The sequence below is a fragment of the uncultured Marivita sp. genome (genome assembly GCF_947488135.1).
Lineage (GTDB): Bacteria > Pseudomonadota > Alphaproteobacteria > Rhodobacterales > Rhodobacteraceae > Marivita.
Genome location: NZ_CANKYW010000010.1, coordinates 1 through 56,258 on the forward strand (window position 1 = coordinate 1; position 56,258 = coordinate 56,258).

57 protein-coding genes, 1 pseudogene and 2 riboswitches (1 of these 60 running past the window's edge) are annotated in these 56,258 nt (G+C 61.0%); of the genes and pseudogenes, 43 read left to right on the top strand and 15 right to left on the bottom strand.

Features of this window, described 5'->3' with window-relative positions:
* Positions 1–239: 239 nt before the first annotated feature.
* Both Q1B16_RS19660 and Q1B16_RS19665 read right to left on the bottom strand, forming a co-directional pair.
* Positions 240–1,667, bottom strand: coding sequence for an ATP-binding protein (locus Q1B16_RS19660; RefSeq protein ID WP_299793179.1), 1,428 nt, complete (start codon positions 1,665–1,667; stop codon positions 240–242).
* Positions 1,667–2,401, bottom strand: a complete 735-nt coding sequence (locus Q1B16_RS19665) for a response regulator transcription factor (RefSeq protein WP_299793182.1) — start codon at positions 2,399–2,401, stop codon at positions 1,667–1,669. The genes Q1B16_RS19660 and Q1B16_RS19665 overlap by 1 nt, the downstream gene beginning before the upstream one ends.
* A 223-nt stretch (positions 2,402–2,624) precedes the next feature.
* On the opposite strand from Q1B16_RS19665, the gene Q1B16_RS19670 reads away from it, so the two are divergent.
* Genes Q1B16_RS19670 through ugpC form a run of 4 tightly spaced genes read left to right on the top strand, consistent with a single transcriptional unit; the run spans position 2,625 to position 6,784 of the window.
* Entirely contained in the window at positions 2,625–3,866 is a 1,242-nt protein-coding gene (locus Q1B16_RS19670; RefSeq protein ID WP_299793185.1) for an ABC transporter substrate-binding protein, read from the top strand.
* 57 nt (positions 3,867–3,923) lie between these two features.
* Entirely contained in the window at positions 3,924–4,796 is an 873-nt protein-coding gene (locus tag Q1B16_RS19675) for a sugar ABC transporter permease (RefSeq protein ID WP_299793189.1), read from the top strand.
* Positions 4,789–5,682, top strand: coding sequence for a carbohydrate ABC transporter permease (locus tag Q1B16_RS19680; RefSeq protein WP_299793192.1), 894 nt, complete (start codon positions 4,789–4,791; stop codon positions 5,680–5,682). The genes Q1B16_RS19675 and Q1B16_RS19680 overlap by 8 nt, the downstream gene beginning before the upstream one ends.
* A gap of 4 nt (positions 5,683–5,686) precedes the next feature.
* On the top strand, positions 5,687–6,784 hold the full coding sequence (gene ugpC / locus Q1B16_RS19685; protein ID WP_299793195.1) for a sn-glycerol-3-phosphate ABC transporter ATP-binding protein UgpC: 1,098 nt from the start codon (positions 5,687–5,689) through the stop codon (positions 6,782–6,784).
* Positions 6,785–6,798: 14 nt separating this feature from the next.
* Here ugpC and Q1B16_RS19690 read toward each other — a convergent pair whose 3' ends face one another.
* From Q1B16_RS19690 to Q1B16_RS19700, 3 genes and pseudogenes are all read right to left on the bottom strand, one after another.
* Positions 6,799–7,953, bottom strand: coding sequence for a CaiB/BaiF CoA-transferase family protein (locus Q1B16_RS19690; protein ID WP_299793198.1), 1,155 nt, complete (start codon positions 7,951–7,953; stop codon positions 6,799–6,801).
* Positions 7,953–9,167, bottom strand: a complete 1,215-nt coding sequence (locus tag Q1B16_RS19695; protein ID WP_299793201.1) for an acyl-CoA dehydrogenase — start codon at positions 9,165–9,167, stop codon at positions 7,953–7,955. Before Q1B16_RS19695 ends, Q1B16_RS19690 begins: the two co-directional genes overlap by 1 nt.
* Positions 9,160–9,389, bottom strand: a pseudogene (locus tag Q1B16_RS19700) (3-ketosteroid dehydrogenase); the annotation flags it as partial. The gene Q1B16_RS19695 and the pseudogene Q1B16_RS19700, both read right to left, overlap by 8 nt.
* 321 nt (positions 9,390–9,710) lie before the next feature.
* Here Q1B16_RS19700 and Q1B16_RS19705 point away from each other — a divergent pair.
* Genes Q1B16_RS19705 through Q1B16_RS19730 form a run of 6 tightly spaced genes read left to right on the top strand, consistent with a single transcriptional unit; the run spans position 9,711 to position 15,294 of the window.
* Positions 9,711–11,135, top strand: coding sequence for a circularly permuted type 2 ATP-grasp protein (locus Q1B16_RS19705; RefSeq protein WP_299793204.1), 1,425 nt, complete (start codon positions 9,711–9,713; stop codon positions 11,133–11,135).
* A gap of 4 nt (positions 11,136–11,139) precedes the next feature.
* Positions 11,140–12,084 (top strand): alpha-E domain-containing protein, encoded by a 945-nt coding sequence (locus Q1B16_RS19710; protein ID WP_299793207.1) that lies wholly within the window; start codon positions 11,140–11,142, stop codon positions 12,082–12,084.
* A gap of 21 nt (positions 12,085–12,105) precedes the next feature.
* On the top strand, positions 12,106–12,903 hold the full coding sequence (locus Q1B16_RS19715) for a transglutaminase family protein (RefSeq protein ID WP_299793210.1): 798 nt from the start codon (positions 12,106–12,108) through the stop codon (positions 12,901–12,903).
* A 10-nt stretch (positions 12,904–12,913) separates the two neighbouring features.
* Entirely contained in the window at positions 12,914–13,654 is a 741-nt protein-coding gene (locus tag Q1B16_RS19720; RefSeq protein ID WP_299793213.1) for a peptidase, read from the top strand.
* Positions 13,655–13,677: 23 nt separating this feature from the next.
* Positions 13,678–14,631 (top strand): carbohydrate kinase, encoded by a 954-nt coding sequence (locus tag Q1B16_RS19725; RefSeq protein WP_299793217.1) that lies wholly within the window; start codon positions 13,678–13,680, stop codon positions 14,629–14,631.
* 3 nt (positions 14,632–14,634) lie between these two features.
* On the top strand, positions 14,635–15,294 hold the full coding sequence (locus Q1B16_RS19730) for a transaldolase family protein (RefSeq protein ID WP_299793220.1): 660 nt from the start codon (positions 14,635–14,637) through the stop codon (positions 15,292–15,294).
* A gap of 391 nt (positions 15,295–15,685) precedes the next feature.
* Positions 15,686–15,880: riboswitch (cobalamin riboswitch) on the bottom strand.
* A gap of 244 nt (positions 15,881–16,124) precedes the next feature.
* Here Q1B16_RS19730 and Q1B16_RS19735 read toward each other — a convergent pair.
* From Q1B16_RS19735 to Q1B16_RS19745, 3 genes are all read right to left on the bottom strand, one after another.
* A complete protein-coding gene (locus Q1B16_RS19735) occupies positions 16,125–19,721 on the bottom strand; it encodes a DUF4214 domain-containing protein (protein ID WP_299793222.1) in 3,597 nt (1,198 codons plus the stop codon).
* A 339-nt stretch (positions 19,722–20,060) separates the two neighbouring features.
* Positions 20,061–20,429 carry an EamA family transporter gene (locus Q1B16_RS19740; protein ID WP_299793225.1) on the bottom strand — a complete coding sequence of 123 codons (369 nt, stop codon included), beginning with the start codon at positions 20,427–20,429 and terminating at the stop codon, positions 20,061–20,063.
* On the bottom strand, positions 20,426–21,916 hold the full coding sequence (locus Q1B16_RS19745; protein ID WP_299793228.1) for a UbiA family prenyltransferase: 1,491 nt from the start codon (positions 21,914–21,916) through the stop codon (positions 20,426–20,428). The genes Q1B16_RS19740 and Q1B16_RS19745 overlap by 4 nt, the downstream gene beginning before the upstream one ends.
* A gap of 194 nt (positions 21,917–22,110) precedes the next feature.
* On the opposite strand from Q1B16_RS19745, the gene Q1B16_RS19750 reads away from it, so the two are divergent.
* Positions 22,111–23,772 (top strand): hypothetical protein, encoded by a 1,662-nt coding sequence (locus Q1B16_RS19750; RefSeq protein ID WP_299793231.1) that lies wholly within the window; start codon positions 22,111–22,113, stop codon positions 23,770–23,772.
* A gap of 13 nt (positions 23,773–23,785) precedes the next feature.
* Here the strand turns inward: Q1B16_RS19750 and irrA are convergent, their stop codons facing one another.
* Positions 23,786–24,202 (bottom strand): iron response transcriptional regulator IrrA, encoded by a 417-nt coding sequence (irrA, locus tag Q1B16_RS19755; protein WP_299793234.1) that lies wholly within the window; start codon positions 24,200–24,202, stop codon positions 23,786–23,788.
* 173 nt (positions 24,203–24,375) lie between these two features.
* Here irrA and fabA point away from each other — a divergent pair, with 173 nt between their 5' ends.
* Positions 24,376–24,885 (top strand): bifunctional 3-hydroxydecanoyl-ACP dehydratase/trans-2-decenoyl-ACP isomerase, encoded by a 510-nt coding sequence (gene fabA / locus Q1B16_RS19760; protein ID WP_299793237.1) that lies wholly within the window; start codon positions 24,376–24,378, stop codon positions 24,883–24,885.
* 3 nt (positions 24,886–24,888) lie between these two features.
* On the opposite strand, the gene Q1B16_RS19765 is transcribed toward fabA, so the two are convergent.
* Positions 24,889–25,551: a dimethylsulfonioproprionate lyase family protein gene (locus Q1B16_RS19765; protein ID WP_299793240.1), complete on the bottom strand. Its 663-nt coding sequence runs from the start codon at positions 25,549–25,551 to the stop codon at positions 24,889–24,891.
* 271 nt (positions 25,552–25,822) lie between these two features.
* Between Q1B16_RS19765 and Q1B16_RS19770 the strand changes: the two genes are divergently transcribed.
* From Q1B16_RS19770 to Q1B16_RS19785, 4 genes are all read left to right on the top strand, one after another.
* Entirely contained in the window at positions 25,823–27,052 is a 1,230-nt protein-coding gene (locus Q1B16_RS19770; RefSeq protein ID WP_299793244.1) for a beta-ketoacyl synthase N-terminal-like domain-containing protein, read from the top strand.
* A 2-nt stretch (positions 27,053–27,054) separates the two neighbouring features.
* A complete protein-coding gene (locus tag Q1B16_RS19775; protein ID WP_299793247.1) occupies positions 27,055–27,846 on the top strand; it encodes an enoyl-ACP reductase in 792 nt (263 codons plus the stop codon).
* Between the two features lie 59 nt (positions 27,847–27,905).
* Positions 27,906–28,580, top strand: coding sequence for a flavodoxin reductase (locus Q1B16_RS19780; protein WP_299793250.1), 675 nt, complete (start codon positions 27,906–27,908; stop codon positions 28,578–28,580).
* A 128-nt stretch (positions 28,581–28,708) separates the two neighbouring features.
* Positions 28,709–29,731: a PAS domain-containing protein gene (locus tag Q1B16_RS19785; RefSeq protein ID WP_299793253.1), complete on the top strand. Its 1,023-nt coding sequence runs from the start codon at positions 28,709–28,711 to the stop codon at positions 29,729–29,731.
* Between the two features lie 12 nt (positions 29,732–29,743).
* On the opposite strand, the gene Q1B16_RS19790 is transcribed toward Q1B16_RS19785, so the two are convergent.
* Positions 29,744–30,610, bottom strand: coding sequence for a hypothetical protein (locus Q1B16_RS19790; protein WP_299793256.1), 867 nt, complete (start codon positions 30,608–30,610; stop codon positions 29,744–29,746).
* A 113-nt stretch (positions 30,611–30,723) separates the two neighbouring features.
* Between Q1B16_RS19790 and miaB the strand changes: the two genes are divergently transcribed.
* The 14 genes from miaB (at position 30,724) to rpsA (ending at position 43,741) form a co-directional block, all read left to right on the top strand.
* Complete coding sequence (miaB, locus tag Q1B16_RS19795) at positions 30,724–32,046, top strand: tRNA (N6-isopentenyl adenosine(37)-C2)-methylthiotransferase MiaB (protein ID WP_299793259.1); 1,323 nt, start codon at positions 30,724–30,726, stop codon at positions 32,044–32,046.
* A 131-nt stretch (positions 32,047–32,177) separates the two neighbouring features.
* On the top strand, positions 32,178–32,708 hold the full coding sequence (locus Q1B16_RS19800) for an OmpA family protein (RefSeq protein ID WP_299793262.1): 531 nt from the start codon (positions 32,178–32,180) through the stop codon (positions 32,706–32,708).
* A gap of 26 nt (positions 32,709–32,734) precedes the next feature.
* On the top strand, positions 32,735–33,022 hold the full coding sequence (locus Q1B16_RS19805; protein ID WP_299793418.1) for a hypothetical protein: 288 nt from the start codon (positions 32,735–32,737) through the stop codon (positions 33,020–33,022).
* A 75-nt stretch (positions 33,023–33,097) separates the two neighbouring features.
* The gene (locus Q1B16_RS19810) at positions 33,098–34,075 is read left to right on the top strand and encodes a PhoH family protein (RefSeq protein WP_299793265.1); all 978 of its coding nucleotides are present in this window, start codon (positions 33,098–33,100) and stop codon (positions 34,073–34,075) included.
* A 78-nt stretch (positions 34,076–34,153) separates the two neighbouring features.
* Positions 34,154–34,639, top strand: coding sequence for an rRNA maturation RNase YbeY (ybeY, locus tag Q1B16_RS19815; protein WP_299793420.1), 486 nt, complete (start codon positions 34,154–34,156; stop codon positions 34,637–34,639).
* Positions 34,640–34,677: 38 nt separating this feature from the next.
* Positions 34,678–35,613: a hemolysin family protein gene (locus tag Q1B16_RS19820; protein ID WP_299793268.1), complete on the top strand. Its 936-nt coding sequence runs from the start codon at positions 34,678–34,680 to the stop codon at positions 35,611–35,613.
* A 4-nt stretch (positions 35,614–35,617) separates the two neighbouring features.
* Complete coding sequence (gene lnt, locus Q1B16_RS19825; protein WP_299793271.1) at positions 35,618–37,105, top strand: apolipoprotein N-acyltransferase; 1,488 nt, start codon at positions 35,618–35,620, stop codon at positions 37,103–37,105.
* Positions 37,106–37,117: 12 nt separating this feature from the next.
* Positions 37,118–37,165: riboswitch (SAM-SAH riboswitch) on the top strand.
* Between the two features lie 3 nt (positions 37,166–37,168).
* Complete coding sequence (metK, locus tag Q1B16_RS19830; protein ID WP_299793274.1) at positions 37,169–38,350, top strand: methionine adenosyltransferase; 1,182 nt, start codon at positions 37,169–37,171, stop codon at positions 38,348–38,350.
* Between the two features lie 90 nt (positions 38,351–38,440).
* Positions 38,441–39,034, top strand: a complete 594-nt coding sequence (locus Q1B16_RS19835) for a rhodanese-like domain-containing protein (RefSeq protein ID WP_299793277.1) — start codon at positions 38,441–38,443, stop codon at positions 39,032–39,034.
* A gap of 68 nt (positions 39,035–39,102) precedes the next feature.
* Positions 39,103–39,846: a dienelactone hydrolase family protein gene (locus Q1B16_RS19840; RefSeq protein ID WP_299793280.1), complete on the top strand. Its 744-nt coding sequence runs from the start codon at positions 39,103–39,105 to the stop codon at positions 39,844–39,846.
* Positions 39,843–40,385 (top strand): histidine phosphatase family protein, encoded by a 543-nt coding sequence (locus Q1B16_RS19845; RefSeq protein ID WP_299793283.1) that lies wholly within the window; start codon positions 39,843–39,845, stop codon positions 40,383–40,385. The genes Q1B16_RS19840 and Q1B16_RS19845 overlap by 4 nt, the downstream gene beginning before the upstream one ends.
* A 70-nt stretch (positions 40,386–40,455) precedes the next feature.
* Positions 40,456–41,172, top strand: a complete 717-nt coding sequence (locus tag Q1B16_RS19850; protein WP_299793286.1) for a tRNA (guanine(46)-N(7))-methyltransferase TrmB — start codon at positions 40,456–40,458, stop codon at positions 41,170–41,172.
* The gene (locus tag Q1B16_RS19855; protein WP_299793289.1) at positions 41,169–41,786 is read left to right on the top strand and encodes a d(CMP) kinase; all 618 of its coding nucleotides are present in this window, start codon (positions 41,169–41,171) and stop codon (positions 41,784–41,786) included. The genes Q1B16_RS19850 and Q1B16_RS19855 overlap by 4 nt, the downstream gene beginning before the upstream one ends.
* Positions 41,787–42,028: 242 nt before the next feature.
* Complete coding sequence (gene rpsA / locus Q1B16_RS19860; protein ID WP_299793292.1) at positions 42,029–43,741, top strand: 30S ribosomal protein S1; 1,713 nt, start codon at positions 42,029–42,031, stop codon at positions 43,739–43,741.
* Between the two features lie 177 nt (positions 43,742–43,918).
* Here the strand turns inward: rpsA and Q1B16_RS19865 are convergent, their stop codons facing one another.
* From Q1B16_RS19865 to Q1B16_RS19875, 3 genes are all read right to left on the bottom strand, one after another.
* A complete protein-coding gene (locus tag Q1B16_RS19865; RefSeq protein WP_299793295.1) occupies positions 43,919–44,758 on the bottom strand; it encodes a 3-keto-5-aminohexanoate cleavage protein in 840 nt (279 codons plus the stop codon).
* Positions 44,759–44,827: 69 nt separating this feature from the next.
* On the bottom strand, positions 44,828–45,670 hold the full coding sequence (locus Q1B16_RS19870; RefSeq protein ID WP_299793298.1) for a sugar phosphate isomerase/epimerase: 843 nt from the start codon (positions 45,668–45,670) through the stop codon (positions 44,828–44,830).
* Positions 45,667–46,650 (bottom strand): fatty acid desaturase, encoded by a 984-nt coding sequence (locus Q1B16_RS19875; protein ID WP_299793301.1) that lies wholly within the window; start codon positions 46,648–46,650, stop codon positions 45,667–45,669. Before Q1B16_RS19875 ends, Q1B16_RS19870 begins: the two co-directional genes overlap by 4 nt.
* 224 nt (positions 46,651–46,874) lie before the next feature.
* Between Q1B16_RS19875 and Q1B16_RS19880 the strand changes: the two genes are divergently transcribed.
* The 12 genes from Q1B16_RS19880 to Q1B16_RS19935 all read left to right on the top strand — a co-directional run bounded on the left by Q1B16_RS19880 (position 46,875) and on the right by Q1B16_RS19935 (position 54,684).
* A complete protein-coding gene (locus Q1B16_RS19880) occupies positions 46,875–48,005 on the top strand; it encodes a lytic murein transglycosylase (RefSeq protein ID WP_299793304.1) in 1,131 nt (376 codons plus the stop codon).
* Between the two features lie 4 nt (positions 48,006–48,009).
* Positions 48,010–48,459: a hypothetical protein gene (locus Q1B16_RS19885; RefSeq protein ID WP_299793307.1), complete on the top strand. Its 450-nt coding sequence runs from the start codon at positions 48,010–48,012 to the stop codon at positions 48,457–48,459.
* Between the two features lie 182 nt (positions 48,460–48,641).
* Entirely contained in the window at positions 48,642–49,457 is an 816-nt protein-coding gene (locus Q1B16_RS19890) for an urease accessory protein UreD (protein ID WP_299793310.1), read from the top strand.
* A gap of 3 nt (positions 49,458–49,460) precedes the next feature.
* Positions 49,461–49,763, top strand: coding sequence for an urease subunit gamma (locus Q1B16_RS19895; RefSeq protein ID WP_299793313.1), 303 nt, complete (start codon positions 49,461–49,463; stop codon positions 49,761–49,763).
* 41 nt (positions 49,764–49,804) lie between these two features.
* The gene (locus Q1B16_RS19900; RefSeq protein WP_299793316.1) at positions 49,805–49,984 is read left to right on the top strand and encodes a hypothetical protein; all 180 of its coding nucleotides are present in this window, start codon (positions 49,805–49,807) and stop codon (positions 49,982–49,984) included.
* The gene (locus Q1B16_RS19905) at positions 49,981–50,286 is read left to right on the top strand and encodes an urease subunit beta (RefSeq protein WP_299793319.1); all 306 of its coding nucleotides are present in this window, start codon (positions 49,981–49,983) and stop codon (positions 50,284–50,286) included. The genes Q1B16_RS19900 and Q1B16_RS19905 overlap by 4 nt, the downstream gene beginning before the upstream one ends.
* The gene (locus tag Q1B16_RS19910) at positions 50,286–50,600 is read left to right on the top strand and encodes an antifreeze protein (protein WP_299793322.1); all 315 of its coding nucleotides are present in this window, start codon (positions 50,286–50,288) and stop codon (positions 50,598–50,600) included. Before Q1B16_RS19905 ends, Q1B16_RS19910 begins: the two co-directional genes overlap by 1 nt.
* 1 nt (position 50,601) lies before the next feature.
* Positions 50,602–52,362, top strand: coding sequence for an urease subunit alpha (gene ureC, locus Q1B16_RS19915; protein ID WP_299793325.1), 1,761 nt, complete (start codon positions 50,602–50,604; stop codon positions 52,360–52,362).
* A 95-nt stretch (positions 52,363–52,457) separates the two neighbouring features.
* Positions 52,458–52,898 (top strand): urease accessory protein UreE, encoded by a 441-nt coding sequence (locus Q1B16_RS19920; protein ID WP_299793328.1) that lies wholly within the window; start codon positions 52,458–52,460, stop codon positions 52,896–52,898.
* Complete coding sequence (locus Q1B16_RS19925; protein WP_299793331.1) at positions 52,870–53,520, top strand: urease accessory UreF family protein; 651 nt, start codon at positions 52,870–52,872, stop codon at positions 53,518–53,520. Before Q1B16_RS19920 ends, Q1B16_RS19925 begins: the two co-directional genes overlap by 29 nt.
* On the top strand, positions 53,517–54,128 hold the full coding sequence (gene ureG, locus Q1B16_RS19930) for an urease accessory protein UreG (RefSeq protein ID WP_299793334.1): 612 nt from the start codon (positions 53,517–53,519) through the stop codon (positions 54,126–54,128). The genes Q1B16_RS19925 and ureG overlap by 4 nt, the downstream gene beginning before the upstream one ends.
* Before the next feature lie 133 nt (positions 54,129–54,261).
* Positions 54,262–54,684 carry an NUDIX domain-containing protein gene (locus Q1B16_RS19935; protein WP_299793337.1) on the top strand — a complete coding sequence of 141 codons (423 nt, stop codon included), beginning with the start codon at positions 54,262–54,264 and terminating at the stop codon, positions 54,682–54,684.
* Between the two features lie 4 nt (positions 54,685–54,688).
* Here the strand turns inward: Q1B16_RS19935 and Q1B16_RS19940 are convergent, their stop codons facing one another.
* Positions 54,689–55,876, bottom strand: coding sequence for a cytochrome c peroxidase (locus tag Q1B16_RS19940; protein ID WP_366140175.1), 1,188 nt, complete (start codon positions 55,874–55,876; stop codon positions 54,689–54,691).
* Positions 55,877–55,984: 108 nt separating this feature from the next.
* Between Q1B16_RS19940 and Q1B16_RS19945 the strand changes: the two genes are divergently transcribed.
* Positions 55,985–56,258, top strand: the 5' portion of a protein-coding gene (locus Q1B16_RS19945; RefSeq protein WP_299793340.1) for a tetratricopeptide repeat protein. It continues 203 nt past the right edge of the window; the window shows 274 of its 477 coding nt (coding positions 1–274); it begins with the start codon at positions 55,985–55,987; the stop codon falls past the right edge of the window.

Genomic DNA, 56,258 nt, shown 5'->3' on the forward strand with positions numbered 1-56,258 from the left:
CTACGCGGCTCTGGAAACATCAGACATGGCCGCGTAACTAAGACCAATCAGCCTCCGGAAAACCCGGAGCGGTTCAGACCCCTTTTTTCGGAGCGCCGGCGCTGAGGATTCGGATGCTGCGCTGTTTGACCATATGCCCTGTCGCTTGGCTCTATCCGGACCGGCGGCGACGCCAGACCCTGAACCACCTTGGCAAATGCGGCCGGCAAACGAAAGATGGTCGCGACCGTACTCTGAGGTCACAGTCTTTGAATGCTGAGCCGCGCTTGCAGGCCGGTCGCGGACATCTCGAAGGTCAGGGCGCCGTGGTGCAGCGCCGCGATCGTGGCAACGATGGACAGGCCAAGCCCGTGGCCGTCGATGTAGCTCGTATTCTCGCCCCGTTCGAAAGGCGCGATGAGGGCTTCCACGTCTTTGGCGAGTGTCTCGGAGCCTTCGTCCTCGACCACGATCGTGGCGCGTCTCGCGTCGGCCTCGATCGCGATCCGGGCGCTGCGCCCGTATTTCAGCGCGTTGTCGATGAGATTGGTGATCGCCCGCTCAAGCGCAACGGGCCTGCCATTGACGATGACCTGACGCCCGGCGGCCATCACGCTTTGACCCTGCCGGGACATGAACAGTGACCCTCCGCCGCGCACCACCACATCCTGCGGCGGGACATACGTCACCGGTTCGCCGATATCCTGGTAGTCTGACACGATGGTCTCGACGAGCGAATTGAGGGACAGCTTGCGCGGGGCCTCGGCGTTCATTTCCACGCGGGTATAGGTCAGGGCGCTTTCGATAATCCCGGTCATCGAGTCGATGTCTGATTCCAGCTTGCGACGCAATTCGTCGTCCTGGATCAGCGCCGACCGCAGGCGAAGGCGCGTGGCCGGGGTCCCAAGGTCATGACTCACGCTGGACAATACAGCCGCGCGATTGGCGAGCTGTTTGCGTTCGGCTTCCAGAAACGCGTTCAGAGAGTCGACAATGTCCCTGAGTTCAGCGGGACCTTTGGTCTCGTAGCTTTCGGACCCGCCGAAACGACGGTTGCGAAAAGCCTGCGCGAAGGCATCGAACGTCTGTGTCGTATTGCCGATCACCGTGACCAGACCCGCGACCGCCACAAGGATGGCGAGCACCGCCATCAGGCGCAGGTCGCGGGGCGCCGCATCGCATCCCCAGATCGCGCTGCCATCAACGCGTTGCCAGGCGCCGCTGCCATATCGCGCGATCAGCACCGGATCGCTGCAATAGGTGGCGAAAAGACGGGTCAGTGCGGCGAGTTGCGCGGATGCGGAGGGCACGGCTTCGGCAGGAATATCCGCGACCGGATAGCGCAATACGTCAGAAACAGCCCCGATCCGCACTCCGCCTTCGGTGTCCTGAAGCGACAAAACCGTAACATAGGCAGGCTGCGGCATGCCTGAGATGCGTTCGAACTTGCCCGCCTCGGCAAGCGCGGCATCGCTCTGGTTCAGCGGTGCGATATGCAGATCGGGATGGGTGTCCTGACCCGTCCGCAAGGCTTCGTAGGTCAGAAGCCCGGCTGTTTGCGCGTCGGACAGATGATCCGACCATTCTTGCACCGACCGCAGCCACAGGGCCGTCGCCAGAACGCCAGCCGCCATCGCCATCCCGACCCAGATCAGCGCCAGGGTGCGCAGCCGGACGGCCCGCGCCATCAGGTCGACTCGGCCTTCACGTCGACGGCGAAGACGTAGCCGATACCGCGTTCGGTGCGGATCATGTCGGGCGCTTTCGGATCGGCCTCGATCTTGGAGCGCAGCCGTCCGACCAGCACATCAATGGCCCGCCCTGTCGCGTCGGGTTGATCCTGATCGCCGGTCACATCCAGCGCGGTTGCGATTTCCTGTCGGGTGAGGGGAATGTGCGGGTTTGCAAGAAGCACCTTCAGCAATGCGGTTTCGCGGCGGGACAGAGACACCTGATAGCCGTCGGGCGAACGAACTTCGTCCTGCTTTCCGTCGTAAATCCAGCCGCCGAAGGTAAATGTCTGGATACGCCGACGATAGATGAGCGAGGACGACCGCCGCGCCCGTGACAGAACGGCGCGCACGCGGGCGAGCAGCAATTCCGGGTTGAAGGGCTTGGCGATATAGTCGTCCGCGCCGGTTTCGTACCCGGCCATACGCTGATGATCGGCGGACAGGGCTGACACCATGATGATCGGCACATCGTGATCGCGCCTGAGCCCTATGCAGATCTCAAGCCCGCTTTCGTCGCCCAGCATGACATCGAGCAGGATCAGGTCGATGCGGCCGTCCTTGAGATGGCGGTGCACTTCGGCTTCGGTGGCGGCGGGCAGGGCGATACAGCCGTTCTGACGCAGGTACTGGCTCATCATCTGGCGCATGTCGGGGTCGTCATCGACCACGAGTATCCTTGGAATCGCCACGTGCCGCTCTCCTCCCGCCCGGCAGGTCCGAGCCGTTCCCCGGGCAACTTATGTAACAACAGGAAACGAAATCTCGCCGAGTGTAACAGCTTGTAACGGGAGCCGGAAAAATCTGCATCCGCTTTTTGAAAACCCGCCATGACGTGATTGCAATGCTCGGGCCTCTTTCGTCAAAGATAAGTACCTGATGCCGGAATCGGCACAGATTTTGGGAGGACTACACATGAAATCCGTATTTTTCGGGGCCGTATCGGCCACCGCTTTGATCGCATCCGCCGTATACGCTGAACCCCAGGCAGAAGTCCTGCATTGGTGGACATCCGGCGGCGAAGCGAAATCCGTCGCCGTCCTGCAAGAAGAATTCGCCGCCAAGGGTGGCACCTGGACCGACATGCCCGTCGCCGGTGGTGGTGGTGATGCTGCCATGACCGCACTGCGTGCCCGCGTCCTGTCGGGCAACGCTCCGACCGCGGTGCAGCTCAAGGGCCCCGCGATCCAGGAATGGTACGAAGAGGGCGTTCTGGCCGATATTTCGTCTGTCGCCGAAGCGCAGGGTTGGGCGGATGTTCTGCCGGCCTCCATCGCGGGTCACATGAAGTGCGAGGGCACATGGTGCGCGGCACCCGTGAACGTACACCGTGTCGACTGGATCTGGGCGAATGCCGACGTGCTCGAAGCGAACGGTATCGAGATGCCGACCACTTGGGACGAATTCAATGCCGCTGCCGAAAAGCTGGATGCGGCGGGTATCATCCCGCTGGCCCATGGCGGTCAGGCGTGGCAAGACGCAACCGTGTTCGAAGCCGTGGCACTGGGAATTCTCGGCCCCGATGGCTTCCGCAAGGCGTTTGTCGATCTCGACATGGACACTCTGAAGTCCGACGAAATGAAGGCGGTCTTCGACCAGATGCGCACCATGCGCGGCTTTGTCGATGACAACTTCTCGGGTCGCGACTGGAACCTTGCTACTGCGATGGTCATGAACGGCGAAGCGGCGTTCCAGATCATGGGCGACTGGGCCAAAGGTGAATTCATGGCCGCAGGCAAAGTGCCGGGCGAAGACTTCCTCTGCGCATCCGTGCCGGGCGATGGCTTCCTCTATAATGTGGACAGCTTTGCCATGTTCGACGTTGACGGCGACGACAAGAAAGCCGGTCAGGAATTGCTGGCAGAGCTGATCGTCGGTCAGAATTTCCAAAAGGTCTTCAACCTCAACAAAGGCTCGATCCCCGCGCGCACCGACGTGTCGTTGGACGAGTTTGACAGCTGCGCGCTCAAATCGGCCGAAGACATGACGGCAAGCTCGGACAACGGCTCGCTTCTGCCCAGCTATGCGCATGGCATGGCGCTGCGCGGTGCGCAGGCCGGTGCGATCACCGATGTGGTGACGGCGCATTTCAATTCGGACATGTCGTCTGACGAAGCCGTCAACATGCTGGCCGACGCGGTCGCCAACAGCATGTAAGCGCAATCTCCCGCCCCAGGTTTCCCGCTTGGGGCGGGACTTTCAGGGACAGATCCAATGACCAAGTGGCTTGAAGAAAACACGCCCAAATTGGTACTGGCGCCCTCGTTCATCGCAGTTCTGATCTTTGTCTACGGCTTCATCGCCTGGACCGCCTGGGTCTCGCTGACGCGATCGCGCCTGCTGCCACGATACGACATCGAAGGGTTCATCCAGTACGAACGCCTGTTCGCGTCGCCGCGCTGGGACACCGCGCTGAACAACCTGTTCATCTTCGGCATCCTGTTCATCGTGATCGCGATGGTGCTGGGATTGGTGCTGGCGATCTTGCTGGACCAGAACATCCGCACCGAAGGCGCGATCCGCACGATTTACCTCTATCCGATGGCGCTTTCGATGATCGTCACCGGCACGGCTTGGAAATGGATCCTGAACCCCGGATTGGGGGTCGAGGCGATGGTGCGCGGTTGGGGGTTCGAAAGCTTTACCTTCGACTGGCTCGTGAACCCCGAAATGGCGATCTATACCATCGTCCTCGCTGCGATCTGGCAAAGCTCGGGCTTCGTGATGGCGCTGTTTCTTGCTGGTTTGCGGTCGGTGGATGGCGAGATCATCAAGGCCGCGCAGGTCGATGGCATCCCGACATGGCGCATCTACACGGCCATCATCATCCCGTCGATGGCCCCGATCTTTCTCTCGGCCTTCATCGTGCTGTCGCACCTCGCCATCAAGAGCTTTGACCTTGTCATCGCGCTTACCGGAGGTGGTCCCGGCTATGCGACGGATCTGCCCGCAACCTACATGTACGCGATGGCCTTTTCGCGCGGCGACATCGGTCAGGCGGCAAGTTCCGCAATGATCATGATGATGGTCGTCTTCGCGATCGTGGTCCCGTACCTTTATTCCGAGCTGAGGTCCAAAGATGACTGATCTGTCGATGTCTCGGCCCCAGGGCCAAAGCCGCACCGGCAAGATCATCCTGCGCTGGGTGCTGTATCTTGCGCTGGGTCTCTTTGCCCTGTTTTACCTGATGCCGCTTTTCGTGATGATCACCACGTCGCTGAAAAGCTTGGAGGAAATCCGCACCGGCGATCTGATTGCACTTCCGCGCGAGGTCACGTTCGACGCCTGGCGCACCGCGTGGTCGGGGGCCTGCACCGGCGTGCAATGCGAAGGCGTGCGGCCCTATTTCTGGAATTCGGTGCTGATCGCCATTCCGGGCGTCGCCATCTCGACCCTGCTGGGGGCGATGAATGGCTATGTCGTTGCCCAATGGCAGTTTCGGGGCGCAAACGTGATCTTCTCACTGATGCTCTTTGGCTGCTTCATCCCGTTCCAAGTGGTGCTGTTGCCGATGGCGCGGATGCTGGGGATCATGGGGATTGCGGGTACCATTCCAGGGTTGATCTTTGTCCACGTCATCTACGGGATCGGGTTCACGACGCTCTTCTTCCGCAACTACTATGTGTCGATCCCGTCAGAGCTGACCAAGGCGGCCAAGGTCGATGGGGCGGGGTTCTTCCGCATCTTCTGGTCGATCTTCCTGCCGCTGTCTTTGCCGATCATCGTTGTGACCGTGATCTGGCAATTCACCCAGATCTGGAACGATTTTCTATTCGGCGTGTCGTTCAGCCAGGCGGGAACGCAACCCGTGACCGTGGCGCTCAACAACATCGTCAATTCGACCACCGGCGTGAAGGAATACAACGTCGATATGGCCGCCGCGATCATCGCCGCGCTGCCGACGCTGTTCGTCTATGTCGTCGCCGGCAAGTATTTCATCCGCGGTCTGACCGCCGGATCCGTGAAAGGATAATCCCATGTCTCCGATCCTTGAAATTACAAACCTCTTCAAAAGCTACGGTAGCACGGAGATCCTCAAGGACATCAACGTGTCCATCGAACCGGGCGATTTCCTTGTGCTGGTCGGCCCCTCGGGCTGTGGCAAGTCCACGCTTCTGAACTGTATCGCTGGGCTGGAGCCAATCACCGGCGGGTCAATCCGCATTGGCGGCAAGGACATGACCGAGGTCAGCCCAAAGGACCGTGATATCGCGATGGTGTTCCAGTCCTACGCGCTTTATCCGACCATGACCGTCGCCAAGAACATCACCTTCGGCATGAAGGTGCGCGGCGTCGATCAGGCGACGCAGGCCCGCAAGCTGGCGCAGGTGGCAGCGCAGTTGCAGATCGAACCGCTGCTGAACCGACGTCCCGGTCAATTGTCTGGCGGTCAGCGGCAGCGCGTGGCAATGGGCCGGGCGCTGGTGCGCGATCCCAAGCTGTTCCTTTTCGACGAGCCGCTGTCCAACCTCGATGCGAAACTGCGGGTTGAGATGCGGACCGAGATCAAGGCGCTGCATCACAAACTCGGCGCGTCGATGGTCTATGTGACCCATGACCAGATCGAAGCGATGACGCTGGCCACCAAGATCGTGGTGATGAAAGGTGGCGTGATCCAGCAGATCGGTTCGCCGTCCGAGATCTACAACCGCCCCGCGAACCTCTTTGTCGCCGATTTCATGGGCAGCCCCGCGATGAACCTCATCCCCGCCAAGGCGCATCGCGCGGCAGACGGCACGCGGATCGAGATTGCCCGGAAGTCGGGCGATCCCATCGTGCTGACTGACACCAATAACCGCGACCTGCCCGAAGACGTGATCCTTGGTGTGCGTCCCGAGGACATCGCCGATCCCGACCTGCGCGGGTCCGAGGACACGCAGGCAGCGGAGTGTCTGATCGACATTGTGGAACCGGCAGGCGCGGATACCTTTGCGGTCATGCAATTGGGAGGCAAACACGTCACCGCGCGTTTGCATTCCGAAACCACGGCCCGCCCCGGAGAGCAGAAGCGCTTGTCCTTCGATCTGGGCAAGGTGTCGTATTTCGCGCCGGAAACCGGACTGCGGTTGAATTGAAGCGTGCCGGGTGGTCAGTCTTTGATCGACCACCCGGATGCGCGCACCTGATCGGTATGCGCGCCAAGTTTCGGGGCTGTTCGGTCCAGTTTGAGATGTGATGCGCTGAACGTGATCGGCGTGCGGACCCCCGGCACACCCTCTGGCGCGATCTTCATTTCCCGATGGATGATCTGCGGGTCGTCAAACACCTCTCCGACCGTGTTGATCGGGGACGACGCCACCTGCTTGGACTTGAGCGCCTCGAGGAGCTCGGCCTTGGTCTGTTTGGCGGTCTCGGCCTTGAGCATTGCGATCAGCTCGTCGCGATGTTGCACCCGTCCGGCATTGGTTCGGTAGTCCGGGTTTTCGGCTATGTCTGGGCGACCCACGATTTCGCACAGGCCCTGAAACTGGCGGTCGTTGCCGGACGCAATGATGATATCGCCATCGGAGGCCGGGAAGACCTCATAAGGCACGATGTTGGGATGTTGATTGCCCATGCGGTTGGGGGATTGCCCGGTCGCCAGAAAATTCATCGCCTGATTGACAAGGCACCCTGTTCCGGCATCCAGCAGGCTCATGTCGATATGCTGGCCCTGGCCAGTCCTGTCCCGCTCCCGAAGAGCGGCCTGAATTCCGATCACGGAATAAAGTCCGGTATAGATATCGGTCACCGCAACGCCCACCTTTTGCGGCTCGCCGTTGGGATCGCCGGTGATCGACATCAGACCGGACATGCCCTGCACAAGGTAGTCGTATCCCGCGCGGTCTGCATAGGGGCCGGTCTGGCCAAAGCCGGTGATCGAGCAATAGACGAGGCCGGGGTTCGCCGCCGACAGGCTGGCGTAGTCCAATCCATATTTCGCCAAGCCGCCGACCTTGAAATTCTCGATCAGGACATCCGCTTCGCGCGCGAGGTCCAGCACAAAGGCGCGGCCTTCCTCGGTCGTCAGGTCCGCCGTGACGGAATATTTGCCCCGGTTGCAGCTGTAGAAATACGCGGCTGACGGCGTGTCCTCGCTCTCGCGGTCGATAAAGGGCGGGCCCCATGTGCGGGTGTCATCGCCCTTGGGGCTTTCCACCTTGATGACGGTCGCGCCAAGATCGGCCAATGTCTGACCGACAATTGGCCCGGCAAGGATGCGGGCCAATTCAAGGACTTTCAGACCTTCCAGCGGTGCGGACATCAAAAGAACGCCTGCAACCCTGTCTGCGCGCGGCCAAGGATGAGGGCGTGCACGTCATGCGTACCCTCGTAAGTGTTGACCGTCTCGAGGTTCTGCGCGTGGCGCATGACGTGGTATTCGGCCATGATCCCGTTGCCGCCGTGCATGTCGCGGGCATTGCGGGCAATGTCCAAGGCCTTGCCGCAATTGTTGCGCTTGATCAGGCTGATCGCCTCTGGCGCGGCGGTGCCTGCGTCCAGCATCCGACCCACTTGCAGGGCTGCGTGCAGGCCCAAAGTGATCTCGGTCTGCATGTCGGCCAGCTTTTTCTGGAACAACTGCGTCTGCGCCAAGGGCCGGCCGAATTGCGTCCGGTCGAGACCATACTGGCGTGCGCGGTGCCAGCTGTCCTCGGCGGCGCCCATCACGCCCCAGGCAATTCCATAGCGCGCGCGGTTGAGGCACCCGAACGGTCCCTTGAGGCCCTCGACACCAGGCAACAGCGCGTCTTCACCGACCTCGACATCTTTCATCACGATCTCGCCGGTGATCGACGCACGCAGCGACAGCTTGCCGTTGATCTTTGGCGCGCTGAGACCCTTCATGCCTTTTTCAAGCACGAAGCCCTTGATCTTGCCACCATGTGCTTCGGACTTGGCCCAGACCACGAACACATCGGCAATCGGGCTGTTCGAAATCCACATCTTGGCGCCGTTGATGACATAGCCACCATCGGTCTTCTTCGCGACGGTCTTCATGCCCGCCGGATCCGATCCGGCGTCGGGTTCGGTCAGACCGAAACAGCCGATCAGCGTTCCGGCGGCGAGGCCGGGCAGGTATTTCTTGCGCTGTTCATCGGTCCCGTAGGCATGGATCGGATACATCACAAGCGAGCTTTGCACGCTCATCATCGACCGATAGCCGCTGTCCACGCGTTCGACCTCGCGCGCGACGAGGCCATAGCTGACGTAATTCGCACCCAACCCGCCGAATTCCTCGGGGATGGTGACGCCCAACAGGCCCATCTCGCCCATCTCGGCGAAGATCTCGGGTGCGATGCCTTCGTTCAGGTACATGTCCGACACGCGCGGCAGCAGCTTGTCCGCCGCATAGGCCGCTGCACTGTCCGCAATCATGCGCTCGTCTTCGGCCAGAGCCGCGCGCAGACCCAGCGGGTCTTCCCAGTCGAATTTGGCGAGTGAGGGTCCGTGACCCGTGTTCGACGCATCAAGCATGATCATGCTCCTTTTTCATGTCGGTGGCGGCGGTCGATCCGGCAATGAGTCCCAGAACCGTTGCCGCCAGAAGTCCGTTGCCCAACAGATAGCCGCTATCGCCGGAACCTGAAACACCCACCGCAACACCGTCGGTCGCGTGTGAAACAAGGCTCCAGCCTCTTTGATCGCACAATATGGCGGTTTGAGCGGTTCGCCAAGGAAGCTGCGTCCAAACGCGTCAATAATGCTCGTCGGATTTGCTATCAGCGCGAGGCGCGCTTCGGACAAATGGAACAACATCCTCAAAATTTTGGTGGCAACGCTTAAGCGACGCTGATGCTTCTCGTGATATTCGGATGACAGCCGGTTCTGGGGCTGGTTTTCGTGCTCGTCAATTGGCCTAATGGGCGGGACAAGCAAGCCCGAAACCCCCGATCATACTGGCAAACAACAAAATTCTTTGCCTAAAAAGCAGGCAGCTTGTGAGGCCTTCACGCGTGCTAGATACTGCCGTTTTAAGCATCTCCTTGCACATGGCGGCGCATTGGGCGACGCTAGGCCATGGTTGAAAAAACTGTCTTCGATGAAATGTGGGGTCAGGACGAGCAACTGCGCGCGCCCTATCAGGACTTCCACGCCTGGTTTGACCAGGAAGACCCCAAGCGATTGCGGGCCAAGAACCGTGAGGCGGAAGACCTGTTTCGCCTCACTGGCATCACCTTCAACGTCTACGGCCGGGCCGAGGCGGAAGAAAGGTTGATCCCTTTCGACATTATTCCGCGGATCATCTCCGGGTCTGAGTGGGCCAAGCTGTCGCGCGGGATCGAACAACGTGTCCGCGCAATCAACGCCTTCCTGCATGACATCTATCACACGCAGGAGATCGTGAAGGCGGGACGCATTCCAAAAGAGATGATCTCGCAGAACGAGGCGTTTCTGGACAAGATGATCGGCGTGGACGTCCCCGGGGGCGTCTATACGCATATCGTCGGGATCGACCTTGTCTGCACCGGGCCGGGCGAATTCTACGTTCTCGAGGACAACGCACGGACGCCGTCCGGGGTGAGCTACATGCTCGAAAACCGGGAAACCATGTTGCAGATGTTCCCCGAGCTGTTTTCCAAAAACCGCGTTCAATCTGTCCAGCAGTACCCGATCGACTTGCGGCGGTCCCTGGCGGCCTGCGCGCCACGCATGACCGACGGCGATCCGACGGTCGCTGTTCTGACGCCCGGGATCTACAATTCCGCCTATTTCGAACATGCGTTTCTGGCGGACCAGATGGGCGTCGAGCTGGTCGAGGGGCACGACCTTCGCGTCGTCGATGGCCGTGTCGCGATGCGGACGACGCGGGGGTACAAGCCGATCGACGTTCTCTATCGTCGCGTTGACGATGATTTCCTCGATCCGCTGAACTTCAATCCGGAAAGCCAGCTTGGTGTGCCGGGGATCATGGATGTCTATCGTGCGGGCGGCATCACCATCGCCAATGCGCCGGGAACCGGAATTTCCGACGATAAGGCAATTTACTCCTACATGCCCGACATCGTCGAATTCTACACCGGCGAGCGGCCGCTTTTGCAGAACGTGCCGACCTGGCGGTGCTCCGAACCGGATGCCTTGGCGTATGTGCTCGACAATCTCGAAGACCTTGTCGTCAAAGAGGTGCATGGCTCTGGCGGGTACGGGATGCTGATCGGGCCGACTGCGACGAAGAAGGATCTTGCCGCCTTCCGCAGAAAGCTCAAGGCGCGGCCGAAGAACTACATCGCCCAACCAACGCTGAGCCTGTCGACAGTGCCGATCTTCTCAAAGGCCGGGCTCACTCCGCGTCATGTCGATTTGCGGCCCTACGTGTTGGTCAGCCCGGATGGGATCAAGATCACCCCCGGAGGTTTGACGCGCGTCGCGCTCAAGAAAGGTTCTCTCGTCGTGAATTCGTCGCAAGGCGGCGGCACGAAAGACACCTGGGTGCTGGAGGAGTAGAGACATGCTGGGAAAAACCGCAAATGGCCTCTACTGGATGTATCGCTACATGGAGCGGGCCGAAAACACAGCGCGGCTGATCGAAACCGGACAGCGCATCGCGTTGACCCGGTTGAACCAGACCGACGATGAATGGGCCTCAGTCCTGCAATCGGCTGATTGCCTTGGGGGGTTCAAGGCCGAGCACGACGAGATGTCCCGCGATCTTGCCGTCGACTGGATGTTGCGCAGCAAGGACAACCCATCCTCGATCATCTCGAGCGTCAATGCCGCACGACAGAACGCACGACTGGTGCGGACCGCAATCACCGGCGACGTCTGGGAGGCCATCAACTCGGCGTATATGTCGCTGAAAAAGGCTCTGGCGCGCAAGGTGTCCGAACGGGACCTGCCGTCGGTCCTGCGCCTGATCCGGCATCACGCCGCTTTGGTACGGGGCGTCACGCACGGCACGATGCTGCGCAACGAAATCTACGACTTTGCACGGCTCGGGACATTTCTGGAACGCGCCGACAACACTGCGCGGATCCTCGACGTGAAGTACTACGTGCTTTTGCCCTCGGCCCGTTCGGTCGGCACGTCGCTGGACAATGTGCAATGGGAGACGATCCTGCGATCCGTGTCCGCGCGTGGTGGGTTCCGAATGGAATACGGGGCCGGTGGCGGACCGCGAGAGATCGCGGATTTTCTGATCCTCGACAAACGCATGCCGCGCTCGCTGGCCTTTTGTGTCAGCAAGCTGTGCGACAACCTCGGTTATCTTGCCGATGAGGGCGGCGATGCTGGTTTGCCGTCGCGTCAGAAGGTCGGCGCGTTGGAGAACGGGCTGCTTTCCAAGACCATTGATGATATCTTCGATCATGGCTTGCATGAATTCCTTCAGGACACGTTGAAGGAAATCACAAGCATTTCTCGACAGATCGAAGAGGATTTCCGGTTCTATGCCTAGATTTCATCCTGATCGCAGCTCATGCGTCTGAAAATCGAACACACCACGACGTACAGCTTTGACGCGCCTGTCATCTACGGCTTGCAGCAGCTTAGAAAGACGCCGAAAAGCTCGTACAACCAATCGGTTGTCCGATGGGAGACCCGCATCGACGGTGGCCGCAAAGAGGTGGAGTTCGAGGACCAACACCACAATACAACCGAACTGATCAGCTTCGATCCCAACACGACCGACCTATCCGTCACCAGCGAAGGCGAAGTCGAGATCACCGACAATGCGGGGATCCTGGGCCCGCATCATGGGCCTGCGCCGCTCTGGCTTTACGACATGACCACGCCGCGGACGGAGCCCGGCGCCGGAACCCGTGCGTTGATCAAGGACATGACCGGACAGCCGGGGATCCCCGAACTTCATGCACTGTCTGATCGCATCAGGTCCGTCGTGCCCTACACCCTTGGCGCGTCCGAGCCGGACTGGAGCGCGGAAGACGCGATCGCCGCAGGCGAGGGCGTTTGCCAGGACCACACGCATATCTTCATCGCCTGCGCCCGGGCGCTGAATATACCGGCGCGGTACGTGAGCGGCTATCTCATGCTCAACGAGACGACGACACAGGACGCGATGCACGCATGGGCCGAGGCGCATGTCGATGGCCTGGGGTGGGTCGGCTTCGACGTGTCCAACGGTGTCTCGCCGGATACACGTTACGTCCGAGTTGCGACGGGGCTGGACTATTCCGATGCAGCACCGATATCTGGAACACGGATCGGCGGCGCCAACGAGGAGTTGCAAGTCCGCATCTACGTGACTCAGCAATAAAGGCGTCTCAGTGACATACTGCGTTGGAATGATGCTGCGCAAAGGGTTGGTGTTCATGTCCGACACCCGCACCAACGCAGGTTTGGACAATATCTCGACCTTCAAGAAGATGACGATCTGGGAAGAACCCGGAGAGCGTGTCATCACCCTGATGTCGGCGGGAAACCTCGCGACGACTCAGGCGGTTGTCAGCCTTCTGGACGAACGCAGCAAGCTGCCCGAGGATCGCACGTCGTCGCTCATGATGGCGCCATCGATGTTCCAGGCGGCCTGCATGGTCGGAGACACCCTGCGCGAAGTCATCAAGAACCTGACCGAGGGCGGCCAGCGCGCCGATAGCGGTTTCGAGGCGACGCTGATCCTTGGCGGCCAGATCGCGGGAAGCGATCCGCGCCTGTTCCTGATCTATCCCGAAGGCAATTTCATCGAAGCCGGTGACGACACGCCGTTCTTTCAGATTGGCGAGATCAAGTACGGTCGTCCGATCCTCGTGCGTGCTTACGATCCCGACCTGTCCTTTTCCAGCGCCCTCAAGCTCTTGCTGGTCAGCTTTGACTCCACGCTGAAGGCAAATCTCTCTGTCGGAGCGCCGCTCGATTATTTCTGCTACGAGACCGACAGTCTCCAGAAGACCCATGTCGGCCGGGTCGAGGCGGACAATACCGAGTTCCAGACGATCTCGACTCAATGGGGCAATGCGCTTAAGCAGGCGCTCGATACCTTGCCGGACGTCAACTTGCTTCCGGATTGATCGAAGAACGGAAAGGCAGACGTATGACCGCAAAGCCCGTAATCTGCGTTGGTGGCGAAAACCTGATCGACCATGTGACCCGCGATGGTGACGTTTCGGCCCTTGCGGGCGGCTCGCCGTTCAATGTTGCCATGGCCTTGGGACGGCAGAATGCGGATGTGCATTACCTGACGCCGATCTCGACCGACAGCTGGGGCGATACTCTGGCGGATACGCTTACCGCTTCCGGTGTCGCCCTTGATGGCGGCCGAGTGGATGCGCCCACGACCATCGCGCGGGTCACGGTCACTGCGGGCATTCCGTCCTATACGTTCGAACGCGACGGCACGGCGGAACGGCAGGTCTCGGCAGAGTCTTTGCGCGCCGCGATGCCCGACGAAACAGCCGCGCTTCACACAGGCTCGCTTGCCCTGACCGACGGGCCGGATGCCGATGCGTGGGAGCACACCTGTAAGACCGCCTATGACAGCGGCGTTCTCGTGTCGCTGGATCCTAATGTTCGCCTGTCCGTCATAACGGACCCCGACGCGTACCGTGCCCGGATCCTGCGGATGATGGCGTCCACGCATCTCCTCAAGCTCAGCGACGAGGATTTGGAGGGACTTTATCCGAATATGTCGCAACAAAAAGCGCTGGACCAAGTGCGGGCATCCACGTCGGCCTCCCTTGTCGTGATGACCAAGGGGCCGGACGGTGCGGTTGCATGGAAAGGTGATACGCTGGTCGAAATACCCGCCCCTCCGGTGCCTGGCCTCGTCGATACGGTTGGCGCAGGTGACACGTTCATGGCAACGCTGCTTGCCGGGCTTGCGCGCGTCAACGCCCTATCGCCCGAAGCGTTGTCCCGTCTCGACAAGTCCGACATCGAAGGTTTGATCCGCCGCGCCGGTATGGCCGCCGCGATCAACTGTAGCCGGGCCGGGTGTAACCCGCCGACAGTGAAAGAACTGGACGCAGCGCTGGATAGATCGGTCTGAGGCGTGGACCTCTACCTTGACAGCGCGGATGAGGCCGATTGGGAAGACCTCATGCCCGCGGGGCTGTTTCGCGGCATCACCACCAACCCACTTCTCGCTCAGCGTGCTGGCTTGACCTACCCAACCATCGACTGGGCGGCCAAGGCCCGCCGCGCGCGTGGTCTCGGTGCTCAAGAGCTTCACGCACAGGTGTTCGGACCGACCGAAGGCTATGTCGACTGGGCCGGGACGCTCTACGAGGCGGGAAAAGCGGCAGGTCTAAAAGCGGTGGTGAAGATCCCGATGACGCCAGAGGCCCTGCGCATGGTTCCGCAGATCAAAGACCTGGGCGGCGCCATCCTTTTGACGGCGGTCTATCATCCGAAACAGGCCATCGTCGCCAAGGCTCTGGGCGCGGATTTCCTCGCGCCGTATTTCGGGCGGATGGCGGAAGCCGGCCGTCCGGCGTTGGACATGCTCGAGCAGATGCATGTCATCACCGCAGGACGGCCTCGGATCTTGGTCGCGTCACTGCGCGATGCGGATCAGGTCGTCGCATTGGCGCATCGCGGGCTCGACTGCTTTACCCTGTCACCTGCAATAGCCCGCTCGCTTTTGTCAGACCCGCTGACCGAAGAGGCCACGGCCGCGTTCGAGGCCGCCACGACCGCGTCAGAGCGATAAACGTCGTTCCCGCGCGCCGCCCCGTCTGCGGGGTTTCGGCAAAGCGAGATCAAGTGGTCGAAGCGGATGATCCAGCGAGGCTTTCAGGAGCCTGCAAAACTCTTCGACAGCAGGGTCAGTGTTTCGAAACGGTGCGGCCGCCATGTAGGCGCAGGTTGCTTCCGTAAGGTAGCAAGCGTTTGCGGAAAGCCCGCCCAGCCATTGCATATACCCCAGCTGTCCGATTTCGCGCGCCCGCTCAGGTGTGCGGGGATTGACCTGAAGCTGGGTCAGGGTTCTTTCGATCGACATATATAGCGCCCTCCGCGCTAGGGCGGATACACAGAGGTCGCGTTCACGTCGTGCGCAAGAGATGCGCCGTGCAGAAGGACCTCCGGTGCACCCCGCCCGGGTTCAGTTCACGTGTGATGGCAGGTCTCCTGACTCGCGGGTCATCGTGCGGCTCGCACCTTCCCAGGCTTTTCGGCCCAGTGGTCTTGCGCGAAACACTCACCGCTCACAGTTGCGGGGGCAGTCACGGGTTTGCACCGTATTCCCTATTGGGCCGACGCTTTTGACGCCGACCACCATCGCGAAAACTGTCACAGAAGCCGTGATTCCAATCAATCCATTTTCCGAAACTGCGTCGAATTGGATGTAACCCGGGATGCAGGAAAAGGTTTGTTAAGACCTCGGTGCCAAAACAGGACATCCGTAGGGCAGGTCGGCCCAGAATGACCTCAAAGGTAAACAAATCGATGACGGCAGCTTTGACGATCCTTCAGCTTTATCGCTTCCTGATCTCGTTGGTCAGGGCCGCCGCTTTTGGCGTGACGGCCCTGATCAGGGGCTCAGAGCGCGAACGGATCGTCCGTGATCCCGACCAATTGCAGCAGGAACCCATCCTCCGATCCATCCAGAATGTCGGCATGAATTCCATCGCTTTGCGCGATGCCGGCCTGCAAACTGGCGTCCGATCCATCGAAACCTGCCATGATCATGTTGGCGTCCGCGACGTCGGACATGCCGCGCGTGATTGCGAAATGACCTCCAAGAAGCACTTTGTTCTCCAGGTAGGCGGCATCCGCAGGTCCACCCGTGTCCGCTTTCGCTCCCGCGATAACCGCCTGGATGAATGTCGGCGGTGTGACACCGCTGTCGCTCTCAAGTTGGTCGAGCCAGTAGGCCAGACCTTCGGCATCCGGCGCACGCCCGAGCACGTTTTGATAAACGGCCGTGACGAAAGACGGCAGGTCGTCAAGGCTTCCGTACATCGCCCGGGTTTCCGGCTGGTCAAAGAAATGGGCCGCGATCTCACGGAGGCTCATTCCGCCCGCCATCTGATCGCCCCAGTAGAACAGCCCGATGGCATCCGGCGCACGATTGAAATAGGCGATATACAATTCGGTCAGCGCCGCCATCGATCCACCATCGAGATCGGCCATACCATCGAGCATCTCGATCGACATCCCTTCACTGCCGAAAGGAGCGACCTCGTTGTCGAAGTCCAGCCATTCAAAGTTTCGCAGACTGATGGAACCGGTGTCTCCTGCGCGATCTTCAACGACCACCAGACCGGACGAAAATCCGACGGTGTACGTTGCCTGATCCCCGGAGAGAACGAACGTATCCGTGCCGCCACGACCGTCGATTGTCCCACTGGACCCGTCGCTAGTGATCCGGTCGTCTCCATTGGTGGCAACTCCGGTTTCGTCGTCCGGATCTCTGGACGATGATGGCTGTCCGGAACCGCTGCCTGACTGTTCGATGAAGGGATTGACGATGGGTTCAGGCAAACCCGAGACGATCTCTTCCGAGATCCAGTCAACGATCGCATCGAAATTCGCGGCGACATCGGGATGGATCGTGCCTGGCAAAGATACATCCCGCGGCGGGGCGCTGCCGAACACGGTTGTGTAGTGGATCATCGACGCCAGGAAATAGAGCGTCGGTGTCCCATGCGGGCCGTCGTCCAGATACAGGTCGCTCGGTTGGAGCCGACCGAGGCCGACACTGGGATCGTCGAGCATCAAGGCAATCTGGGGCCCGGCGCTGATCAGCCTCACGTCAAGGTCCGGACGTTCAGACCGGATGATTTCAGTCAGTGAGACCCACCAGTCGTGCCAGTCGCCCATCATGTAGGATTGCCAAGCGGCGAATTCGGCTTCGGACGGGGGGAAGCTGGAAATGAATCCCTCCATTTCGGGCCAGGTTTCGTAGATGTTGATCGCCGCACCGGGGGCGCGCGCCTCGGCCCAGTCAATGATCCGAAGCGCGGATGCGGCCGGGGACGTGGTCGGATCGATCCAATAGGGGCTGTCCGGCGATTGATCCTGAACGAAATTCACGGGCGAAATCGTGATCTGGTTGAACCCGGCAGAGGAAAATCCGTGTCCGGAGTCGGGATCCCATGCCTCGTCAACGGTCGGCAAGGTTACGTGCGGATTCGGAGGCAAGTTGTCATGCTGTGTCAGCATTCCGGTTTGCATGGCCACGGCGTAGGAGTGGCCGGCCTCCTCTGCCATCATGCTAACCCAATGTGCCACTGAGAGTTCGGGATTGCCGACGGCCCAGACAAAAAGATCATTTCCGAACACGTACTCCCGCACGTTATCAGTCTGGGTGAGAGGCAGGGTTGTCTCAGGCCGCGGTTCGGGGTTGGGATTCGGTTCTGGCTCGGGATCAGGTTCCGAAACCGGATCGGTCGACGGCTCGGGATCCGGTGTTACACCAAAATCTGTTGGGACCGATGCCCAGGTTCCGTCTTTCATATGCTCGGGGGCCGGATGGCTTTGCATGAAATCGACCACGGCGTCATGGCGCGCTGTGGAGTCTTCCAGATGACGAAGTGATCCCCAGCTTCCCCACTGGTTCGGTTCGGAAACGTCGACGAACGCGTTGACAAGCGTCCCGCCGGCGGCTTCCCATCCCGCCAGCAACTCGGTGTAGAGCTGACCCATGCCCTCGGAATAATTCAGGTGGGTGAAAAACTCCGTGAGCAGGTCATTATTTACCCATTGTCCAATCCCGACCACATGTGTGCCGCCCTCGTACATAACGAGGTCCAGCCCGTGCGCATCGGCGACTGACTTGTGGTATCGGAAAAGCTCGAAAAGCCCCTGTAGGGAATCTTCGCCGTTTCCGGTGATCGACCCGTCCCGCAACTCCCGAACGGCGAGGTCCTCGGCCAGATCGAAGCGGTGCTGTGCCACATATGCCGACGCCGCCGATCCGCTGAGACCTTGCGCCGCCGCATCCTGACGCGCTTGCGCCTCGCTGCGCGAAATCCATTCGAGCACAGTTCCGGCTTTGGCATCGGTGCCGAGGCTGTTCCCGAAATATCCCGTGATCGCATAGGTATCGAATGACAGATAAGGCGCCGCATTCGCCGCGCTTTGCGCCTGCCACGCGGGTGCATCGAAAATCGCGTCCTCGAGACCGGGCCAATAGGTGTGCGTCGAGATTACCTTGACCAGTTGATCCTCGGATCCGGCGTAAACCTGATCCAGGATCCGGGCCATTTCGGCAGAGCGGGCGCCGTATTCCTGCACCCACCCATCGCCGAGGTCCTGGCCGAACCGTGCGCGCGCCGCTTCGGCCGCATCCTGCGCTTGATCGAACATCCAGTTCCAAACCTCGTTGGACAGTTCGATATGCGCACGCAGGTCCGGATTGAGATTGTCGCGGACATATGTCGCGAATTGCCGAATGAAATTCGCGTCGGCGTCCCACGGAATATTGATCCAGGGTTCCGTCCCAGTGGCATTGGCGAGGTCGATGATAACTTCGATCGGAACGCCACCGTGATAGGTGTAATGGCCCTCCATCGGGCGCTCCGACCAGCTTCGGATCGTGGAGTCGTTGGTTTCCTGCCAATCCATGAAGCGCAGCGCGTGCGCGTCACCAATGAGATCGAGCCAGAGGGGGTTGAACTGCTGCCCCGCCTCATAGGCCGGGATATGCTCTTGCTTGACCACTTCGATGTTGCGCAGGTAGTTGCCTGTGTTCTGCGGGTCGGTCGAATTGATCGAGATCGTGACCATCCCATCGCCGGTGGGATGGTATTTGAACCATATTTCCCCGTTCCCGCGCGAAACGATATCGGCACCCAATACGGTAATGTCGCCCGCGCCATCGTAACTCAGCCGGTAGAGGCCTGAGGTATAGGTGGCTTCGGCAGGCATTTCGGTGAGGATGAAAGTCTGGATCTGAACGACGCCGGGCGGGAGTTCTGTGACCCAGCCATTGGCATCGAGCACGCCCATCGCTTCCAGATCCTCGGCCATGTAGGCACCCCACTGGCCGTCAGTGTGACCGTGCCAAGGTCTCGCTGTTTTGAAGACATCGAGGAACGGTTGCTGTACGCTCCAATCCACCACACCCCGAAGTCCAAAAGCCATTGCCGCCGCAGAAGTCTGCGTTCCGAACACGTCAGTTACAGGATCCATGCCCTACTCCCTTGATTGAGCTCTCTCATAAGAAGATGGTACGTATACATAGTAACCTTTAGGTTGTAACGCCACATCTTGCTAAAAGTTGCAAACTCTGTGTCTTTCATCCAAAACGCCCCCACGACGACTGTTGGGGGTGGGAGTGTGAACGGGCTGTTAAAGGCGGGATTTGATGAAAATGCGCGCGAGGCGTTCCGTGCCAAAAGACGCGATAGGTGTCAGGCGAGTGTCGTGGAAATTGTGCGTTCTGTCAGTGTGTTAGCTAGTCAGTGAAACGCAAAAATGGATCACAGCGGCGGGTCCGGAGTGTCAGGAAATCAATGCAGAGGATTTGAATCACCCACCGCGGGCCATAACCAGTAGACCGATGATGATTAGCCCAAGGCCGATCACACGCGACGGCTGAATCGGTTCGCCGAGAAAGAGCATGCCCGAACCCGCAACCATGACGAAGCTCATGGCAACGAAGGGATAGGCAAGCGACAGATCAAGCTGACGCAGCGCGAAAAGCCAGAATACGGTGCCGACGCCATAGAGCGCGAGACCCAAGAGGACCATTGGAGAAAGAACCATGCCAAGCGTCTTGACCCAGAGGCTGGCATCCGGCGCCGTGGTGCTTTGTCCGACGCCGACCTTGAAGGCGGTCTGGCCGAGGGCCGAGAGTGACACGCTCGTGAAGACGAGCGCGAAGGTCCCCCAGGTCATGGTGCGCCCCATTCGACGGGGATGATCCGCGCGCTGAGGATGATGATCAGAATACTGACCACGCAAATGCGGCTGATCTGGTCTTTCAGGGCAAACACCACAGGGTCATCCCCGATTTTCCCGCGGCTGGCCCAGGTCCAGCTGCGATAGGTCCAGAACATCATGATCGGCACGATCAGCCAAAGCAGATAGGGCGTTGCGTAGGCGATATTGACGGCGGTCGAATTGACGTATTGCGCCAGTGTGAGGATCGACAAGGCGCCGTTCGCGATGCCGAATGTCATCACAAGCTGCACTTCAGAGGCGTAGTAATTGCGCGAAGGCAACCGCTCGTCCAATCGCGAGGCTTCCATCTGGTCCAGTTCGATATAACGCTTCATGTAGGCGAGGCTGAGAAAGAAGAAGAGCGAGTAGCTCAGGAGCCAGGGACTTGGCGCGAGAAGCGTCGCGGCAGAGCCCGCCAGGATCCGAACGGTGTAAAGCAGCGACAAGGCAACGACATCGACCGTCGAGAAACGCTTGAGGCAAAAGGTGTAGGCCGTCGTGAGAATGGCGTATCCGGCCAGAACCAGCCCGAAAAGAATATTGACCAAGAGGAACGCCATCAGGATCGATCCGCCGATGAGGGTCGTCGCGGCGAAAATGCCCTGTTTTATCGAAAGGTGTCCGGCAGCAAACGGGCGCGCAAACTTGGTGGCGTGACGGCGATCAGCCTGAATGTCGGCCATGTCGTTGACCAAGTACACGCCCGAGGCGCAGAGGCTGAAGCAGATAAAGGCCAGCAGCCCGGCGAGCATGACATCGGCATAGACATATTCGTGGGCGAAAAGGATCGGCACGAAAACGAGAATGTTCTTTGCCCATTGATGGGGCCGCATCGCCTTGATCAGAGCGCCCAGAACCGAAACTTTGTTTTCAACATGCAGCGTCACGGCCTCGGGTCGGCGTCTCATCTGCTCTATTGCGCCACGGCTTGGGTTCACAAAGCCGGATTTGGCCGCAGCTTGCCAGATTGGAACATCCGCGCTGCTGTCGCCGATGTATTCGAACGGCCCCCGAGCCATATCGCGAATGGCGTCCAGCTTGGCTGCGCCTTTCAGGTTGCGCCCCGGTTCCGATCCGATCACCTCGTCGAACAGACCCAGATGATCGGCCACCTGTCGCGCGATTGTGACGTCCGCTGCTGTCGCGAGGATCACCCTTCGACCCTGTTCGCGGGCGGATTGAATGTAGTCCAAAACCTCTTGCCGATAGGGCAGGGTGGCCACATCCGGTGCGGCGTGTTCTGCGAGGGCCCGCTTCAACTCGGCGCGGCCACCGGACGAAAAGGCGCGGATGGCCGTCAGGAACGCCGTGATATGGCGGGCAGCATGGGCCAGCGACTCTGCCGCGATGTCACCCGCGATCATCGTCCCGTCGAGGTCGACGAACAGATCCATCGTGTCTGTTGGAGAAGATTGGGAAACGATCTCTGCCATAGCGGTCATTCTATCCACCTTTCGCAACAAACCAGCGAAAAATGTTGATAATTCAGCGCAGAACCCTTTTTGTGCGGCCCCAGTGGTATTGTGCGGTCACTCATTACACGTCGTCTGCCCTTACTCATCCCGAGGACGCATAAGCGCTAATGGTTAATTCCGACAAAAAAGCGGCAAATCTGGCCATTTGCTTGGGTTTGTTCGTGGTTGCCGTCTTTTTGCGGGCAACCGGCGCGGATTTCGGGTTTTTCAACGGCGATGAGCGGGTCAATGACTCCGCGCGTTTTCTCACCGGACAGTTGGTGCCATCGCAACATTTTTACCCGCCATTCTTCAACTACGTGAATGGCTTGGCCTTCGTGGGATTGTTCGTCTTTGGCCTCTTGGCGGATATGTGGTCGGGCACAGCCGAATTCAGGCAGGCCTACTTCAGCGATCCCACTCCGTTCTACGTGACGGCCAGATATGTCACTGCCGCAATTGGCGCCCTGAGTGCACCGCTCTTTTATGATTGCGCGCGCCGCGTCGGACTGTCGGCCGGACACGCGTTCATCGTCGGAAGCTTTGCGGTGATCTTTCCGATCGCGGTCTTCATGGCGCATATCGCGAAGGGGGATACCGGGCTTGCCGTGTCGTGCCTGGCCGTCGTGTGGGCGTTCCTCGCGCGGATCGACACGTCCCGGGTGCGGCGGTGGGACATCATTCTCGGAGTCACCGTCGCCCTCGCGTTCGGGTTCAAGCAATCCGCGCTGCTCGTCCTTGGACCGCTGGCTGTCGGGATGATCGTCGTCCTCGCGCGCCGTGAGGGGGTGGGGCAAGCGCTCAGGTCCTTCGGTCTGTCAGTTCTGGTCTTCCTGGTGCTGTGGCCGATCATGAATATCGGCATCCTGCTCGATATCGAGGGTTTCTTGCGCTTCCAGCGGATTCAGACGGTCATGTCGCTGCGCGAAGAAGATCCGTTTGGCGTCGGCCTTCCGATCACATTCGGCATTTTCGGCGATGCTGTGACCGGGCTGAACCCGGTCCTCTTGGCGATTGCCGCTGTGGCTCCGATCTGGTTGGTGGCCAAGGGGTGTCGGCTTGCGCATCGCGATGCGCTGGGCGCGATCTGGATGGCGAACCTCGCATCCATTGTCGTCATTTCCTTGATTGTCGGTACGCGGCAGCCAGAGCACCTGTTTCTGCCAAATCTCTATATCGCGCTGTTTTTGGCTGCCGTGGTGCTAATGGACATGCTGCGGGCCTATGTCCGTTTCCCGAAGGTGATCGTCGCTCTTGCGGCTCTTGCCGGGTTCGCCTTGATGGCGGCTGGTGCGGCCGATGTGGTGCGCCAGGCCCGTGCGATGCCCAATGCGGTACGTCTCGCGGCTTTTCTGGCCGAGACCTATCCCAACGCAAAAATCCAATCCGGTATCGTTCTTCCTGTCCCGCAGACGGTGGCGGCGCAACGACGCGAGTTCGACCGTTTTGACAGTTTGGCCGAGAAATATGACATCGACATGCCAAAAATCGCCGAGGAGCGAATACTGACCGAAAACGCGGAAGACGCGCTCTTCTGGGTCAACACCCCGTTTTCGATGTCAGGTCTGGAGTCGGATGAAACGCGCAATGAGGACTTCCCCATCGAACCTCACGCCTGGCCAATCCAGCCGGACGAGTGGGTATTGGACAATTGGATTTCCGACGGCTTCGATGTCTTCGTCGTCAACGATTTCGACCATCTCTGGCAGAACAGCCGTTCCAGCGATATCCGCCGTTTCCACGATGATTTGCTGAAGCGTTGCGATCGAGTCAAAGACTATCCGGCTCAGAAGCCCTTGTTTCTGGAGTTTGACCTTACGGTGTTTGACTGCTCGGCGCTGTAAAAGACTGTAACGCTCAGGTCCGACGCAGCTTGATCACGACGTTGACGCTCGAGATCTCGGCACCGTCCGGCGGGCCGGGGATGCGCGCGATTTCAAGCTCGTCCGCCGGGGCATCGGTCAGGCGACCTTCGTCTTCCCAATAGAAATGCGGATGGTCATGGGTGTTGGTGTCGAAATAGCTGCGCGCGCCATCGACGGTGACTTCCTGCATCAGGCCTGCGTCACAAAAGGCGCGCAATGTGTTGTAGACCGTTGCGAGAGAGACTTGTTCACCGGTATCTTGCGCTGCGGCGAAAAGGCTTTCAGCGGTCACATGGCGATTTTTTCCGTCGCCGACAAGAAGCGAAGCCAGCGCGACGCGCTGGCGGGTCGGACGTACGCCCCCTTTGGACAGCCATTCCGTTCCGCGCTCGATGGATAGTGAAGACATGCCAATCCCGCTTTTGTTCTAAGGTTTATATAGGGTGCGAATGGCTCGCAGTTCAAATAAATTTCTTGCAACAACTTGTCTCACGCCCTTGGGGCACCGGGCTTGCGCGTTTGGCGCGCACGATGCTAGAGGGTTCAGGATTTCGCCAATCCAACCGGGAGCTTTGCCCAACAATGACCGATTATCCGACGAGCTTTGATCGCGACGACCTGTTGAAATGCGCGCGGGGCGAGCTCTTCGGGCCGGGCAATGCGCAGCTTCCCGAACCGCCCATGCTCATGATGGATCGTATCACGGACATCTCGGGCGATGGCGGTGAACATGGCAAAGGTCATGTCGTCGCCGAGTTCGATATCAAGCCGGACCTTTGGTTCTTCGATTGCCACTTTCCCGGCAATCCGATCATGCCGGGGTGCCTCGGCCTTGACGGGCTCTGGCAGCTGACCGGCTTCAACCTTGGCTGGCGCGGCTGGCAGGGGCGGGGCTATGCGCTGGGTGTGGGTGAAGTCAAATTGACCGGAATGGTGCGTCCCGACCGCAAGATGCTGACCTACAAGGTGGACTTCACCAAGGCCATCCAAACCCGTCGTCTGACGATGGGTGTTGCCGACGGTATCGTCGAAGCTGACGGTGAGGTGATCTATCAGGTCAAGGACATGAAAGTGGCGTTGTCCGAAAGCTGACGCTTACTTCTTTGGCCCTCGCGAAAACACCATCTTCTGGTTTGCCAGCTTGTCCCGGCTTCCGGTCCATGCATAGCAGAGCAGGGCCGGGTTCTGATCCGCGACGGTAATTCTGTGCCGCTGTTCCGGCGGATTGAAGATAAGCGAGCCCGGCGCGTAGACACCTTGGTCGTTCTCGGAGACCGCGCCTGAAAGACAGATGTAGCTTTCCGAAATTCCGTCATGAGCGTGCGCCGGGTAGGTGCAACCCGGAGCGAAAAGGACGAGGCCAAGGATCACTTCGTCGGTTATCACAGGGCCGGTCGGGCCAACAAGTTCGGCATAAGCATATTTGCGTTCAAGCCCGCGCGGGACTTTTTCGTATCCGTACTGCCAGACCAGATGTGCTTCGATGCTTTCGAGAACCCGGATGAACGGCGCGTGACGCTCCATCCGCCCATTGTCGAGCGCCCGGCGCCAGTGGGCTGTCACCGGTTTTGATATGGCCTCGTGCTCATGCACTTCGGCATTCGCCTTGATGACCCGGCTGATACCTTCGCGCACTGTTTTCTGGTGGCTGCGGATCTTGGCGCTGCCACCTGCGGACAGCCGTCGGTAGAGCTCGTAGTAGTCGCGCAGCAGATAGAGCCAATTGGGCCGGTCTTGAAGGCGGGGTTGGTCAGTCATCGCGGTCCTCGGTTCAACGTCGCGCGCTCAATGCGCCTCTGTCCCGATTTGCAGCATTTGCGCAAGTCCGATTGTCACAAAGTGCGCTGATCCGCCGGTAATTCAGGCAAAAAATGCGGTTCTATGGCGTCTCTAATCCAAACCCTAGATGTGGTGCTGACAGGATTGGCAAGTCCCGTCAGCCGGAACCTATCTGCGTGCGTGTCCAATCTGCTTGCTCCTCCCCCCCTCATTCCCCTACACACACTTGCAACAATTGTAAGGAGCCGTGATGCGCCGAGTTGTCGTGACAGGATTGGGGATAGTCTCCTCCATCGGGAACAATACCGAAGAAGTGGCTGCGAGCCTGAAAGCGGGCCGTTCCGGGATCAGCGCGAACGCCGATATGGCCGAACATGGCTTTCGGTCGCAAATCGCGGGCGCAATTGATCTGGATGTTTCCGAGCATGTGGACAAGCGCACCTTGCGCTTCATGGGGCCGGGTGCCGCCTATGCGCACATCGCGATGGGGCAGGCGATCGCCGATGCTGGTCTGACGCCAAAGGAGGTCGTAAACCCGATGACCGGGCTGATCGCCGGGTCGGGCGGTCCCTCCACAAGCGCAATGCTGGCCGCGCATCAGACTGTGCTCAAAACCGGTGGGACCAAACGGATCGGGCCCTTCGCCGTGCCGAAGACGATGTCGTCGACCGTCAGCGCGAACCTGGCCACGGCCTACCAGATCAAGGGCATGAACTTTTCGATCACGTCGGCCTGCTCGACGTCGCTCCATTGCATCGGCATGGCGGCGCAGCAGGTGGCACTGGGCTTGCAGGACGTGATGTTTGCCGGCGGTGGCGAGGAACTGGACTGGACCCTGTCCTGCCTGTTCGACGCGATGGGGGCCATGTCGTCCAAGTACAACGACACGCCGGAAAAAGCCTCGCGTGCCTTCGACGCGGGCCGCGACGGGTTCGTGATTTCCGGTGGCGGCGCGATGGTGGTACTGGAATCCTTGGACCGTGCGTTAGCCCGCGGAGCCACGATCTATGCCGAGGTCACGGGCTTCTCTGCGACCTCGGATGGTGCAGACATGGTCGCGCCATCGGGCGAAGGCGGCGAACGCGCGATGCGCGGAGCGCTCAAGTCACTGCCCGAGGGCCGCAAGGTCAGCTACATCAACGCGCACGGGACCTCGACGCCCGTAGGAGATGTGGGCGAGATCGAAGCGGTGCGTCGGGTGTTCGGCGACGGCCAGACACCACCGGTCAGTTCCACAAAGTCGATGACGGGCCACAGCCAGGGCGCGACCGGTGCACAAGAGGCGATCTATTGCCTGCTCGCGCTGCGCGACGATTTCATCATTCCGTCGATTAACGTCGAAACGCTGGATCCGGCGCTGAAACCCGAAGAAATTGCGACAGAATTGGTGGAAAACGCCGGTCTGGACACGGTGATGACCAACTCCTTCGGCTTTGGTGGCACCAACGGGTCGATGTTGTTGTCCAAGTACGTGGATTGAGTATGGCAGGTCAGTTAGAGGGCAAGCGCGGCCTGATCATGGGCGTTGCAAATGAACGCTCCATCGCGTGGGGGATCGCCAAGGCGATGGCCGAGGCCGGGGCCGAGCTTGCCTTTACATACCAGGGTGAGGCGTTCGGCAAACGGCTCGAGCCTCTGGCGCAAAGCGTCGGGTCGGATTTCATGGTCGATGTCGACGTGACCGACGACGCCTCTCTGGATAGCGCGTTCGAACAGCTTGGCGCGCGCTGGCCGACGATTGATTTCCTGGTCCACGCAATCGCGTTTTCTGACAAGTCCGAATTGCAGGGGCGGATCCTCAATACCTCACGGGCCAACTTCAAGACCTCTCTGGATATCTCGGCCTACAGCTTCATCGACGTGGCTCGGCGTGCGCATCCGCTTATGGTCGAAAACGGCGGAACGTTGCTGACCCTGACATACATGGGCTCCACCCGTGTAACCCCGAACTACAATGTGATGGGGGTCGCCAAGGCGGCGTTGGAAGCCTCGGTGCGGTATCTTGCGAATGATCTCGGCCCCGAGGGCATCCGCGTGAACGCGATCAGCCCCGGCCCGATGAAAACGTTGGCAGGGGCAGCAATCGGCGGTGCGCGCAAGACTTACAAGCACACCGACCAGAACGCGCCGCTGCGGTCGAACGCGACGCTTGAGGCGGTGGGTGGCACGGCGGTCTATCTGGCTTCTGAGGCCGGGGCCTGCACCACCGGCGAAATTATCCGCGTCGATGGCGGGTTCCACGTTCTGGGCATGCCGCAATACGAGTATCTGTGACCCTGTATGGGAACTCGGCCTTGAGTTGATCGTTGTCTCCACCAAAGGAGACACGTCAAATGACATATACGCTGACGCTGCAAAGCATCGAACCCGTCACCCACGACACCCATCATCTGGTGTTCAACAAGCCGGATGGGTACGAATACACTCCCGGTCAGGCTTGCGATTTTGCATTGGCCAAAGACGGCTGGCGGGACAAGCAGCGTCCCTTCACCTTTACCGGTTTGCCGACGGACCCGACGCTGGAATTCGTCATCAAGTCTTATCCAGACCATGACGGAGTGACCGAGCAGATCGCGAAACTGTCCATGACGGATCAGGTGGAAATCGGCGATCCCTGGGGTGCCATCGAGGACAAGGGCCCCGGAGTGTTCATTGCTGGCGGCGCGGGCGTCACACCCTTTATTGCCGTGCTCAAGCGCCGGTTGCAGACGCACGGGACTCTGGAAGGTTGCGATTTGGTTTTCTCGAACAAGACCGAAAAAGACATCATCCTGCGTGATCACTTCACGTCGATGCCGGGCCTTAATTGCCACTTTGTCGTCACTGATGATCCGGACAGTGAATTTTCGAGAGACCGGATCGACAAGGAGTACCTTGACGGCATCGTGACCGACACCGACGGTCCGGTCTATGTTTGTGGCCCAGAGCCGATGATTGATGATATTGTGGCCGCGTTGCGTGAATTGAACGTGTCCGAGGACCGGATTGTGACCGAGGATCTGGACTAAAGCCGCGCGGGTGGCTGACAATCAATCGTCAGGTGACGCCGCAGCTTTCCGCTGGCGGCGTCACATCAGGTTGATACCGGGCCCGAAGATCGCGATATCGGACCGCATTGCGAATTAGAGTGAATCATATGGACAGAGAAGTTTCCTTCCAGCCAGGCAGCATCAGCGAACAGGACGCGACCGCGATATTCAGCGCCTCCACAGTGGCCATGGTCCTGACCAATCCACGCTTGCCGGACAATCCCATTGTCTACGTGAACCGGGCTTTTGAACGGCTGACCGGATACGCATCCGAGGCGGCGCTGGGTCGGAACTGCCGTTTTCTGCAATGCGAACAAACCTCTACCTCCACGGTCAAGGAACTGCGCGAAGCCATCGACAAACGCGAGGAAATCTCAACCGTTCTCACCAACGCCCGGTCAAACGGAGAACGTTTCCTGAACGCCTTGCTGATTTCGCCAGTCACCGACGACGATGGAGAGGTCGTCTATTTCGTCGGATTGCAAAGCGAGGTTGCCAGCGACAAACAGGCCGAACGACTCAAGCAATTCGAAACCGTCACCGCCGAAATTCAGCATCGGGTGAAAAATCACCTGTCCATGATCCTGGGGTTGATCCGCATGAAAGCCCGCAAGAGCAGCGACCCGGACGAATTCAAGGACTTGTCCCGTCGCATCGAAAGCCTGCAATTGCTGTACGAAGAGATGTCTGCGGCGACGCTGGAACGGAATGACGGCAAGATCAAACTCGGCGCGTATCTGGGTCGTGTTGCCAATGCGATCGCCTATCTCGACAGCCGTCCCGGTGTTCGGATGAATATCCATGTGGAGCCGCTGCTCGTCGATACCGAAACGGCGGTCCGCATCGGTCTGATCCTGTCCGAAGTCCTGACCAATGCGATGCAACACGCGTTTCAGGAGCAGAAATCCGGGCTTGTCGAGTTGCGGGTCGTCCGCACGGACAATGGTGGTATGCGCGCCATCGTCACGGATGACGGGGTTGGCTTGCCCGAAGGTGTGACATGGCCCAATTCGGATGGCTTGGGCGGGCGGATCGTCGAAGGTTTGTGCGATGGGCTTCAAGCTACCCTGAAGGTCACGCGCGGTGCGGTCGGTACGATTGTAACGCTCGATGTGCCTGTGGCCGACTGACCGAGGGTCAGTCTAGAACCACTGACCGGATTCCATCAAACCGAGATCCAGCAGCTGGCGCGAGTGCCATTCGAACGGCACGGAATTGTGCCAGCGGAAGGTCTCGATCTCGAATGCAGACCCCGGATTGCGCTTCAGCGCCTTGGCCGTGCGAAAGGTCAGGACCGCCGCTGTCAGGTTGTTGTGCCAGGGGCAGGCGTAGGTGTTGTATTCTTCGTCATTGAATGTGTGATCCGCGCGGATCTTGAGGCCCGGCTTCGCACAGAACAACGCGATCCGGTCGATCTTGCGCCGCTCTGGCGGAACATGCTCCTCGTAGCGCCATCGCAAACCGCCGAAGAAGTCCAACTGCCGGTCCTTTGGATGGGTTGTCGTGGGATCCGGCCTGCCCAATGCGTAATAGCCTGACCTGTCGATATAGGCGTCCTCGATACTGACTGCCGTCGGATGTCTGTCCAGGTCACCTGCATAGAGGTCGATGGCATAACACAACATCGCGTCGCGCCGTTCCTCCGTGTGAAACGCCAGGAGTTCGCCGATGGTGCGTGTCTCGCAGAAGGGAAAGAACAGGTATTCCGCATTATAGCAGGTGTAGAACCAGACGCCGGGCGCCTTGGCGATCATTGCGTTGATGATGGCCTCGCGGTTTTCGTCACGCACGATATTCGCGTCGACGCGGATCAACCGATCCTCCACATCCTCGGCCAAAGTGAACTCGGGCGTCATGAAGACGATCACGGCCTTGAACCCAAGCTGAAGGTTGTGCCGCAAGGTCGTGTCGATTTCCACGTCGTCTTCCACAAAAACAAGCGAAATCGGCCCCTTGGCCAATGTGCCGGAGCTTTGAGAGAGAAATTCGCTTACGCCTGCATATCGCATGAGGGATCCCCTGCGGTTTTTTACGCAGACTCGATGAAAAAAGCGTGCATTGCAAGACAGGGGTGACATGCGGTATCGCCACGCCCTGAACCCTGCCCCGGAGGATTGGCCAAATGTCCGAACCGAAGAAGCTCTTTATCAAGACTTATGGCTGTCAGATGAACGTATATGACAGCGAACGCATGGCCGAGGCGCTGGGCGGTCAGGGCTATGTGGAGACGCAGACGCCGGATGATGCCGACATGATCCTGCTCAACACCTGCCACATCCGTGAAAAGGCGGCTGAGAAGGTTTATTCCGAGCTTGGCCGCTACAAGGGTTTGAAGGCCGAAAAGCCTGACCTGAAAATCGGGGTCGCGGGGTGCGTCGCGCAGGCCGAGGGCGAGGAAATCATGCGCCGCCAGCCGATGGTCGATCTGGTTGTCGGTCCGCAAAGCTATCATCGCCTGCCCGAGTTGGAGGCGAAAACGCGCGCCGGGCAAAAGGCGCTCGACACGGATTTCCCCGAGGAAGACAAGTTCGAGGTCCTGAAGAACCGCCCCAAGGCGAAACGCGGCCCGACCGCCTTCCTGACGGTGCAGGAAGGCTGCGACAAGTTCTGCGCCTTTTGCGTCGTGCCCTATACGCGCGGGGCAGAGGTCTCGCGTCCCGCCGACCGCATCCTGACAGAAGCGCGCGATCTGGTCGATCGTGGCGTGCGCGAGATCACGTTGCTGGGCCAGAACGTCAACGCCTATCATGGCGGCGGAGAGGGCGGGGACTGGTCACTCGCGCGGCTGATCTGGGCGCTCAACGACATTGACGAGCTGGAGCGTATCCGCTTCACCACCAGCCACCCCAACGACATGACTGACGACCTGATCGAAGCGCACGGCACCTGCCCGAAACTGATGCCCTACCTGCACCTGCCCGTGCAGTCCGGCTCGGACCGTATCCTCAAGCGGATGAACCGCCAGCACACGGCGGAAAGCTATCTCAAGATCATCGAGAAACTGCGCGCAGCCCAGCCAGACCTGTTGCTCTCTGGCGATTTCATCGTCGGCTTCCCCGAAGAGACCGAGGAGGACTTCCAGGCCACTTTGGACATCATTCGCGCCTCCAACTACGGCTATGCCTATAGCTTCAAGTACTCCACTCGCCCTGGCACACCCGCGGCCGAACGCGACCAGTTGCCCGAGGACGTCAAGGATGATCGCCTGCAACGCCTGCAAGCACTGATCACCGAACAGCAGAAGGCTGCGCAGGACGCGATGGTCGGCAAGTCGGTCGGCGTGCTCTTCGAGAAGCCGGGTCGCCTTGCGGGCCAAATGGTCGGCAAATCGGACCACCTCCATGCGGTACACGTTCAGGCGGACGGTCTTCAGCCCGGCGATCTGCGCCGGGTCCGCATCGTCGAGTCCGGTCGCAATTCGCTCAAGGGCGAATTGGTCGAATGACACAGAATATAGCGTATCTCTCGATATCTTGAGGTTCGCTCTTCCCTGAACCGCTGTCTTTGGTACTATCAACGGGAATCGGGTCAGACGCAGACCTGTCCCTGTACTGGCCTGTTTGAGGAGATCGCGTGGTGAATGGGCGTATGATCGCTTGGATCGTCGGAATGGCGCTGGCCGTGCCGCAGATCGCAAGCGCGCAGCAGGGCGAACGGTACATCCCCGGAATCTGGATTGACCCCGATGGCTGTGAGCATTGGGTTATGGACGATGGCGTCGAAGGCTTCATGAGCCCGCATCTGCGCCGCGATGGCACCCCGGTCTGCCACAAGGTCAGCCGCTGTGCCGTAGTCCCCACCGATCAGATGTTCGCAACCGGAAGCGCCGCGATCGCGCCAGGGGGCGTGAACAGCCTGCGCAGCTTCTTCGCCGCCAATCCGGCAAACGGTTTCGTCATCGAAGGCCATACCGACAGCCGCGCGTCCGAGGCGTCAAATATCGCGCTCAGCGAACACCGCGCCCGGGCCGTGGCGCAGGTGGCCCAGCAATCCGGTGCACGGGTCTATTCCGTGCGCGGCTTCGGCGAAAGCCGCCCCATCGCCAGCAATGCAACCCCGGCCGGAATGGCAAAGAACCGCAGGGTGGAAATCCTGTGCTTGCGGTAAGGAGCGTGCCGATGGGACGGATCATCATGGCGATCTATGTGTGTGGTGCCCTGACCGCCTGCGAACAATCGACACCGGATAAAAGCGTCGACCGCGGTTGGGACGAAAAGCCACTGAGCAACCTGCAAGCCGGGATCTGGATCGACCCGAACGGCTGCGACCACTGGATCATCGACGACGGCGTTGAAGGCTACCTCTCGCCGCGCCTCGATCCGAATGGCAGGCCGGTCTGTTCCGGCAGCAACGGCGAACGCAACACCGCTATTGGTGATTTCAAAGGCGGCTCTACATCTTTGATCGGGGATGCATTGTGACGGAAGGGGTGACCGCTTGCACTGCGTGATGGAACTTGACACCCTGTTCTCGACACCTTTGCACCGGAGACCCGCGTGACCACAGACACCTTGTCAGAAGCGCTTGTAGAATTCCCAGATAACCGTTTGCTCATCGACCTTTGCGGCGAATACGACCGCAACCTGACCGAGATCGAAACCCGGCTCGGGGTTCAGATTCTGCGTCGCGGGAATCAGTTGGCTATCCACGGGGAACCGGACGCCCAAAGCGAGGCGCGCGATGTTCTGATGGCGCTCTACCAGCGGCTCGAACAAGGGCGCAGCGTGTCACCCGGCGACATCGACCGCGAATTCCGCATGGCCGCCGAAGAGGTCGACGCGGACGCTCAGATCGAAATGTTCGAAGGCGGCCCGGTCGAGATCAAGACCCGCAAGAAACTGGTAGAACCGCGCACCGACGCGCAAAAGGCCTATGTCCGCTCGCTGTTCGAAAACGAACTGGCGTTCGGCATCGGCCCGGCGGGCACGGGCAAGACCTACCTCGCCGTCGCCGTGGGCGTGAACATGTTCATCACCGGCCAGGTCGACAAGATCATCCTCAGCCGTCCGGCGGTCGAAGCGGGCGAAAAGCTGGGCTACCTCCCCGGTGACATGAAGGACAAGGTCGATCCCTACATGCAGCCGCTCTACGACGCGCTGAACGATTTTCTGCCGGGCAAGCAGCTTGCCAAGATGATCGAGGAAAAAACGGTCGAGATCGCGCCCCTGGCCTTCATGCGCGGGCGCACCCTGTCCAATGCCTTCGTCGTTCTGGACGAGGCCCAGAACGCCACCTCGATGCAGATGAAGATGTTCCTGACCCGTCTTGGCGAAGGCTCGCGCATGGTGATCACCGGCGACCGCACCCAGATCGACCTGCCGCGCGGCGTGGCGTCGGGTCTGTCCGATGCGGAACGCCTGCTGAAAACCATCCCGAAAATCAGCTTCAACTACTTCACCTCGAAGGACGTGGTGCGCCATCCTCTCGTGGCGGCGATCATCGAGGCCTACGAAAAAGACGCGGAAACGCCCTGATCTTCATCTTGCCAGATAAACTCCGGGGGTTTGGGGGCTGACCCCCAAGAGCGCAACGTGACCAGACTGACCGACATAATGATCGAGGACGCGCGCTGGCAATCCGTTGGCCTTGAGCCGCTTGCCGAAAACGCAGCCGTCAACACGTTGAAATTCCTAGACCTTCCCGTTGAAGGCTATGAGATCGCGGTTCTGGCCTGCGATGATGCCCGCATCGCGGACCTGAACGCCGAGTTTCGCGAAAAGCCGACGCCGACCAATGTCCTGAGCTGGCCAGCTTACGATCTTGCCCCCGAGGTCGACGGCGACGTGCCCGATCCGCTTCCACCACCCGATCCGATGATGGGCGAAAGTCTCGGCGACATCGCCATCGCCTATGACACCTGCCTGCGGGAAGCCCGGATCGGCGACAAACCGCTTGCGGATCACGTGACGCATCTGGTCGTTCATGCGGTTTTGCATCTCTTGGGCTATGATCACCTTCGTGACCGCGATGCCACGCTGATGGAAGGGTTGGAGACCCGCATACTTGGCAAAATGGGTATTGCGGACCCATATATGTAATAGTACGGGCCAGTTGGCCTTCACCGGAACAGGAAAAAATGGGCGATAACGACGACTCGTCTAACGCAGCGCACGGCGCGCATGAGACGGACGAACAGACACAGGGACGTGGAATAGTGACACGTCTGCGCAATTGGCTCGGTGGTGCGGACGACACCACGGAAGATCCACCCACGCCAGAGGTTGCACGCGCAATCTCTCCTATCCACGGGATGATGAATCTCCGCCGGATGCGGGTTGAGGACGTGGCTGTGCCGCGCGCCGACATCGTGTCGGTTCCTGACACCATCACACGCGATGAATTGGTCAAGGTGTTCCGCGAAAGCGGCATGACGCGCGTACCGGTTTACAGCGGAACGCTCGATACACCTGTCGGCATGGCGCATCTCAAGGATTTCGCGCTGAAGCACGGCTTCAACGGGTCAGGCGAAGATTTCGACCTGACACAAATCCTGCGCCCTCTGGTTTTCGTGCCACCCTCCATGCCCATTGGCGTGCTTTTGGCCAAGATGCAGACCGAGCGTCGGCATATGGCGCTGGTGATCGATGAATATGGCGGTGTCGACGGCTTGGTGACGATCGAGGACCTCATCGAACAGGTCATCGGCGAGATCGAGGATGAGCACGACCTGGACGAGGGCACCAATTTCTCGCGCGAGAAGCCCGGCGTGTACCTCGCTTTCGCGCGAACCCCGCTCGAGGAGTTCGAGGCCGAGATCGGGCTGAACCTGACCGATCACGATGATATCGACGGCGAAGAGATCGACACGCTTGGGGGGCTGGTCTTCATGCTGGCCGGTCACGTGCCCGCGCGCGGCGAAGTCGTGCCGCATCCCGAGGGGCCGGAATTCGAAGTGATCGACGCCGATCCGCGCCGCATCAAGCGGATGCGGGTCCGGCTCAGCACGACCGCCAAAGGCGACAACGCCCGCGCGCGTGAGGCGTCCAAAGCCGCAACCGCGACCACTGCCTGATCGCATGAGGTTTATCCGCCGCGTCGGCGCGCTGTGCCTTGGTGCTGCGTTTGCTTTAGGGCAGCCGCCCTTCGATCTGTGGTGGGTGGCGGTCTCGGCGCTGGTTGGCGTCTTCGCGCTCTTGCACTGGGATCACAGGCCCAAATCCGCAGCCTGGACCGGCTGGGTGTTCGGCGTCGGCTATTTCTCGCTTTCGCTGCACTGGATACTCGAGCCGTTCCAGGTGGACGCCGCGACGACCGGCTGGATGGCGCCTTTTGCCCTCGTGGGACTGGCCGCCGGGCTTGCGCTGCTATGGGCGCTTGCGTTCTGGCTCGGACGCAGGGTCGGCTTCGGGCCGTTCTTCATCGCAGTCTCTTGGGCCGCACTGGAGTTCGCGCGGGCCTATATGCTGACCGGGTTTCCGTGGGGCCTTGTGGGCTATGTCTGGGCACCGACCGGAATGGCGCAGTGGCACGCCGTGATCGGCCCGCACGGCCTGACCTTGGTCACGCTGCTGGTCGCGGCGCTGATCGCGCAGGGTGTGGTGACACATGCGCCGCTGAAGGTCGGCGGCGGCATTTTTGCGGTCGCGGCGCTCTACGGCGCGGCAATCTGGATGACACCAGGGTCGCAAGACCAGACGGACAGGCCGGTGGTGCGCCTGATCCAACCGAACGCGCCGCAGCATCAGAAATGGGACCGCAATTTCATCCCGATCTTCTTCAATCGGCAAGTGGATTTCACCGCGCAATTGCCGAAGCCCGACCTGATCGTCTGGCCCGAAACCGCCGTGCCGAACCTACTCGACATGGCCGGACCCGCGCTCGAGGTCATCGCCGATGCCGCCGCCGGGACGCCGGTTGTCCTTGGTATCCAGCGCGAGGAGGAAGGCAGCTACTACAATTCCCTGATCACGCTCGACCGTACGGGAGCGGTGTCCGAACTGTACGACAAACATCACCTCGTGCCATTCGGAGAATACATGCCCGCGGCATCGCTTTTTGCGCGTTTCAACATCCTCGGCCTCGCCGCGCGGGCGGATGCGGGGTATTCGGCGGGGCCAGGGCCTGCGCTGATCGACCTTGGGGTCTTGGGCCGGGCGCTGCCGCTGATCTGCTACGAGGCGGTGTTTCCGCAGGATGTGAACGGCGCGCCTTCGCGCCCGGATGTGCTGCTTCAGATCACCAACGACGCGTGGTTCGGCACCCGTGCCGGACCGCAACAGCACCTTGCCCAGGCCCGGCTCCGCGCCATTGAACAAGGTCTGCCGATGATCCGGGTGGCAAACACCGGCATCTCGGCGGTCATTGATCCAGCGGGTCGCATCGTGGACTCCCTACCGCTCGGTCGGGCCGGGTTTCTCGACGTCGCGGTGCCCGCGCCATTGGCTCCGACGCTCTACAGCAGAACCGGCGATTGGTTCGCCTTCGCGGCGCTTCTTGTGGTTTTTGGGACTCTGATCGGTCTGGAACGTCGCAATCCCATTGACCCCACTGCGCGCGACGCGTAACGCAGAGCATCATTCCCGTCACAACGGCTTCCTGACGTGACGGCAGACCCTAATGGAGCACGCATGTCCCGACAGAATTACATCTTCACCTCGGAATCCGTTTCCGAGGGCCACCCGGATAAGGTCTGTGACCGTATCTCGGACGCGATCCTCGACGCGTTTCTCAGCGAAGAGCCCGAAGCGCGGGTCGCTTGCGAAACCTTCGCCACGACGAACCGTGTCATCATCGGCGGCGAGGTGGGGCTGTCGGATCAGAACCGCCTGCAAACCTACATGGACCGCATCCCCGATATCGCGCGCGCGTGTATCAAGGATATCGGATACGAGCAGTCCGAGTTCCATCACGCCACCTGCGAGATCACCAATCTGCTGCATCAACAGTCGGCGCATATCGCGCAAGGCGTGAACGCCAGCAGCAACAAGGACGAGGGTGCCGGCGATCAGGGCATCATGTTCGGCTATGCCACCAACGAGACCGACGCGCTCATGCCCGCGCCGATCCTGTTCAGCCATGCGATCCTGCGCCGTCTCGCCGAGGTGCGCAAATCCGGGGCTGAGCCGTTGCTGCGCCCGGATGCGAAATCGCAGATTTCCGTTCGCTACCAGAACGGCAAGCCGATGGGCGTCACGTCGATCGTGCTGTCGACGCAGCACGCCGACGAAAGCCAAAGCTCTGCCGACATTCGCGCGATTGTAGAACCCTATATCCGGGAGGTTTTGCCCGACGGTTGGATCGACGAGGCAACGGAATGGTGGGTGAACCCAACGGGCACCTTCGTGATCGGTGGGCCCGATGGCGATGCGGGTCTCACGGGGCGCAAGATCATCGTGGACACTTATGGTGGTGCCGCGCCGCACGGGGGCGGGGCGTTCTCGGGCAAGGACCCGACCAAGGTGGACCGCTCTGCCGCCTATGCCGCGCGCTACCTGGCCAAGAACGTCGTGGCCGCAGGCATGGCCGAACGCTGCACGATCCAGCTTTCTTACGCGATCGGCGTGTCCAAGCCGCTTTCGATCTATGCCGACACCCACGGCACCGGCGAGATCGAAGCGGCCGCCATCGAGGCGGCGATCCCGAAGGTCATGGACCTCACACCGCGCGGCATCCGCACGCATCTGGAACTGAATAAGCCGATCTACGAGCGCACGGCGGCCTATGGCCATTTCGGCCGCGCGCCCGACGCGGATGGCGGATTCAGCTGGGAACGCACCGATCTGGTCGACGCGCTGAAATCATCGGTCTGATATGACGGAAACGCACCGGTTCTGCCGGTGACAGCGTCTCCTCCGGCGGTTAGGCTAAGGCCACGTGAAACCCCGGAGGAGGACGCCATCATGAAACATCTTGCCTTGACCCTTGCCCTGATCGGCTTTGCAGGCACGGCCGTGGCCGAGACGACCGTGGGCATCACAAAGGACATGCCCACAGCGACCGTCGAGACCCGGAACGGCCCGGTCGAGATCGGCCGTATTCAGGACACCGAAAACGAAGTGACGGGCGAATGGGCGCGCACGTCACGGCCCTGTCCAGATTTTTGCATCCAGCCGATGACGCCGGCGGAGGGTGTGACGACCATCGGAGAGCTGGAGTTGATCGAGTTCCTGCAAGACCCCGAGACGGTCGTGGTCGACAGCCGAACGCCAGACTGGTTCGCGGGTGGTACGATCCCCGGGGCGGTCAATATCCCCTATACGTTCATCCTTGACGAGCTCGGCCAACTGGGCTGCGAGCCGGATTTCGAAGGTTGGGATTGCGATGGCGCAAAACGCGTCGCGCTGTTCTGCAACGGCATCTGGTGCGGGCAGTCCCCGACCGCCATTCGCAACATGATCGAGGCGGGATATCCGACCGACCGGATTTTCTATTATCGCGGCGGGATGCAGGTCTGGCGCGTCCTTGGTCTGACGGTGACCGGAGGAGAAGGCTAAGTCCCGGCCTTTCCTTTTGGCCGGACGCGCTATGGTTTTCCCTATCAACGACGCGAGAGGAGAAAGCCATGCTCAGAACCAGCCTTGCCGTTTTGGCGCTGACCGCAACCGCCGCTCAGGCCGAGATTTCGGCGGATTACCACCGGTACACCATCGGTGATCGAGAGTACGAAGGGTACGTCGCGACCAACACCGCGATCGAGCCGAAGGGCACCGTTCTGATCGTGCACGACTGGGACGGCATGACCGAATACGAAGAGCGCCGGGCCGAGATGCTGGCGGCGCTGGGCTATACGGCCTTTGCCATCGACGTCTACGGCGCCGACGAAGACCCGCAGAGCGTTGACGAATATCGCGCGCTTTCTGGCGCGATGTACGGTGATCGCGAAGAATTCCGCATGCGTTTGATGGGCGCGATCGAAGAGGCGGCCAACATCGCGGGCGCGACCGACAGCCATGTGATGATGGGCTACTGTTTCGGCGGTGCCGCGGTTCTCGAGGCAGCGCGCGCTGGTGCAGAGCTTGACGGCTTCGTCAGCTTCCACGGCGGCCTGGGCACGCCGGACGGGCAGGACTATTCCGCCGCAAGCGCGCCGATCATGCTGTTCCACGGCTCTGCCGACCCGGTGTCCGGCATGTCCGAACTGGCATCGCTGCTCGATCAGCTTCAAGCTGCGGGTGTGACCCACGGTGCCGAGGTGTTCGGCGGCGCACGGCATAGCTTCACCGTTTACGGATCGAGTGACTACGATCTTGTCGCCGATCAGGGCAGTTGGGAGGGACTGCAAGAGTTCCTCGACGAACGGCTATGATCCGGCGACTAGTCCTGATCCTCGGCCTGCTGTGGCCGGGGATGGTCATGGCGAATGATTGGGACGCGCTGGACACCCCCGGCGCGTTTGCCATCATGCGCCACGCGCTCGCGCCGGGTACTGGCGATCCGGCCGGGTTCGACGTGAACGACTGTGCGACGCAGCGCAATCTCGATGCTCGCGGGCGGGCGCAGGCCACGAGGATCGGAGAGGCCTTCGCAGAACGCGGACACAGCTTCGATGTCGTTCTCACGAGCCAATGGTGCCGTTGTCGGGATACGGCCATGCTTCTGAACCTTGGCCCGGTTGAGGAGGTCTCCGCGTTCAATTCCTTCTTTCAGGACTTTTCCACCCGCGACCGTCAGACTGCCGCTGCGCTCACCCTGCTGGAGGACAGGTCTGACCGCCCCTTCATCGTGACCCATCAGGTCAATATCAGCGCTTTGACAGGGCAATTCACCCGTTCCGGCGAAGTCCTGATCGTGCGGCACGCGGGGGATCGGCTTGACGTGCTGGGCTCGATCCGGATCGACCCCTGACGCTTCGTTGGGTCCGAAAAACGCGAACCCTCCGTTGCGGGGGGACGCTGCAATCGGTAAACCGCGCGCCATGACACAGACCAAACATCCTTCCGGCGCCCCGTGGCGCAATTTCTACGGCCGTTTCAAAGGCAAGACCCTGCGGCCAAGCCAGAAGGATTATCTCGAAAGCGATCTCGACGCGCTCAGCCCCGGACCGGTGTCGTGGGAAGATAACCCCGAGCGGACACCGCTTGATCTTGGGTCGGTGCTCGACGGCAAACCGGTCTGGCTCGAAATCGGGTTCGGCGGAGGCGAACACCTCGTCCATCAGGCGCAGACCTACCCGGATGTCGGCATCATTGGGTGCGAGCCGTTCATCAACGGTGTGGCCATGCTGCTGGGCAAGATCCGCGAGTCCGGTGTCACCAACCTGAGGGTGTTCCCCGGCGACGCGCGGGATATGTTCGACGTCTTGCCCGAAGGATCGGTGGAAAAAGCGTTCCTGCTTTACCCCGATCCCTGGCCGAAGAAACGCCACCACCGCCGTCGGTTCGTGACGCAGGAACATCTCGAACCGCTTTACGCGGTGCTGGCACCGGGGGCCGAATTCCGTGTGGCGACCGACATTCCCGACTACGTGCGCCAGACACTGATCGAAGTGCCCAAGGCCGGGTTCGAATGGCTCGCTGAGGGGCCGGGTGATTGGCGGCACCCTTGGGATGACTGGTATTCGACCCGGTACGAGATGAAGGCGCTGAGGGAAAAACGGATGCCGCATTACATGACCTTCCGGAAACCCGCATGATGTCCCCGTTCACCATCGCGATTGACGGGCCCGCCGCAGCCGGCAAAGGCACGATCAGCAAGGCGGTCGCTGCGCATTTCGATCTGGCGCATCTGGACACAGGTTTGCTGTATCGGGCCGTTGGCGCGCGGATGTTGCAGGGGGAAGACCCGATTGCTGCCGCACAAACTTTGGCGGCGGGTGATCTGGAAAACCCCGATCTGCGCACCGCCGATGTGGCACAGGCGGCGTCGAAGGTGGCGGTGATCCCCGAAGTGCGCGCGTCGTTGCTCGATTTCCAGCGTGCCTTCGCACGGCGGTCGGGCGGTGCGGTTCTGGACGGGCGGGATATCGGCACCGTGATCTGCCCGCAGGCCGAAGTGAAGCTGTTTGTCACCGCCAGCCCCGAGGTGCGGGCGACGCGGCGTCTGGCCGAGCTGTCCGACAATGGCTTCAAGACCGATTTCGAGACCGTGCTGGCAGATGTGAAAGCCCGCGACGACCGCGACATGAACCGCGCCGATGCGCCGCTGCGCCCGGCCGAGGATGCGGTGATCATCGACACGTCCGATCTGGATGTCGAAGCCGCCATCGCGGCGGCGGTCGCCGCTGTCGACGCCCGGCGTCGCGCCTGAACCCGGAATCGCACGCGCGACCTTGCCGATATCGTGTCAGCGCGCGTCCCGGTCTTGCGCTGTGGGATACGCTCTGCTATGGCCCGCGCGTCGCTATAAGGCAAACAACGCCGCGAGACGAAGATCGAGCAGGGGTCGGCAACCACCGGCCCTCTTTGTTTTGTGGACGCCTTGACCAATCCCGTTCGCCGCAAGTGCGGACATCACCCCAGACCGGCGGAGACAACCGCGCGGCCAGAAAAATGATACGTAAAGGAAACAGACGCCACATGGCTCAGAACGCATCTATGGAAGAATTCGAGGCACTGCTGAACGAAAGCCTCGAAATGGACACACCGGACGAAGGGTCCGTTGTCAAAGGCAAGGTCATCGCAATCGAAGCGGGCCAGGCCATCATCGACGTCGGCTACAAGATGGAAGGCCGCGTTGATCTCAAGGAATTTGCAAACCCCGGCGAAGCGCCCGACATTTCCGTTGGCGACGAAGTCGAGGTATTTCTGCGCTCCGCAGAAAACGCGCGCGGCGAAGCGGTCATCTCCCGCGAAATGGCGCGCCGTGAAGAAGCATGGGATCGCCTTGAAAAGGCCTATGCCGACGACGCCCGCGTCGAAGGCGCGATCTTCGGCCGTGTCAAAGGCGGCTTCACTGTCGATCTCGGCGGTGCCGTGGCCTTCCTGCCCGGCTCCCAGGTCGATGTACGTCCCGTGCGCGATGCAGGCCCACTCATGGGTCTCAAGCAGCCGTTCCAGATTCTCAAGATGGACCGTCGCCGTGGCAACATCGTTGTCTCGCGTCGCGCGATCCTCGAAGAGAGCCGCGCCGAACAGCGTGCCGAAGTCATTGGCAACCTCACCGAAGGTCAGGCGGTTGATGGCGTGGTCAAGAACATCACCGAATACGGTGCGTTCGTGGACCTTGGTGGCGTAGACGGCTTGCTGCACGTGACCGACATGGCATGGCGCCGTGTGAACCACCCGTCCGAGATTCTTTCGATTGGCGAGACGGTCAAGGTTCAGGTCATCAAGATCAACAAGGAAACGCACCGCATCAGCCTCGGCATGAAGCAGCTTCAGGAAGATCCGTGGGATCTGGTCGCTGCCAAGTACCCGCTCGAATCCGTGCACACGGGTCGCGTGACCAACATCACCGATTACGGCGCATTTGTTGAGCTGGAGCCGGGCGTCGAAGGTCTGGTCCACGTCTCCGAAATGAGCTGGACCAAGAAGAACGTGCACCCGGGCAAGATCGTGTCCACTTCGCAAGAGGTCGAGGTCATGGTTCTCGAAATCGATCAGGCCAAGCGTCGCGTGTCTCTGGGTCTCAAGCAGACCATGCGCAACCCGTGGGAAGTCTTTGCGGAAACGCATCCCGAGGGCACCGAGGTCGAAGGCGAAGTCAAGAACATCACCGAATTCGGTCTGTTCGTCGGCCTCGAAGGCGACATCGACGGCATGGTTCACCTGTCGGACCTCAGCTGGGACGAGCGTGGCGAAGACGCGATCCAGAACTACCGCAAGGGCGACATGGTTCAGGCCGTTGTCACCGAAGTGGATGTCGAGAAAGAGCGCATCTCGCTGTCGGTCAAGGCACTCGGCGGTGACAAGTTCGCCGAAGCCGTTGGCGGCACGAAGCGTGGTTCGATCATCACCGTTCAGGTCACGGCCATCGAAGATGGCGGGATCGAAGTGGAATACGAGGGCATGAAGTCCTTTATCCGCCGCTCCGATCTCAGCCGTGACCGCGCCGAACAGCGCCCCGAGCGCTTCTCGGTTGGTGATAAGGTCGATGTGCGCGTGACCAACGTGGACAGCAAGACCCGCCGTCTGGGCCTGTCGATCAAGGCACGCGAAATCGCGGAAGAAAAGGAAGCGGTGCAGCAGTACGGCTCCTCCGATTCCGGCGCGTCGCTGGGCGACATCCTTGGCGCAGCGCTCAAGACGGGCGACGACGACTGATCTTTCGGTCCGTTATGACGTTGGAAACCCCCGTATCCTAGGATGCGGGGGTTTTCTTTTTTGCTGCCTTGGGGCGGTGCCGCGATGCGTCAACGCATCGCATGTTTTCGTTAACGAAAACAGGCCGACCACTTTCGGTGGCTTGCTCCTAGAAAACCCGCAAAGCCTAGGGCGCGGTCACGCAGCGGCGCTGCGCAGCCCAAGAATGTCGCGCGCCTGCTGCCATGAGGCGACCGGGCGTTCGTGCTTTTCGCAAAGGTCAACGGTTCGTTTGACCAAGGCGGCATTTGATGGCGCGAGCGTGTTGCGGTCCAGACGGATATTGTCCTCGAGACCCGTCCGCGCGTGACCGCCCGCCGCGATGGCCCACTCGTTCAGCGTGATCTGCTTCGCCCCGATCCCGGCGGCGCACCAGGGCGCGTCATCGCCGAAGAGCCGCTTGACCGTGTGAACGTAGAAGTCGAACACCTCGCGATCCACCGGCATCGCGTTCTTCACGCCCATGACGAATTGGACATACGGCGTGTCTTTGATCTCGCCGGCCTCGAACATCGCGGCGGCGCGGAAGATATGCGACAGGTCGAAGGCTTCGACTTCGGGTTTGATGTCGTAGGTGATCATCTCAGAGGCCAGCCATGCCACCAGTTCAGGCGGATTTTCGTAGACCCGGGTCGGAAAATTGTTCGACCCCACGGCGAGCGACGCCATGTCTGGACGCAGCGGCAGCATCCCTCCGCGCGCCTGACCAGCACCGGATCGGCCCCCGGTCGAAAACTGGATGATCATGCCGGGGCAATGCGCCTCGACCCCTTCCTTGAGCAGCGCGAAACGGTCTGGATCGGATGTGGTCGTTCCATCATCGTTGCGCACATGGGCATGCAGGATACTGGCACCCGCTTCGAAGGCTTCGTGAGTGCTTTCGACCTGCTCGGAAATCGTGACCGGGACGGCTGGATTGTCGGCCTTGGTCGGAACCGAGCCGGTGATGGCGACGCAGATGATGCAAGGGGTGGTCATGGCGATCCCGTTTGTTCGTAAATCAGGCAAAGGGCAGTTTCGCAGGAAACCGGACCGAGTCAAACCGGATCACCCGTCTCCGCCGAGCTCGTTCCAGATCTCGTGGACCCAGCCCTTGATGACCTGTGCTTCCTCCCAGCGGTTGGACATTTCGCGCCCCTGCGCGTCGGTCATGGCGTATTCCGGTGGACCCAGTTCGCAGACGAAAATGCAGTCTCCCGATGCGTTGCGGTCGCGCCAATCGGCCAGACCTTCGCGCCACCAGCCCTTGAACAGATCCACCCATTTCCGGTTCTGGGGGAAGTCGAGTTGCAGCTGGATCTGCTGACGGCTTGCAACGCGGCCCTGAAAGCTGTCCGAGCGTTTGAGAATACGGCTGATCAGGGCAAGGTCATGCTCCGACATCGGAAACCAGAATTCGCGATCCACCACGTAATGCGAGAGATCGGCGCAGATGCGCATATCCGGGATGCGGTCGAGCAGTTGCAACGTGACGTAGAGATCGTTGGTGATGCAGTTGCGATGGGTCTCGAACTGGATCGGCATGCCGATGCGGTCCGACATCGCCAGCCACGTTTCGATCACCGGCACCATGTCATCGAGCGCAATGGGCATCACCTGACCAATCAAATCCACGAAGGGCGCGCCGAAATCGGTCGCCATGTGCAGCGTGTCTTCAAGGCTTTCGATGGTCTTGGGGAAGGCCACGATGAGCGGCGTCAGCCCGTTGGCCTCCATATGCGGGCGCACGGCGTGGGCAACCGCGACGTCCGATGCGCCAAGGTCGATGGCCATGCCGTCGAACCCGGCTTCGGCGACCATCTCGCAGACTTGATCGTAGGGCAGTTTCACACCGCTCTGGTCATGCGGCTGCATCGCCCAGAGCGAGGTGTAGACCTGAAGCCGCCTCACTCGGCCGGCACGCGGCGGGTGCGGCCGCCCGTCGTGGGCACGATCCAGACCTCGTTTATCGGGTACTGGCTTTCATCCTTGGCCATCAATTTGCGGATCACCTCGATCTGGAACTCGATCCAGCCCATGCGATGCACCTCGCCCGCCTTGTCTTCGATCCTGTCGTTCAGCTCGCGCAGCTTCCAGAACGGCACGGCGGGGAATGTATGATGCGCGGTGTGATACGGCATTTGCCAGCAGAGCCAGCGGAAGATCGCGTTGGTGCGCGTGGAGCGCGTGTTTTCCAAAATGTCGTTTTCGTGGCTCAGACCCAGATGTTCGATCGTGTTCTGCAACTGGTGCACCGGTTTGGTGAGCACCATCGGGATCAGCCAGAATGTCAGCGCGGCCCAGCTTCCTGTGACCACCGATACCACGGCAATCAGCGCATACAGCCCGAGATGAATCCGGCTTTCGCGGATCACCTTGGCCTCTTCCTCGGGCCGGATGAACGGCTCCACAATCACGCCACGGGCGCGGCGAACGACACCGAACACCCGGTTGCGCCAGTAGGTGATGCCCGACAGCCAAAGCAGGTAGGTGGTCAGCGTGTAGGGCTCGCGTACCAACTCACCGTCGCGTTCCCAATCCTGCGTGTACTGATGATGCGCGAAATGCATGATCTGGTCATAGTCGCGCGGAAAAACCTGGATGAACCCGATGATGCGGCCGAACACCTCGTTCAGCTTGCGCGTTCTGAATACAGTGGCATGGCTCAGCTCGTGCTGCGCGGCGTAGAGGAAGTTGAGCAGCACACCGAGCGCGAAACCCGTCACCCACACCCAGCCAGTGCCCATCGCCAAAGCGTGCAGGTATCCCACGATCAGGATGGCCCCCACATGGCTCGCCATCTGAAGCGCCCCATGCAGGTCAGAGCGTTCGGTCAGGCTGCGCAACTCGGTCGGTGTCAGCAATTTGCGGCGCGAGAAACTGGCGTCCATCGGTCCCTCCTTTGGCATCTCTTGCCCAGACTGGCCGCGAATGGGCAAAAAGGGAAGGGTTTGGTGCAGGGTGGACGGGCCCATCGGATCAAACTGCCTGAATTGCACGCATCCGCGCAAAGATCCGAATTTTTGCCTGAATCCCGAAATTTTGCCTGAATCATTGTGCGACAGGCCGGTTGGCCCCACAATGGCGAAAAACGCATCCAGAGGTGAGCAGACCGATGCAGATCAATCGACGTTTCTTTGGGCTGGGACTCATGGGTCTTGGCCTTGCCGCCTGTTCGCGTGGCGTGCCGGGCAGCGTGAGCACGAACACACCTGCGGGATTGCCGGACGACCTGCGGCCCGTTCCGAACGCTGCCTACGATGCCTGGGTCGCGTCGTTTCGCGGTAGGGCCGCCGCGCAGGGCATTTCGCAAAACACTTTGGAGGCCGCGTTTCGCGGCACTGGATATCTGCCCGGTGTCGTCACCCGCGACCGCAACCAGACCGAATTCAGCCGGACGCTCGAGGACTACCTTTCCATCGCGACCTCGGATGAGCGTGTGCAGAAGGGGCGTGCGGCCTTTGCCCGACATCGCGGGACATTAAATGCGTTGGAGGACCGATATGGTGTCGATGCGCGGATCATCACCGCGATCTGGGGGCTGGAGAGCTTTTACGGTGAACGGCGCGGCCAGGTGCCGGTGATCTCGGCGACCTCGACCCTTGCCTTTGACGGACGGCGGGGGCGGTTCTTCGAACAGCAGTTGATCGCGGCGCTCCGTATCCTTCAGAACGGCGATATTCCCGCATCGCAAATGACCGGAAGCTGGGCGGGGGCGATGGGACATACGCAGTTCATCCCCACCTCCTACCTGCAATTTGCGGTCGACTACACCGGCGACGGACGGCGCGATATCTGGTCGGATGATCCGTCCGACGCGCTGGCCTCGGCAGCGGCGTATCTTCAGCGCAATGGCTGGACGCGCGGGCTGGGATGGGGAAGCGAGTCGCCCAACGGGTCGCTGCAACCGCAACCGGGCGGGCCGCGGTTCGCCACGACAAGCAATTTCCGCGTGATCAAGCGCTACAACAATTCGGACGCCTACGCGATTGGCGTCGGACACTTGGCGGACAGGATCGGCGGCGCCGGGCCGCTGCGCGCCAGTTTTCCGCCCGATGCCAACGGGCTGACCAAGGCCGACCGGATTACCCTGCAACAACGCCTCTCCGCGCGCGGTTTCGACACGCAGGGCGCGGACGGCGTAATCGGATCGAACACCGAAGCCGCAATCCGCGCCTACCAGAGCAGTCGGGGCCTTCCGGTGACCGGCACACCTTCGCAGGCGCTTTTGCAAAGCCTGCGCTGATCCGGTGTTTCGGCTCTTCAAATGGCTGCGCAACACAGTTTTCCTGATGTGGCTGTGTGGCGCGCTGGCGGTCAGCACTGCGGTCCTTGGCCTTCAGGCGTTGACACTGTCGGCGCAGGTCGCCACGGCAACTGCCAGTGCGTCCGCCGCCGCGCTGAAGCATCGCAAGGACATGGCCAAGGCGGTGTCCAAAGCAAAGGCAAAGGCCCGCTTGCGACGGGTGTTGGTCGCGGTTCCCGTGGTTGGGGCAGGTGCCGCGGTGGCGTTTGAGGCCCAGGATTTCCGCGACTGGCAAACAGAGAACCCCGATGGCACCTTTGCGGACTACTCCTGCGAGGTGGCGGAACTCAGCGCCGAGGTGGTGGACGACGTTCTTCAGGACCTCCCCGAAGCCGTCCGCCCGTCGCGCGACATGGTGCTGAGACAGCTTCCCGACTGCGAACATCCTGCCTGATTTCCTGCGTTCGTAGATCGCCCAAGAAATATGCTGATAGGACAAAGCCGCCCATCTTTTGTGCGACACCTCGTGGCCAAGGCGGCTTTCCGCACCAATGACGATCAGTTTTGATGCGCGCTGGCGAAATGCGTTGGAAGTCGGACGCACCCGATATCTAGCGTTCGAACACAATGACCCGGATGACCCCTCTGACAACCTTGCCGCCGCGGTCTCATGGCAAGCTTTCCATTGCCGCCAAATCGCGCGGCGCGGGGGTGTCAGCCTTGGCCGATCTGCATCAGACGGGCTCGGCCAAGGTGCTGATGACACCGGCCCGTGATGCGGTCGAAGGTGTGATCCTGAACACCTCCGGCGGGCTGACCGGTGGCGATACCCTGTCCATCGCTGCCACGGCGCAAACCGGCGCGCGGCTGCGATTGACGACACAGGCGGCGGAGCGCGTTTACCGCACCGCCGATGACACCACCGCGCGGGTGCGCAACGTGATAACGGTCGAAAGCGGCGGCCGCGTGGATTGGTTGCCGCAGGAAACCATCCTGTTTCAAAACGGTGCGTTGCGGCGGTCGCTTGCAATCAGGATGGCCGCCGACGCCCGGGTATTGGTTGTCGAACCCGTGCTCTTCGGGCGCCTGGCGATGGGTGAGGTGGTCACGCAGGCCCGGCTCGCTGACAGTCTGACGCTCGAACGTGCGGGCCGCGTCGTGTTCCGTGATGCATCGACACTGACCGGCGATATCACCGCGACCCTCGACAAGCCCGCTGTGGGCAATGGCGCCCGCGCGATGGCGCTCGTCGTGTTCGCCGCCCCCGAGGCCGAGGCGCATCTCGACCCCGTTCGCGCGATGTTGCCGAAGACTGCGGGTGTGTCCCTGGTGCGCGACGGCGTGCTGGTGATGCGCGCCTTGGCGAAGGATGGATTTGACCTGCGACGCACCCTGATCCCCGTGCTTGATCGGCTGAGCGGGGACACCCTGCCACGATCCTGGAGACTTTGACCGATGAACCTGACCCCCCGTGAAAAAGACAAATTGCTGATCGCCATGGCCGCCGAAGTGGCCCGCAAGCGGTTGGACCGTGGCGTGAAGCTGAACCATCCGGAAGCGATTGCGCTGATCACCGACGCGGTGGTCGAAGGCGCGCGCGACGGACGTTCGGTGGCCGACATGATGCAAGCTGGCGCACAGGTCATCACCCGCGATCAATGCATGGAGGGCGTGCCCGAGATGATCCACGAAGTGCAGGTGGAAGCGACGTTCCCGGACGGCACCAAACTGGTGACGGTGCACAATCCGATCCGATGAGTTTGCATATCTGGAAAAAGAAAAAGTGAAAGGGTTTTGAGATGAAAAACGGTCTGGCTTTGGCGGTTGTTTCCTTGATTTGGGCGTCCTCGGCGATGGCGCATCCCGGCGCGCATGTGCACCCGCATGACGGCGCGCATTGGTTGGTTCTGGTCAGCGCACTGGGCGTGATCGCCGTCGCGGGCGGTCTGGCCATGGGCAAAATTCGGAGACGAAAATGATCCCCGGAGAGCTTTTTCTGGCGGAAGGCACTCTGACGCTCAACCCCGATCGACCCGCGATCACGCTGATGGTCGCCAATACCGGCGACCGTCCGGTGCAGGTGGGCAGCCATTACCATTTCGCCGAGACCAATCCCGCACTCGATTTTGACCGGGATGCGGCACGCGGGCACCGGCTCGATATCGCGCCGGGCACGGCGGTGCGGTTCGAACCGGGTCAGCGCCGCGAAGTGCAGGTGATCCCTCTGAGCGGCGACCGCCGGGTGATCGGGTTCAACCAACAGGTGATGGGAGAACTGTGATGGTCCGGATCGTGACACCGATGGATTACTGGGCAAACGCAATGCAGGTCGGGTTCGTTCTGGCCGAGGCGCAGGGGGTGATCGCGATGCGTCTCATGGGACTGGCCGGGTTCTGGTCTGTGCCCAAAACCGAGAACAAGCGCATGCTGAACGAAAAGGTTTTTGCCTTCGTCAAGGGCACCACGGATGCCTCTTTCGCAGCGGCCGCCGGAAAAAGCCCCGATATCGTCGCCGCGCTTGCGATCAAACCGATCCGGCAGGCGACCCGCGCGAACCACAAGCGGCTGACCAAACGCGGACTGAAGAGGGGCTGATATGCCAGTTGAGATCAAACGCAGCGATTACGCTGCCATGTTCGGACCCACCGTGGGCGACCGGTTGCGGCTGGCCGACACGGATCTGATCATCGAGGTTGAGCGTGACCTGACCGCCGAAGCGGTCGGCGCCGCGAGCAGCGGCGGCTCTGGGGGCAATGCTCTGGTCTACGGAGAAGAGGTCAAATTCGGCGGCGGCAAGGTGATCCGCGACGGGATGGGGCAGTCGCAAGCGACGCGCGCCGAAGGTGCCGTGGATACCGTTATCACCAACGCGCTGATCGTGGATTATACCGGCATCTACAAGGCCGATGTCGGGCTCAAGGACGGGCGCATCCACAAGATCGGTAAGGCGGGCAACCCCGACACGCAGCCGGGTGTCGACATCATCGTTGGTCCGGGCACAGAGGCGATTGCGGGCGAGGGGCGCATCCTGACCGCGGGGGGCTTTGACAGTCACATCCATTTCATCTGCCCGCAACAGATCGACGACGCGCTGCATTCCGGTCTCACCACCATGCTGGGCGGCGGCACGGGCCCCGCACATGGGACGCTGGCCACGACCTGCACGCCGGGGCCGTGGCATATCGGGCGGATGTTGCAGGCGGCGGATGCCTTCCCGATGAACCTTGCCTTTGCGGGCAAGGGCAACGCGTCTCTACCTGCTGCGCTGGAAGAACAGGTGAAGGCGGGGGCCTGCGCGTTGAAGCTGCACGAGGACTGGGGCACCACGCCCGCCGCCATCGACTGCTGTCTGAGTGTCGCGGATGCGATGGACGTACAGGTGATGATCCATACCGACACGCTCAATGAGTCCGGCTTCGTGGAACATACCGTGAAGGCTATGAAGGGCCGCACCATCCACGCCTTCCACACCGAAGGGGCAGGCGGCGGGCACGCGCCGGACATCATCAAGATCTGCGGCGAAGAGCATGTGCTGCCGTCCTCCACCAACCCGACGCGCCCCTTCACGGTGAACACGCTGGAAGAGCATCTGGACATGCTCATGGTCTGTCATCATCTCGACAAATCCATCCCCGAGGACATCGCCTTTGCCGAAAGCCGCATCCGGCGCGAGACGATCGCGGCGGAGGACATCCTGCACGACATGGGGGCCTTCAGCATCATCGCGTCCGACAGCCAGGCGATGGGTCGTGTGGGCGAGGTGATCATCCGCACTTGGCAGACCGCCGACAAGATGCGCAAGCAGCGCGGACGCCTGCCCGAGGAAACCGGCGATAACGACAACATGCGCGTGCGCCGGTATATCGCGAAATACACGATCAACCCCGCGATTGCGCATGGCATCAGCCAGCACATCGGCAGCATCGAGGAAGGCAAGCGTGCCGATCTGTGCCTCTGGCATCCCGCGTTCTTCGGCGTGAAGCCCGAGATGGTGCTTCTGGGCGGCACCATCGTTTGTGCGCAGATGGGCGATCCGAACGCGTCGATCCCGACGCCGCAGCCTGTCTACACCCGCCCGATGTGGGGCGCGTATGGGCGCAGCGTCGAGCATTCCGCGGTTGTTTTCGTGTCCGAGGCGGCGCAGGCCGACGGTATCGGAGATAAGCTGGGCATCGCGAAGAAAACACTGGCCGTGCAGAACACGCGCGGGATCGGGAAATCCGATCTCAAGCTGAACACGGCCACGCCCAAGGTCGAGGTGAATCCCGAAACCTACGAGGTGCGTGCCGATGGAGAACTTCTTGTCTGCGAACCCGCCGAGGTGGTGCCGATGGCGCAGCGGTATTTCCTGTTTTGACGGGTGCCCGTCCAGGCCATTCACGTCGCAACGCGACGCGACGTAACGCGCCCGCCCGGTCGGTCGCGTCACATCGCTAACTTGAGAAGGCGGATATGCTCACAGTCTCTACCTACCACACCCACACCCACGGCACACCAAGTGACCGTATCTCGCTCAGCTATGAAGCGCGGTTTCTGCGGCGACGTGTTCTGACCACGGATGGCGGTCTGGCGTTCCTGCTCGACCTTGAACAGACCACCTCGCTCGATCACGGCGGTGCGCTCATCCTCGAAGACGGGCGCGAGATCCAAGTGGTCGCCGCCCCCGAACCTCTGCTGGAGATCACCGGCGACAACCTCGTGCGCCTTGCCTGGCACATCGGCAACCGCCACACGCCCTGTCAGGTCGAGCCCACCCGCCTGCTGATCCAGCCCGACCACGTGATCCGCGACATGCTGGGCAAGCTGGGCGCGACGGTGACGGAACGCGTCGAACCCTTTACCCCGGAAGGAGGCGCCTACGGTCATGGACGGACCCATTCGCACGCCCACTGATCCGATCCTGACGCTGGCGCAATGGCTGTCGCCGGGCTTCCCCATCGGGGCCTTTGCCTATTCCAGCGGGCTTGAGCAGGCGATCGCCGACAAGGTGGTCATACCCGCCACGGTCGAGGATTGGCTGTCGGACATGCTCTGCCATGGCAATGGCCTGGCCGACGCCATCCTGATCCGCGCGGCAGCCGACGCATCCGATCCGTCAGAGATCGACGAGGTTGCCCGCGCCTTTTGCCCAAGCCGCGAACGTCTTCTGGAACTTGATGCTCAAGGCACGGCCTTCTGTGACCAGCTGCGCGCCAATTGGGGGATCGACGTCTTAAACCTCACCTATCCCGTCGCGCTTGGCGTCGGCATCAAACATCTCGACTTGCCGCTGACCATGGCGGTGCAGATGTATCTTCACGCCTGGGTCAGTGCCGTGGTCGCCGCCTGCCAACGCCTGATGGCGCTGGGTCAGACCGAGGCACAGCGCATCGTCGCGGCGCTCGCTCCGCTCTGCTCCGAGATCGCGATCCAGTCCGAGGCGATGTCTCTTGACGACATGACCAGCCAAAGCTTCGCTGCCGACATCGCCGCGATGCGTCACGAAACCCTCAGCCCAAGGATTTTCCGCACATGAGCACCCGCAATGGACCCCTTCGCGTTGGTATTGGTGGCCCCGTCGGCGCCGGGAAAACCTCGCTCACCGCAGCGCTGGCGAAGCGCCTCAAAGACACCCATTCCGTCGGTGTTATCACCAACGACATCTACACGCAGGAAGATGCCGAGGCGCTGATGCGCATGCAGATCCTGCCGCAGGACCGGGTGATCGGCGTGGAAACCGGCGGTTGCCCGCACACGGCGATCCGCGAGGATGCCTCGATCAACCTGGCCGCTGTGGCCGAGATGGTCCGCCGTCACCCCGAGGTCGAGGTGGTGCTGATCGAAAGCGGCGGGGACAACTTGTCGGCCACGTTCAGCCCGGAACTGGCGGACGTGACGCTCTACGTGATCGACGTGGCCGCAGGCGAGGAGATCCCGCGCAAGGGCGGGCCTGCGCTGACACGATCGGACATTCTGGTGATCAACAAGACCGACCTCGCGCCGCATGTCGGCGCCTCGCTCGAGGTGATGGACCGCGACGCCACCAAGATGCGCGAAGGTCGGCCCTTCGTCTTCGCCGCAGTGCGTCATGACAAGGGTGTCGACGATGTTCTGGGGCATCTGAAACGGATTTCCGGGCTCTGACCGTGGGGTCTCACTCGTGCTTCATTTGCGAAAGGTTCATCTTTTGTGTATGTTGTGGGCGAGGCAGACATAACAACAAGAAATTGCGCGCACACCCATGGCGGAACTCGGAAAACAAATTGCGGCGCTGCCCATGCGCTGGAAAAAGGACGGAACCTTTCAGGTTCTGATGGTCACGTCACGCGAAACCAAGCGGTGGATCATGCCGAAAGGCTGGACCATGAACGGGAAAAAACCCTGGGTCGCGGCAGAAATCGAGGCCTTGGAAGAGGCGGGCGCGGTTGGCTATATCGGCAAGGACGTGCTGGGAATCTATACTTACAAGAAGAAGCTGGACGACGGCTCATCGCTGAAATGCGAAGTCGATGTGTATCCGATGGTTGTCGAAAATCTCAAGCGCAACTGGAAAGAACGCGACGAGCGCAAGCGCAAATGGTTCTCGGCCAAGGGCGCGGCCAAACGGGTCAGCGAACCGGAGCTTGCAAAACTTCTGCGCAGCCTCATGAAGAAACCGGCGAAGCAGCCGGTGATCCGCGAATTCCTCAAAGCGTCCTGAGAGCTCAATCCACCGGCAATCCGCTGGGCACGCTCTTCGGTCGGCCAAGCGGGCGCATAAGCGCTGTCTCCCCGGTCAGGCTTTCGAGAAAGGCCACGATGTCGTCCACCTGCGCCTCCGACAGAGGCACGGGTCGCACGTCCAGAAACGCGGCCTGACGCTCCATTTCGAGCGTATCGGTCTGGATCACGAAATCGATCTCCTGCACCCACGGAACCTCCGGCAACGCGGCTTTCTCCGGTGTCCAATCGGCCCGCATCCTCAACGGGTCAGCCATGTGGTGCACCATGTCCCGCAGGTTCGCATAGGCGCCGTTATGGCCGTAAGGCGCCGTCAGCGCGACGTTGCGCAAAGAGGGCGTGCGGAAGCGGTACGCGTCTTCCAGATCGTCGGTCGCGCCCATGCGCCCGACATCGCGCGGGATCGGGTCCCAGATGCGGGTCCGGCCGGGGCCGAAGGCGGGCAAGGCCATCGCGTGAAATTCCTGGTCGGACAGCAACGGACCGTTATGGCACTGCACGCAGCGCGCCTCGCCAAAGAACAACTGCCGCCCGCGCTCTGCCGCCTCGGGCAGGGGGGTGCCATCCGTCAGGAACGCGTCATAGGGGCTGTCGTAGTTTGTCCACTCAGTGCCGATGAAGGCCGCCAACGCGTTGCCGATCTCGACGATGGTCACGTCCTCGGGACGCTCGATATGATCGAAGGCGGCAACGAACATCTCGCCATAGTCCGAAATTGTCCGCACCCGCTTGGCGATGATCGGCCAGGCTCTGTCGATCCGGTCCTTCACTGCCCCCGCGATCTCGTTCTCGCCGACATTCCCGGCCATTTCGAATTGCGATGTCATCGGAAAGAGCGCCTGCGCCGCGAGGATCGTCTCCAACCCCTGCGGCAGCCATTCCTCGGCGGGGCTGTCATAGTCGTTGCCGTAGATATCCGACATCTCCAGCCGCCCGTCGTGGAACAGCACCCGCACATCCTTGTGGCCGAGGTTCCAGAGCGCCGGTGCATTGCGCGGGATACGTTTGCGGATGCGGTCCGGGCCATCGCCGGGCGTGCGGTCGGCACCAAGCCCAGTCCCGCCTTCTCCGATGCCCAGTGACAGCCCGTCGCTGCCGCCCAGATCGTGATGGTGACACGTCCCGCACGAGATATTCCTGTTGCCGCTCAGGATCTTGTCGTAAAACAGCAATTGACCGATCCGGGCCTTATCCGCATCGAAGGCGATGAAATCCTCGGCCGTGATCGGTTGCGCCAGAGCAGGCGGGGCGGCCAGGAAAAGAGCGAAGAGCAGACCGAGATGAAATGGACCGGACGGATTGTGTCCTGCTGCCTGATGGCGGTTCCGGCTCTGGCCGATATCGAGGACGCACGCGATCTGATGGAAGAGGGGCGTTTCGAGGAAGCGCGCGACGCCCTTTGGCCCGCCGCGCGCTCGGGCAATGCCGAGGCCGAGGAGCTGATCGGCGTGATGTACGCCCTCGGGCTCGGCGTCGAACAGGACCACGTCCGCGCGTTCGACTGGTATCTGCGGTCCGCGATGAAGGGTCACGCGGGCGCGCAATCGGGTGTCG

Bases quoted from the DNA above. Each gene is read 5' to 3' on its own strand.
- metK (WP_299793274.1), top strand. From the start codon at position 37,169: ATGTCCCGACAGAATTACATCTTCACCTCGGAATCCGTTTCCGAGGGC.
- ureG (WP_299793334.1), top strand. From the start codon at position 53,517: ATGAGCACCCGCAATGGACCCCTTCGCGTTGGTATTGGTGGCCCCGTC.
- Q1B16_RS19925 (WP_299793331.1), top strand. From the start codon at position 52,870: ATGGACGGACCCATTCGCACGCCCACTGATCCGATCCTGACGCTGGCG.
- irrA (WP_299793234.1), bottom strand. From the start codon at position 24,202: ATGTCTTCACTATCCATCGAGCGCGGAACGGAATGGCTGTCCAAAGGG.
- Q1B16_RS19900 (WP_299793316.1), top strand. From the start codon at position 49,805: ATGAAAAACGGTCTGGCTTTGGCGGTTGTTTCCTTGATTTGGGCGTCC.
- ugpC (WP_299793195.1), top strand. From the start codon at position 5,687: ATGTCTCCGATCCTTGAAATTACAAACCTCTTCAAAAGCTACGGTAGC.
- Q1B16_RS19675 (WP_299793189.1), top strand. From the start codon at position 3,924: ATGACCAAGTGGCTTGAAGAAAACACGCCCAAATTGGTACTGGCGCCC.
- Q1B16_RS19680 (WP_299793192.1), top strand. From the start codon at position 4,789: ATGACTGATCTGTCGATGTCTCGGCCCCAGGGCCAAAGCCGCACCGGC.
- Q1B16_RS19660 (WP_299793179.1), bottom strand. From the start codon at position 1,667: ATGGCGCGGGCCGTCCGGCTGCGCACCCTGGCGCTGATCTGGGTCGGG.
- rpsA (WP_299793292.1), top strand. From the start codon at position 42,029: ATGATACGTAAAGGAAACAGACGCCACATGGCTCAGAACGCATCTATG.
- Q1B16_RS19745 (WP_299793228.1), bottom strand. From the start codon at position 21,916: ATGACCGCTATGGCAGAGATCGTTTCCCAATCTTCTCCAACAGACACG.
- Q1B16_RS19890 (WP_299793310.1), top strand. From the start codon at position 48,642: ATGACCCCTCTGACAACCTTGCCGCCGCGGTCTCATGGCAAGCTTTCC.
- Q1B16_RS19875 (WP_299793301.1), bottom strand. From the start codon at position 46,650: ATGGACGCCAGTTTCTCGCGCCGCAAATTGCTGACACCGACCGAGTTG.
- Q1B16_RS19775 (WP_299793247.1), top strand. From the start codon at position 27,055: ATGGCAGGTCAGTTAGAGGGCAAGCGCGGCCTGATCATGGGCGTTGCA.
- ybeY (WP_299793420.1), top strand. From the start codon at position 34,154: ATGATCGAGGACGCGCGCTGGCAATCCGTTGGCCTTGAGCCGCTTGCC.
- Q1B16_RS19670 (WP_299793185.1), top strand. From the start codon at position 2,625: ATGAAATCCGTATTTTTCGGGGCCGTATCGGCCACCGCTTTGATCGCA.
- Q1B16_RS19880 (WP_299793304.1), top strand. From the start codon at position 46,875: ATGCAGATCAATCGACGTTTCTTTGGGCTGGGACTCATGGGTCTTGGC.
- Q1B16_RS19845 (WP_299793283.1), top strand. From the start codon at position 39,843: ATGATCCGGCGACTAGTCCTGATCCTCGGCCTGCTGTGGCCGGGGATG.
- Q1B16_RS19835 (WP_299793277.1), top strand. From the start codon at position 38,441: ATGAAACATCTTGCCTTGACCCTTGCCCTGATCGGCTTTGCAGGCACG.
- Q1B16_RS19855 (WP_299793289.1), top strand. From the start codon at position 41,169: ATGATGTCCCCGTTCACCATCGCGATTGACGGGCCCGCCGCAGCCGGC.
- Q1B16_RS19770 (WP_299793244.1), top strand. From the start codon at position 25,823: ATGCGCCGAGTTGTCGTGACAGGATTGGGGATAGTCTCCTCCATCGGG.
- Q1B16_RS19920 (WP_299793328.1), top strand. From the start codon at position 52,458: ATGCTCACAGTCTCTACCTACCACACCCACACCCACGGCACACCAAGT.
- lnt (WP_299793271.1), top strand. From the start codon at position 35,618: ATGAGGTTTATCCGCCGCGTCGGCGCGCTGTGCCTTGGTGCTGCGTTT.
- Q1B16_RS19785 (WP_299793253.1), top strand. From the start codon at position 28,709: ATGGACAGAGAAGTTTCCTTCCAGCCAGGCAGCATCAGCGAACAGGAC.
- Q1B16_RS19710 (WP_299793207.1), top strand. From the start codon at position 11,140: ATGCTGGGAAAAACCGCAAATGGCCTCTACTGGATGTATCGCTACATG.
- Q1B16_RS19765 (WP_299793240.1), bottom strand. From the start codon at position 25,551: ATGACTGACCAACCCCGCCTTCAAGACCGGCCCAATTGGCTCTATCTG.
- Q1B16_RS19840 (WP_299793280.1), top strand. From the start codon at position 39,103: ATGCTCAGAACCAGCCTTGCCGTTTTGGCGCTGACCGCAACCGCCGCT.
- Q1B16_RS19910 (WP_299793322.1), top strand. From the start codon at position 50,286: ATGGTCCGGATCGTGACACCGATGGATTACTGGGCAAACGCAATGCAG.
- Q1B16_RS19935 (WP_299793337.1), top strand. From the start codon at position 54,262: ATGCGCTGGAAAAAGGACGGAACCTTTCAGGTTCTGATGGTCACGTCA.
- ureC (WP_299793325.1), top strand. From the start codon at position 50,602: ATGCCAGTTGAGATCAAACGCAGCGATTACGCTGCCATGTTCGGACCC.
- Q1B16_RS19725 (WP_299793217.1), top strand. From the start codon at position 13,678: ATGACCGCAAAGCCCGTAATCTGCGTTGGTGGCGAAAACCTGATCGAC.
- Q1B16_RS19740 (WP_299793225.1), bottom strand. From the start codon at position 20,429: ATGACCTGGGGGACCTTCGCGCTCGTCTTCACGAGCGTGTCACTCTCG.
- Q1B16_RS19820 (WP_299793268.1), top strand. From the start codon at position 34,678: ATGGGCGATAACGACGACTCGTCTAACGCAGCGCACGGCGCGCATGAG.
- Q1B16_RS19895 (WP_299793313.1), top strand. From the start codon at position 49,461: ATGAACCTGACCCCCCGTGAAAAAGACAAATTGCTGATCGCCATGGCC.
- Q1B16_RS19695 (WP_299793201.1), bottom strand. From the start codon at position 9,167: ATGCTTGATGCGTCGAACACGGGTCACGGACCCTCACTCGCCAAATTC.
- Q1B16_RS19690 (WP_299793198.1), bottom strand. From the start codon at position 7,953: ATGTCCGCACCGCTGGAAGGTCTGAAAGTCCTTGAATTGGCCCGCATC.
- miaB (WP_299793259.1), top strand. From the start codon at position 30,724: ATGTCCGAACCGAAGAAGCTCTTTATCAAGACTTATGGCTGTCAGATG.
- Q1B16_RS19790 (WP_299793256.1), bottom strand. From the start codon at position 30,610: ATGCGATATGCAGGCGTAAGCGAATTTCTCTCTCAAAGCTCCGGCACA.
- Q1B16_RS19780 (WP_299793250.1), top strand. From the start codon at position 27,906: ATGACATATACGCTGACGCTGCAAAGCATCGAACCCGTCACCCACGAC.
- Q1B16_RS19805 (WP_299793418.1), top strand. From the start codon at position 32,735: ATGGCGATCTATGTGTGTGGTGCCCTGACCGCCTGCGAACAATCGACA.
- Q1B16_RS19735 (WP_299793222.1), bottom strand. From the start codon at position 19,721: ATGGATCCTGTAACTGACGTGTTCGGAACGCAGACTTCTGCGGCGGCA.
- Q1B16_RS19705 (WP_299793204.1), top strand. From the start codon at position 9,711: ATGGTTGAAAAAACTGTCTTCGATGAAATGTGGGGTCAGGACGAGCAA.
- Q1B16_RS19850 (WP_299793286.1), top strand. From the start codon at position 40,456: ATGACACAGACCAAACATCCTTCCGGCGCCCCGTGGCGCAATTTCTAC.
- Q1B16_RS19715 (WP_299793210.1), top strand. From the start codon at position 12,106: ATGCGTCTGAAAATCGAACACACCACGACGTACAGCTTTGACGCGCCT.
- Q1B16_RS19905 (WP_299793319.1), top strand. From the start codon at position 49,981: ATGATCCCCGGAGAGCTTTTTCTGGCGGAAGGCACTCTGACGCTCAAC.
- Q1B16_RS19865 (WP_299793295.1), bottom strand. From the start codon at position 44,758: ATGACCACCCCTTGCATCATCTGCGTCGCCATCACCGGCTCGGTTCCG.
- fabA (WP_299793237.1), top strand. From the start codon at position 24,376: ATGACCGATTATCCGACGAGCTTTGATCGCGACGACCTGTTGAAATGC.